Origin of the sequence: Roseicyclus amphidinii, from assembly GCF_030163755.1 — a bacterium.
GTDB lineage: Bacteria > Pseudomonadota > Alphaproteobacteria > Rhodobacterales > Rhodobacteraceae > Roseicyclus > Roseicyclus amphidinii.
Window position 1 is genome coordinate 1 of the sequence record NZ_JASJOE010000005.1, and the last position, 56,044, is coordinate 56,044.

50 protein-coding genes, 1 tRNA gene and 1 pseudogene (1 of these 52 cut by a window edge) are annotated in these 56,044 nt (G+C 68.8%); 24 read left to right on the plus strand and 28 right to left on the minus strand.

Annotation, left to right across the window (positions count from 1 at the left end; all coding sequences use genetic code 11):
- From QQK83_RS02760 to QQK83_RS02790, 7 genes and pseudogenes are all read right to left on the minus strand, one after another.
- A pseudogene (locus tag QQK83_RS02760) lies at positions 1-188 on the minus strand (keto-deoxy-phosphogluconate aldolase); the annotation flags it as partial.
- Between the two features lie 64 nt (positions 189-252).
- Positions 253-2,058, minus strand: coding sequence for a phosphogluconate dehydratase (edd, locus tag QQK83_RS02765; RefSeq protein ID WP_284261480.1), 1,806 nt, complete (start codon positions 2,056-2,058; stop codon positions 253-255).
- Between the two features lie 94 nt (positions 2,059-2,152).
- On the minus strand, positions 2,153-3,286 hold the full coding sequence (locus QQK83_RS02770) for an ABC transporter ATP-binding protein (protein ID WP_284261482.1): 1,134 nt from the start codon (positions 3,284-3,286) through the stop codon (positions 2,153-2,155).
- A 38-nt stretch (positions 3,287-3,324) separates the two neighbouring features.
- Positions 3,325-4,992: an alpha-amylase family glycosyl hydrolase gene (locus QQK83_RS02775; protein ID WP_284261484.1), complete on the minus strand. Its 1,668-nt coding sequence runs from the start codon at positions 4,990-4,992 to the stop codon at positions 3,325-3,327.
- Between the two features lie 19 nt (positions 4,993-5,011).
- Positions 5,012-6,187, minus strand: coding sequence for a carbohydrate ABC transporter permease (locus QQK83_RS02780; protein WP_284261486.1), 1,176 nt, complete (start codon positions 6,185-6,187; stop codon positions 5,012-5,014).
- Between the two features lie 39 nt (positions 6,188-6,226).
- Complete coding sequence (locus QQK83_RS02785) at positions 6,227-7,228, minus strand: carbohydrate ABC transporter permease (RefSeq protein ID WP_284261490.1); 1,002 nt, start codon at positions 7,226-7,228, stop codon at positions 6,227-6,229.
- Positions 7,229-7,370: 142 nt separating this feature from the next.
- Positions 7,371-8,729: an ABC transporter substrate-binding protein gene (locus QQK83_RS02790; protein WP_284261492.1), complete on the minus strand. Its 1,359-nt coding sequence runs from the start codon at positions 8,727-8,729 to the stop codon at positions 7,371-7,373.
- 275 nt (positions 8,730-9,004) lie between these two features.
- On the opposite strand from QQK83_RS02790, the gene QQK83_RS02795 reads away from it, so the two are divergent.
- From QQK83_RS02795 to QQK83_RS02805, 3 genes are read left to right on the plus strand one after another with little or no spacing between them, the layout of a single operon-like run.
- On the plus strand, positions 9,005-10,030 hold the full coding sequence (locus QQK83_RS02795; RefSeq protein ID WP_284261494.1) for a substrate-binding domain-containing protein: 1,026 nt from the start codon (positions 9,005-9,007) through the stop codon (positions 10,028-10,030).
- Positions 10,031-10,059: 29 nt separating this feature from the next.
- On the plus strand, positions 10,060-11,373 hold the full coding sequence (locus QQK83_RS02800) for a GH1 family beta-glucosidase (protein WP_284261496.1): 1,314 nt from the start codon (positions 10,060-10,062) through the stop codon (positions 11,371-11,373).
- 25 nt (positions 11,374-11,398) lie between these two features.
- Complete coding sequence (locus QQK83_RS02805) at positions 11,399-12,358, plus strand: glucokinase (RefSeq protein ID WP_284261498.1); 960 nt, start codon at positions 11,399-11,401, stop codon at positions 12,356-12,358.
- Between the two features lie 6 nt (positions 12,359-12,364).
- On the opposite strand, the gene QQK83_RS02810 is transcribed toward QQK83_RS02805, so the two are convergent.
- From QQK83_RS02810 to QQK83_RS02825, 4 genes are all read right to left on the minus strand, one after another.
- Entirely contained in the window at positions 12,365-12,808 is a 444-nt protein-coding gene (locus tag QQK83_RS02810) for a GNAT family N-acetyltransferase (protein WP_284261500.1), read from the minus strand.
- Complete coding sequence (locus QQK83_RS02815) at positions 12,809-14,278, minus strand: carboxypeptidase M32 (protein WP_284261503.1); 1,470 nt, start codon at positions 14,276-14,278, stop codon at positions 12,809-12,811.
- Complete coding sequence (gene ctaA / locus QQK83_RS02820; protein ID WP_284261505.1) at positions 14,275-15,417, minus strand: heme A synthase; 1,143 nt, start codon at positions 15,415-15,417, stop codon at positions 14,275-14,277. The genes QQK83_RS02815 and ctaA overlap by 4 nt, the downstream gene beginning before the upstream one ends.
- Before the next feature lie 264 nt (positions 15,418-15,681).
- Positions 15,682-16,443, minus strand: coding sequence for an RNA methyltransferase (locus QQK83_RS02825; protein WP_284261507.1), 762 nt, complete (start codon positions 16,441-16,443; stop codon positions 15,682-15,684).
- Positions 16,444-16,559: 116 nt separating this feature from the next.
- Here QQK83_RS02825 and QQK83_RS02830 point away from each other — a divergent pair, with 116 nt between their 5' ends.
- The gene (locus QQK83_RS02830) at positions 16,560-17,180 is read left to right on the plus strand and encodes a thiamine phosphate synthase (RefSeq protein ID WP_284261508.1); all 621 of its coding nucleotides are present in this window, start codon (positions 16,560-16,562) and stop codon (positions 17,178-17,180) included.
- A 52-nt stretch (positions 17,181-17,232) separates the two neighbouring features.
- Positions 17,233-18,270, plus strand: coding sequence for a patatin-like phospholipase family protein (locus QQK83_RS02835; protein WP_284261510.1), 1,038 nt, complete (start codon positions 17,233-17,235; stop codon positions 18,268-18,270).
- A gap of 4 nt (positions 18,271-18,274) precedes the next feature.
- Here QQK83_RS02835 and QQK83_RS02840 read toward each other — a convergent pair whose 3' ends face one another.
- The 3 genes from QQK83_RS02840 to QQK83_RS02850 all read right to left on the minus strand — a co-directional run bounded on the left by QQK83_RS02840 (position 18,275) and on the right by QQK83_RS02850 (position 20,263).
- Positions 18,275-19,105, minus strand: a complete 831-nt coding sequence (locus QQK83_RS02840) for a DUF6065 family protein (RefSeq protein ID WP_284261512.1) — start codon at positions 19,103-19,105, stop codon at positions 18,275-18,277.
- A 59-nt stretch (positions 19,106-19,164) separates the two neighbouring features.
- A complete protein-coding gene (locus tag QQK83_RS02845; protein WP_284261513.1) occupies positions 19,165-19,563 on the minus strand; it encodes a hypothetical protein in 399 nt (132 codons plus the stop codon).
- Between the two features lie 85 nt (positions 19,564-19,648).
- On the minus strand, positions 19,649-20,263 hold the full coding sequence (locus QQK83_RS02850; protein ID WP_284261515.1) for a helix-turn-helix domain-containing protein: 615 nt from the start codon (positions 20,261-20,263) through the stop codon (positions 19,649-19,651).
- Between the two features lie 67 nt (positions 20,264-20,330).
- On the opposite strand from QQK83_RS02850, the gene QQK83_RS02855 reads away from it, so the two are divergent.
- The 3 genes from QQK83_RS02855 to QQK83_RS02865 all read left to right on the plus strand — a co-directional run bounded on the left by QQK83_RS02855 (position 20,331) and on the right by QQK83_RS02865 (position 23,759).
- Positions 20,331-21,812: a class I adenylate-forming enzyme family protein gene (locus tag QQK83_RS02855; RefSeq protein ID WP_284261517.1), complete on the plus strand. Its 1,482-nt coding sequence runs from the start codon at positions 20,331-20,333 to the stop codon at positions 21,810-21,812.
- Complete coding sequence (locus QQK83_RS02860; protein WP_284261519.1) at positions 21,809-22,456, plus strand: DsbA family oxidoreductase; 648 nt, start codon at positions 21,809-21,811, stop codon at positions 22,454-22,456. The genes QQK83_RS02855 and QQK83_RS02860 overlap by 4 nt, the downstream gene beginning before the upstream one ends.
- A 64-nt stretch (positions 22,457-22,520) precedes the next feature.
- A complete protein-coding gene (locus QQK83_RS02865) occupies positions 22,521-23,759 on the plus strand; it encodes an MFS transporter (protein WP_284261521.1) in 1,239 nt (412 codons plus the stop codon).
- Between the two features lie 109 nt (positions 23,760-23,868).
- Here QQK83_RS02865 and mfd read toward each other — a convergent pair whose 3' ends face one another.
- On the minus strand, positions 23,869-27,324 hold the full coding sequence (mfd, locus tag QQK83_RS02870) for a transcription-repair coupling factor (RefSeq protein WP_284261524.1): 3,456 nt from the start codon (positions 27,322-27,324) through the stop codon (positions 23,869-23,871).
- 40 nt (positions 27,325-27,364) lie between these two features.
- Positions 27,365-27,883, minus strand: coding sequence for a component of SufBCD complex (locus QQK83_RS02875; protein ID WP_284261526.1), 519 nt, complete (start codon positions 27,881-27,883; stop codon positions 27,365-27,367).
- Positions 27,884-28,059: 176 nt separating this feature from the next.
- Here QQK83_RS02875 and hemB point away from each other — a divergent pair, with 176 nt between their 5' ends.
- The 9 genes from hemB to QQK83_RS02920 all read left to right on the plus strand — a co-directional run bounded on the left by hemB (position 28,060) and on the right by QQK83_RS02920 (position 37,373).
- Complete coding sequence (hemB, locus tag QQK83_RS02880) at positions 28,060-29,052, plus strand: porphobilinogen synthase (protein WP_284261528.1); 993 nt, start codon at positions 28,060-28,062, stop codon at positions 29,050-29,052.
- Between the two features lie 135 nt (positions 29,053-29,187).
- Positions 29,188-29,745 carry a lipid-binding SYLF domain-containing protein gene (locus QQK83_RS02885; protein ID WP_284261530.1) on the plus strand — a complete coding sequence of 186 codons (558 nt, stop codon included), beginning with the start codon at positions 29,188-29,190 and terminating at the stop codon, positions 29,743-29,745.
- Between the two features lie 79 nt (positions 29,746-29,824).
- Complete coding sequence (locus QQK83_RS02890) at positions 29,825-32,308, plus strand: penicillin acylase family protein (protein WP_284261532.1); 2,484 nt, start codon at positions 29,825-29,827, stop codon at positions 32,306-32,308.
- A 389-nt stretch (positions 32,309-32,697) separates the two neighbouring features.
- Positions 32,698-32,841 (plus strand): hypothetical protein, encoded by a 144-nt coding sequence (locus QQK83_RS02895; RefSeq protein WP_284261535.1) that lies wholly within the window; start codon positions 32,698-32,700, stop codon positions 32,839-32,841.
- 159 nt (positions 32,842-33,000) lie between these two features.
- On the plus strand, positions 33,001-33,873 hold the full coding sequence (locus QQK83_RS02900; protein WP_284261648.1) for an ATPase: 873 nt from the start codon (positions 33,001-33,003) through the stop codon (positions 33,871-33,873).
- 34 nt (positions 33,874-33,907) lie between these two features.
- The gene (gene metA, locus QQK83_RS02905; RefSeq protein WP_284261536.1) at positions 33,908-34,852 is read left to right on the plus strand and encodes a homoserine O-acetyltransferase MetA; all 945 of its coding nucleotides are present in this window, start codon (positions 33,908-33,910) and stop codon (positions 34,850-34,852) included.
- Positions 34,849-35,796, plus strand: coding sequence for an alpha/beta fold hydrolase (locus QQK83_RS02910; RefSeq protein ID WP_284261538.1), 948 nt, complete (start codon positions 34,849-34,851; stop codon positions 35,794-35,796). The genes metA and QQK83_RS02910 overlap by 4 nt, the downstream gene beginning before the upstream one ends.
- Before the next feature lie 61 nt (positions 35,797-35,857).
- Entirely contained in the window at positions 35,858-36,748 is an 891-nt protein-coding gene (ppk2, locus tag QQK83_RS02915) for a polyphosphate kinase 2 (RefSeq protein ID WP_284261541.1), read from the plus strand.
- A gap of 7 nt (positions 36,749-36,755) precedes the next feature.
- A complete protein-coding gene (locus QQK83_RS02920) occupies positions 36,756-37,373 on the plus strand; it encodes a TetR/AcrR family transcriptional regulator (protein WP_284261542.1) in 618 nt (205 codons plus the stop codon).
- A 135-nt stretch (positions 37,374-37,508) separates the two neighbouring features.
- On the opposite strand, the gene QQK83_RS02925 is transcribed toward QQK83_RS02920, so the two are convergent.
- On the minus strand, positions 37,509-39,071 hold the full coding sequence (locus QQK83_RS02925) for a helicase HerA-like domain-containing protein (RefSeq protein WP_284261543.1): 1,563 nt from the start codon (positions 39,069-39,071) through the stop codon (positions 37,509-37,511).
- Positions 39,072-39,564: 493 nt separating this feature from the next.
- On the opposite strand from QQK83_RS02925, the gene QQK83_RS02930 reads away from it, so the two are divergent.
- Positions 39,565-40,167: an invasion associated locus B family protein gene (locus QQK83_RS02930; protein WP_284261544.1), complete on the plus strand. Its 603-nt coding sequence runs from the start codon at positions 39,565-39,567 to the stop codon at positions 40,165-40,167.
- Between the two features lie 96 nt (positions 40,168-40,263).
- Here the strand turns inward: QQK83_RS02930 and QQK83_RS02935 are convergent, their stop codons facing one another.
- From QQK83_RS02935 to QQK83_RS02950, 4 genes are read right to left on the minus strand one after another with little or no spacing between them, the layout of a single operon-like run.
- The gene (locus QQK83_RS02935) at positions 40,264-41,475 is read right to left on the minus strand and encodes a beta-ketoacyl-[acyl-carrier-protein] synthase family protein (protein WP_284261545.1); all 1,212 of its coding nucleotides are present in this window, start codon (positions 41,473-41,475) and stop codon (positions 40,264-40,266) included.
- Between the two features lie 6 nt (positions 41,476-41,481).
- Positions 41,482-41,751, minus strand: a complete 270-nt coding sequence (locus tag QQK83_RS02940) for an acyl carrier protein (RefSeq protein WP_284261546.1) — start codon at positions 41,749-41,751, stop codon at positions 41,482-41,484.
- A 30-nt stretch (positions 41,752-41,781) separates the two neighbouring features.
- A complete protein-coding gene (gene lpxD / locus QQK83_RS02945) occupies positions 41,782-42,879 on the minus strand; it encodes a UDP-3-O-(3-hydroxymyristoyl)glucosamine N-acyltransferase (protein ID WP_284261548.1) in 1,098 nt (365 codons plus the stop codon).
- A 39-nt stretch (positions 42,880-42,918) separates the two neighbouring features.
- Positions 42,919-44,517 (minus strand): L,D-transpeptidase family protein, encoded by a 1,599-nt coding sequence (locus QQK83_RS02950; RefSeq protein WP_284261550.1) that lies wholly within the window; start codon positions 44,515-44,517, stop codon positions 42,919-42,921.
- 417 nt (positions 44,518-44,934) lie between these two features.
- Between QQK83_RS02950 and QQK83_RS02955 the strand changes: the two genes are divergently transcribed.
- The 4 genes from QQK83_RS02955 (at position 44,935) to QQK83_RS02970 (ending at position 46,760) form a co-directional block, all read left to right on the plus strand.
- Complete coding sequence (locus QQK83_RS02955) at positions 44,935-45,495, plus strand: peptidoglycan L,D-endopeptidase MepK (RefSeq protein WP_284261552.1); 561 nt, start codon at positions 44,935-44,937, stop codon at positions 45,493-45,495.
- A gap of 148 nt (positions 45,496-45,643) precedes the next feature.
- On the plus strand, positions 45,644-46,093 hold the full coding sequence (gene msrB, locus QQK83_RS02960; protein WP_284261554.1) for a peptide-methionine (R)-S-oxide reductase MsrB: 450 nt from the start codon (positions 45,644-45,646) through the stop codon (positions 46,091-46,093).
- Positions 46,090-46,605, plus strand: a complete 516-nt coding sequence (msrA, locus tag QQK83_RS02965) for a peptide-methionine (S)-S-oxide reductase MsrA (RefSeq protein ID WP_284261556.1) — start codon at positions 46,090-46,092, stop codon at positions 46,603-46,605. Before msrB ends, msrA begins: the two co-directional genes overlap by 4 nt.
- 78 nt (positions 46,606-46,683) lie before the next feature.
- Positions 46,684-46,760, plus strand: a tRNA-Arg gene (locus tag QQK83_RS02970).
- Between the two features lie 173 nt (positions 46,761-46,933).
- Here the strand turns inward: QQK83_RS02970 and QQK83_RS02975 are convergent.
- The 6 genes from QQK83_RS02975 to QQK83_RS03000 form a co-directional block, all read right to left on the minus strand.
- Positions 46,934-48,382 carry a mannitol dehydrogenase family protein gene (locus tag QQK83_RS02975; protein WP_284261558.1) on the minus strand — a complete coding sequence of 483 codons (1,449 nt, stop codon included), beginning with the start codon at positions 48,380-48,382 and terminating at the stop codon, positions 46,934-46,936.
- Between the two features lie 4 nt (positions 48,383-48,386).
- Positions 48,387-49,115 carry an SDR family oxidoreductase gene (locus QQK83_RS02980; protein WP_284261561.1) on the minus strand — a complete coding sequence of 243 codons (729 nt, stop codon included), beginning with the start codon at positions 49,113-49,115 and terminating at the stop codon, positions 48,387-48,389.
- Between the two features lie 59 nt (positions 49,116-49,174).
- Entirely contained in the window at positions 49,175-50,272 is a 1,098-nt protein-coding gene (locus QQK83_RS02985; RefSeq protein WP_284261563.1) for an ABC transporter ATP-binding protein, read from the minus strand.
- Positions 50,273-50,274: 2 nt separating this feature from the next.
- A complete protein-coding gene (locus QQK83_RS02990) occupies positions 50,275-51,144 on the minus strand; it encodes a carbohydrate ABC transporter permease (RefSeq protein ID WP_284261565.1) in 870 nt (289 codons plus the stop codon).
- Between the two features lies 1 nt (position 51,145).
- Entirely contained in the window at positions 51,146-52,015 is an 870-nt protein-coding gene (locus QQK83_RS02995) for a carbohydrate ABC transporter permease (RefSeq protein ID WP_284261566.1), read from the minus strand.
- 158 nt (positions 52,016-52,173) lie between these two features.
- On the minus strand, positions 52,174-53,421 hold the full coding sequence (locus QQK83_RS03000; protein WP_284261567.1) for an ABC transporter substrate-binding protein: 1,248 nt from the start codon (positions 53,419-53,421) through the stop codon (positions 52,174-52,176).
- A gap of 117 nt (positions 53,422-53,538) precedes the next feature.
- On the opposite strand from QQK83_RS03000, the gene QQK83_RS03005 reads away from it, so the two are divergent.
- A complete protein-coding gene (locus QQK83_RS03005) occupies positions 53,539-54,723 on the plus strand; it encodes an ROK family transcriptional regulator (RefSeq protein WP_284261568.1) in 1,185 nt (394 codons plus the stop codon).
- Between the two features lie 60 nt (positions 54,724-54,783).
- A complete protein-coding gene (locus QQK83_RS03010) occupies positions 54,784-55,260 on the plus strand; it encodes a DUF3237 domain-containing protein (RefSeq protein ID WP_284261569.1) in 477 nt (158 codons plus the stop codon).
- Positions 55,261-55,278: 18 nt separating this feature from the next.
- Here the strand turns inward: QQK83_RS03010 and iolB are convergent, their stop codons facing one another.
- Positions 55,279-56,044, minus strand: partial view of a 5-deoxy-glucuronate isomerase gene (gene iolB / locus QQK83_RS03015; protein WP_284261570.1) — the 3' portion only. The gene runs 32 nt beyond the window's last position; only the last 766 of its 798 coding nucleotides appear in the window; the start codon falls outside the window, past its right edge — the gene reads right to left on this strand; it ends in the stop codon at positions 55,279-55,281.

The following is a 56,044-nucleotide window of genomic DNA, read 5'->3' on the forward strand; positions in this document are numbered from 1 at the left end:
GCCATGGCGCGGATCGCGTCGAGGGCGGCGGGGGTGCGCAGCGTGACCTCCAGCGCGGGCAGACCGCCCGCGACCAGCGCCTCGGCCAGCGGGCGGGCCGTCGCGGCATCCTCCACGACGAGAACCGGGATGATGGGCGCACGGGCGGCGATGGCGCGGGTGGCTTCGGACTGGGCCATGGGGGTCATGCGGTGTGTCCTCTGGCTGCGGGGGCTTGCGTATTTGGGGAAAGATGAAGGCAGGCGGGCCGCGTCAGACCACGACGCCCGCCCCCTCGCTGGCGGGGCCGGCGGTCTGGCGGAAGATCTCGAACAATTCGCGCCCGACGCCGTGGCTGTTGGCCGTGAGGTCCGGCACGGCGGGGGCGCGGTCGGCGACGCCCTCGGTCAGCACCTCGAGACGGCCTGCCACGGCGTCGACGCGGACGAGGTCGCCGTCGCGCAGCTTGCCGATCAAGCCGCCGTCAAGCGCCTCGGGGGCGACATGGATCGCCGAGGGCACCTTGCCGCTCGCGCCCGACATGCGGCCATCGGTGACGAGCGCGACCTTGTGCCCACGGTCCTGCAGAACGGCGAGGATGGGCGTCAGCGCGTGCAGTTCCGGCATCCCGTTCGCCTTGGGCCCCTGGAAGCGGACGACGACGACCACGTCGCGGTCGAGCTGTTTGGCCTGAAAGGCCTTTTTGACGTCGCCCTGGTCCTCGAAGACGGCGGCGGGGGCTTCGATCACGTGGCGTTCCGCCGCCACGGCGGAGACCTTCATCACCCCGCGGCCAAGGTTGCCCTTCAGCTCGACCAGACCGCCGCTTTTCTGGAACGGGTCGGAGGCCGGGCGCAGGATGCGGTCGTTCAGCGTCTCGCGCGGGCCGTCGGCCCAGCCGAGCGCGCCGCCCGTCAGCGTGGGTTCCTGAGCGTAATGCGCAAGACCCCGGCCCGCGACGGTGACCGTGTCGTCATGCAGGAGGCCCGCCTGCAGCAGATCGCCGATCATGTAGGCGAGCCCGCCCGCGGCGTGGAAATGGTTCACGTCGGCCAGCCCGTTGGGATAGACCCGCGCCATCAGCGGCGTGGCCGCCGAGATGTCGGCGAAATCGGCAGGGTCGAGGATGACGCCCGCCGCCCGCGCCATGGCGACGAGGTGGATCACCAGGTTGGTCGAGCCGCCCGTCGCCATCAGCCCGATGATCCCATTCACGAAGGCCTTTTCGTCGAGGATGTCGCACACGGGCGTATAGGCGTTGCCAAGCGCCGTGATCGCCGCCGCGCGCTCGGTCGCGGCCTCGGTCAGCGCGTCGCGCAGGGGGGTGCCGGGGTTCACGAAGCTGGCACCGGGCAGGTGCAGGCCCATGAATTCCATCAGCATCTGGTTGGAATTCGCCGTGCCGTAGAAGGTGCAGGTGCCCGGCCCGTGATAGGAGGCCATCTCGGCCTCCATCAGCTTGTCGCGGCCGATTTCACCGGCGGCGAATTGCTGGCGGACCTTGGCCTTTTCGTCGTTGGGCAGGCCCGAGACCATCGGCCCGGCGGGCACGAAAAGCCCCGGCAGGTAGCCGAACGTGGCCGCGGCGATGATGAGGCCCGGCACGATCTTGTCGCAGACACCGAGGTAGAGCGCCGCGTCGAAGGTGTTGTGGGAAAGCGCCACGCCGGTCGCCAGCGCGATCACGTCGCGCGAGAAAAGCGACAGCTCCATCCCCACCTGCCCCTGCGTGACGCCGTCGCACATGGCGGGCACCCCGCCCGCGACCTGCGCCGTGGCGCCCACGCGGCGGGCGGCGGATTTGATCCGGTCGGGGTAATCCTTGAACGGCTGATGGGCCGAGAGCATGTCGTTATAGGCGGTGACGATCCCGATGTTGGGGGCGCGGTCGCCCACCAGCGCGGTCTTGTCCTCGCCCATGGCGGCATAGGCATGGGCCTGGTTCCCGCAGGTCAGATGCGCGCGACGCGGGCCCTCTTCGGCAAGGCGGCGCATCCGCTCGAGATACTGGCCGCGCGGCCCTTGCGACCGTGCGATGATCCGGTCGGTGACGGCGGCGATACGGTCGTCCAATGGCATCCGGTCTCTCCCCTCGGTGCGAGTCGGGGGTGACTACCATGTTAGCGCTAACACGTCCAGTTGCCCGGCGAATCGCAGCCGCCGGGCCGAGGGGTCAGTGCGGCTGCACCCCCGGCAGGAAGACACGCTCGTCCCGATACTTGAGCGAGATGCCGTCCTTGAACACGTGCACCTTGTCGGGGGCGGCGGTCATCTTGACCTCCTGCCCGCGCAGGTCGGGGTGGATGCCCTGCAGCTTGCCGATGACCGGGTCATGCGACGGGTCGGTCTTGGCGAAGTAGAGCAGCGTCACCTCGCCCAGCGCCTCGACGATCTCGACCTTGCCGTGGAAGGCGAAATCGGCGTCCTCGGTGGCGATCATGTCCTCGGGGCGGATGCCGACCTGCACCTCGGCGCCCATGTCCTCGGGGCGGCTGGCGTAGTTGGAGGTGATCGTGCCCCCGCCCTCCTTCAGCTCGAGCGTGGTCGTCTCGCCGGTGCCGGTGATCTTGCCGAGCAAAAGGTTCATCGCGGGCGAACCGATGAACTGCGCCACGAAGGTGGAGTTGGGCTGTTCATAGAGCGTCAGCGGGCTGCCGACCTGCGCGATGCCGCCGCCGGCCAGAACGACGATGCGGGTGGCGAGCGTCATCGCCTCCACCTGGTCGTGGGTGACGTAGATCATCGTCGAGTCGGGCATCTGCTCCTTCAGCTGCGCGATCTCGATCCTTGTGGCCACGCGCAGCGCCGCGTCGAGGTTCGAGAGCGGCTCGTCGAAGAGATAGACCTTGGGGTCGCGCACGATGGATCGGCCGATGGCGACGCGCTGGCGCTGGCCGCCGGAAAGCGCCTTTGGCAGGCGGTCGAGGAAGTTGGTGAGCTGCAGCTTGTCGGCGGCGGCGCGCACCTTCTTGTCGATCGTCTCCTTGTCCTTGCCCGCGATGCGGAGCGAGAAGGCCATGTTGTCGTAGACGGTCATGTGCGGGTAAAGCGCGTAGGACTGGAACACCATGGCGATGCCGCGCTGGCTGGGAGGCACGTCGTTCACCACCTGCCCGTCGATCTCGAGCGTGCCGCCGGTGATCTTTTCCAGCCCCGCGATCATCCGCAGAAGCGTGGACTTGCCGCAGCCCGAGGGGCCGACGAAGACGATCAACTCGCCCGTCTTGATGTCGAGGTCGATCTCGCTCAGCACCTTGACGGTGCCGCCATAGACCTTTTCGACATCCGTCAGTTTCAGATCCGCCATGGTCCCCGTCTCCTCCCTCTCTCCAGGTCCGGGCCGCCTCAGGCGGCCTCTTCCAGCGCCGCGAAATAGGCCTGGTAGGGCGGCAGCATCACCTGCCGCCCGGTGTCGTTCTCGATCGCCGTGAAGGGCGCGCCCTTGTCCTGCCGCCAGCGGCCGGGGGGCAGCGCGACGGGATGGGCCAGGTTGGTCATGTTGAAGGCGCAGAACAGGCGCTGACCGCCATGCGCGCGCACGAAGCTGACGATGCCGTCGCCCGACCACAGCTCTTCCAGCGTGCCCTTGACCAGCGGTGCCCAGGCGCGGCGGAAGTGGATCATCTGGCGGTAGAAGGCCAGCGTGCTGTCGTCCTTGGCGGACTGGTCGCCGACGGACCGTTGCAGATGCTCGACCGCCACGGGAAGCCAGGGCTTCGCGTCGGAAAAGCCGCCGTTCTGGTTGTCGGAAATCCACGGGATCGGCGTGCGGCAGCCGTCGCGGCCGCGGAACTTGGGCCAGAAGCGGATGCCGTAGGGATCCTGCAGATCCTCGTAGGAGACATAGGCCTCGGTCAGGCCCAGCTCTTCGCCTTGATACAGGCAGACAGTGCCGCGCAGCGACAGCAAGAGCGCGGCATAAAGCCTGCGTGCATCCTCGCCCAGGTTCCAGCGGCTCGCGTGGCGCACGACGTCATGGTTGGAAAACGCCCAGCAGGCCCAGCCATCGCCGATCTTCTCCTCGTAATCGGTCAGCACATCGACCACGCGCTCGGGCGTGGGGGTGGTGCCCGAGAGGAACTCGAACGAGTAGCACATGTGAACCTTGTCGCCGCCCGAGGTGTATTCGGCCTGGATCTCCATGCCGCGTTGGGCGTCGCCCACCTCGCCCACGGCGGTGGTGGCGGGGTATTCATCCATCAGCGCGCGCAGGCGGCGCAGGAACTCGAGGTTCTCGGGCTGGTTCTTGTCGTAGAGGTGATCCTGCCAGTTGTAGGGGTTCACCTCGGGCGCGATCGTCGCGTTGCGCTGGCTGGGGTCAAGCGCCGGGTTGTCGCGCAGTTCCGGGTCGTGGAAGTAGAAGTTGATCGTGTCGAGGCGGAAGCCGTCGACGCCGCGATCCAGCCAGAAGCGGGCGACGCCCAGAAGCTCCTCCTGCACCTGCGGGTTGTGCAGGTTGAGATCCGGCTGTTCCTTGAGGAAGTTGTGCAGGAAATACTGCATCCGGTCGCCCGACCATTCCCAGGCCGAGCCGCCGAAGATCGACAGCCAGTTGTTCGGCGGGCTGCCGTCGGGCTTGGCGTCGGCCCAGACATACCAGTCGGCCTTGGGGTTGTCGCGGCTGGTCTGGCTTTCGTGGAACCACGGGTGCTGGTTCGAGGTGTGGCTGAGGACAAGGTCGATCAGCACCTTCAGCCCCAGCTCATGCGCACGCGAGATCAGCGCGTCGAAATCGCCAAGCGAGCCGAACATCGGATCGACGTCGCGGTAATCGCTGACGTCATAGCCGAAATCGAGCATCGGCGAGCGGAAGAAGGGCGAGATCCAGATCGCATCGACGCCCAGTTCGGCCACGTGGCCGAGGCGGTGGATGATCCCCGCCAGGTCGCCGATCCCGTCGTGGTTGCTGTCCTGGAAGCTGCGGGGGTAGATCTGGTAGATCACCGCCCCCCGCCACCAGTCGCTGTCCTGCGCGACGATGGTGTCGCGCGCCATATCCTGCATGAGCGTCATGCGCAGGTCTTTCCTGTTGTCACTTGACCGATCCGGCCAGAAGGCCGCGGACAAGGTAGCGTTGCATTGTGAAGAAGACGACGAGCGGAACCGCGATCGACACGAAGGCCGAGGTGGCAAGGATCTCCCAGTCGCCGCCGCGGGTGCCCAGCAGCTCGACGATCTGGCGGGTCATCACCGTGGTCTCGCCCGAGCTGTCGATCAGGAACACCATGGCGACCAGAAGGTCGTTCCATGTCCACAGGAACTGGAAGATCGCAAAACTCGCAAGGGCCGGGAAACTGAGCGGCAGGATGATCTTTACGAAAATCTGGAAATCGGTCGCCCCGTCCACCTTGGCGCATTCGATGATCTCGCGCGGGAGGCCGACCATGTAGTTGCGCAACAGGTAGATGGCGAGCGGCAGGCCGAAGCCGGTATGCGCCAGCCACGTCCCGAGATAGCCCTTGCCGATGCCGATGTCGTTGTGCAGCGACAAAAGCGGGATGAGCGCCAGCTGCAGCGGCACCACCAGCAGCGCCACCACCCCCGCGATCAGCAGCGCGCGGCCGGGGAAATCCATCCAGGCCAGCGCATAGGCGGCGAAGGCCGCGATCAGGATCGGGATGATCGTGGCGGGGATCACGACGGTCAGCGTGTTGAAGAAGGCCTTGGCCATCCCCTCGCGGTTGCCGGGGTCGAAGAGAACGGTCTGGTAGTTGTCCAGCGTGAACTCGGGCGGGCTTTCGGCGGTGGCGAAGACGCGCTGGCCGCGGCCCGAGATCTGCTCGTCGGTGCCGGACCAGACGTAATCGCCGTTGGCCTGCACGGTCATCGTCTCGCCGTCGCCCATGTCGGCGGTCTCGCCCGCCTGATATGCCGATATCTCGCGCGAGGAGGTGCCCCAGACGGTGATTTCCGCATCCACCGCGTCGGCGCTGGGGGCGCGGCCCTCGTCGACGTAGAAATTGCCCTCGACGACATAAAGCCCGTCACGTTCGATCCGGGTCTCGCCGGGGTCGGAGGTGCGGAAGACCTCGTTGATCTCGGCGGGGAACAGCGCCGCCCACCAGCCCGAGGTGCGGATCTGCTCGGTCGTGCGGAAGGACGAGATCAGAAGCCCCGCGGTCGGGAAGATCCACAACAGCACCAGTGCGAGCACCGAGATATGCACCGCCCAGGTGAGCGAGGATTTCTTGCCGGCGATGTTATCCATGATGCGTTCCCCTCGGCGCGCGGCTGCGAACGGCGGCCATCAGCGCATTTCCTTGCGGGCGTTGTAGACGTTCCAGACCAGGATCGGCGTCACCATCAGCATGATGATCATCGCCGCCGCCGAGCCCATGCCCCAATCGTTCGCGCGGAACATCTTGTCATACATGTAATTGGCCAGAACCTGCGTCTCCCATTGGCCGTTGGTCATGGCGAAGACGATGTCGAAGACCTTGAGCACCACGATGGTGATCGTGGTCCAGACCACCACGATGGTCCCGTAGATCTGCGGCATCTTGATCTTGAAGAAGACCTGGAACGGGTTCGCGCCGTCCACGATGGCGGCCTCGACGGTTTCCTCGGGGATGCCGCGCAGGGCGGCCGACAGGATCACCATGGCGAACCCGGTCTGGATCCAGATCAGGACGATCATCAGCAGAAAGTTGTTCCACAAGGGCACGGTCAGCCATTGCACCGGCTCGGAGCCCATCTGCACGAGAACCGCGTTCAAAACGCCGATCTGGGCCACGTCCTCGGGGCGGGCGTCGTAGACCAGCTTGAAGATCACCGCGGCCCCCACGAAGGAGATCGCCATCGGCATGAAGATCAGCGACTTGGCGATGTTGCCCCAGCCGATGCGGTCGGTCAGCTGCGCGGCCAGCAGCCCGAAGGCGGTCGAGGCCGCGGGCACGACGAGAAGCCACAACAGGTTGTTGCGCACCGCTTCCCAGAACTTGTCCTCGGCGAACATGCGCTGGTAATTCGACGCCCCCGCCCATTCGAAGCCGCCGCCGACGCGGTTCGTCAGGCTCAGGCGCATCGTCTCGACCACCGGGTAGGCGAGGTAGAGGCCGAGCGCGAAAAGCGCGGGAAACAGGAACAGCCACGGCCGGATCGCGTTGGCGCGGTTGATGTTGCGCCCCGCGTTCGGGCCGGTCGGCTTGAAAAGCACGCGGTCGAGAAACTGGTTCGAGAGGTAGAAGTAGCCGATGCAGCCGCCGACGCCCACGATGATGGTCAGCAAGCCCTGGAATGCCGGGTTCATGCGCCCCTCCCTGTCCGAGACCCGGTGCCGGTCCGGGATGGCCCGATCGTGCCTGCCCCGTCTGCCGGAAGACCGGTGGTGAGGGCCCGGCCGCGCGCGTGGCGGCCGGGCCCGATGTCATGCTCTCACGCGGTCGCGCGGATCACTGCAGCGCCTGCCAGCTTTCCTGGATCGAGGTCGCCACGTCCTCGGCGGATGCGCCGCCGACGTAATCGACCATGCCGGTCCAGAAGCTGCCTGCGCCAACGGCCGCCGGCATCAGGTCGGAGCCGTCGAAGCGGAAGGTGGTGGCACCCAGCAGGATCTCGCCCTGGCCTGCCTCGACCGCGGTCGGGTAGGCCTCGAGGTTCACGCCCGAGTGGGGCGTCAGGAAGCCGCCCTGCGCCATCATGATCTCATGCGCGAAGGGGGTCTGCAGGAAGGCCATGAAGGCCGCGGTCGCGTCCGACGGATCGGTCACGGCCATCACGGTGCCGCCGCCCAGGACCGGGTTGCCGAGGTCTTCGCCCTCGAAGGAGGGGAAGTAGAAGAAGTCGGCATCGACGCCCACCTCGGTGCCCTCGGGGAAGAAGGCCGGGATGAACGACGCCTGGCGGTGCATGTAGCAGCCGGGGGGCGAGGCGAAGAGGCCCGTGGGGCTGTCGCGGAAGTCGGTCGTGGCGACCGCGCCGCCGCCGCCCTGCGCCCAGCCCTCGGTCAGGGCGAAGGTGCCGAAGGTCTCGATCGCGTTCACGACGCGGGGGTCGTTGAAGGGGATCTCGTTGGCGACCCACTGGTCATAGACCTCGGGCGACTGGGTGCGCAGCATGATGTCCTCGACCCAGTCGGTCGCGGGCCAGCCGGTTGCCGCCCCCGAGCCGAGGCCGATGCACCAGGGCGTTTCGCCGTCGGCGACGATCTGCTCGGAGAGCGCGATCAGCTCTTCCATGGTGCCGGGAACCTCGTAGCCCGCATCCTCGAAATTCTCGGGGACATACCAGACGAGCGACTTGAGGTTCACGTTGAAGAAGATGCCGTAGAACTCGTCTTCGCCTTCTGCGTTGGCGTAGGTGCCCAGGTCGACCCAGGAGGAGCCCGCGGCGTAGTTGTCGGTCACCCAGGCTTCCATCTCGTCGCCCAGCGGCGCGAGCTGGCCGTTGCCGGCGAGGACGGCGGCGAGGCCCGGCTGCGGGAAGACGGCGATGTTGGGCGGCGAGCCTGCCTCGGCGTCGATGACGATCTGCTGCTCGAAGCTGTCCGAGCCGGTATAGCTCGCCTCGGCGCCGGTGGCGGCTTCGAAGTAGTTGAGCAGGATGTCGAAGCGGTCAGCCTCGGGCGAGAGCCAGGGGCCCGACACGGTCAGCGTCTGGCCCGACAGGTCGGGCGCGGCATCGGCGAAGGCCGCGTAGCTGTCCCAGTTGAAGGCGCCTTCGCCCTCGGCAAAGGGCATGTGGGCGTCGGCATGGGCGGCGCCGGCCATCAGCGCCAGCGCGGCCGCGCTGCTGAACAGGTTGCGTTTCATAAGATCCTCCCAAGGAACGGCCGGCTGATCCGGCACATCACGTTTGCCCAAGCGCCGCCGGGTGGACCGTTTCACACACCACACCCAAAGCGCTTTGGGTTGGCGACACAGTCTCCAATGCCTCCGAGTCTGTCAATCCGTCAAACGAAGGCCCCTGAAAATTAATGGGTAATCTCGCAGGTGCAGCAAAATTCGGCGATTTAGAATCTTTGACAATCCAAGTGACGCGGCGCTAGCTTCGCCCCCGATCCAAACCGCTTTGGCCCTTCTTTCGCATGAATCTCAAGGAACTGGCAGCCACGCTGAACCTCAGCCAGACGACCGTCAGCCGCGCGCTGAACGGCTATCCCGAGGTGCGCGAAGAGACCCGCGCGCGCGTGCTGGCCGCCGCCAAGGCCGCCAATTACGCCCCCAACAGCCGGGCGCGGCGTCTCGCCACGGGCCGGGCGATGACCATCGGCCATGTGATTCCGCTGACCGGCCGGGCCGAGATGGTGAACCCGATCTTCGCCGACTTCCTGATCGGAGCGGGCGAGGTCTATGCCCGCGAAGGCTACGACCTGCTTTTGTCGATGGTCACGGACGGCGACAGCGAGGCGGCGTTTCGCCAGATCGCCGCCAATGGCTCGGTCGACGGGGTGATGGTGCAGGCCCCGCAGATCACCGACCCGCGGATCGGGCTGCTGCAGGAGCTGGACCTGCCGTTCCTCGTCCATGGCCGCACCGGCGACGCGCGGGGCTACAGCTGGCTCGACATCGCCAACATCCGCGCCTTTCGCCGCGCCACCGACTTCCTGCTCGACCTCGGGCACCGGCGCATCGCGCTGCTGAACGGGCAGGAAGGCTTCGACTTCGCGCAACGCCGCCGCCGCGGCTTCGAGGAGGCGCTGGCCGCGCGCGGCCTTTGCCCCCTGCCGCACCTGATGGCCAATGACGCGATGACCGAAGGCTTCGGTTACCTGTCCGCCGCCGCGATGCTCGACGGGCCGGAACCGCCGACGGCGTTTCTTGCCTCCTCCGTCATCATCGCCATCGGCATCCGCCGCGCCTGTGGCGAGCGCGGGCTGCGCATGGGGCGCGACATCTCGGTGATCTGTCATGACGACGAGTTGAGTTACCTCAACAACGACGTGGGCGGCCCGGCCTTCACCGCGACGCGCTCCTCGATCCGGGCGGCGGGCAGACGCTGCGCCGAGATCCTGATCGACCTGATCCGCGACCCCGACCAGCCCCCCGTGCAGGAGCTGTGGGAAACCGACCTGACCGTGGGCCGCTCGACCGGCCCCTGCCCCGCGGCCTGAGAGACAGGCCCGCCGAGAAAGGACATCCGATGCAGTTCCAGCGCAGCGATTTTCCCGAGGGGTTCCTCTTCGGGGTCGCCACCTCGTCCTACCAGATCGAAGGCCACGCTTACGGCGGGGCCGGGCCGACCCATTGGGACAGTTTCGCAGCCACCCCCGGCAATGTCGTGCGCGCCGAGCATGGGCAGCGCGCCTGCGACCATTACCACCGCTGGGAGGACGACCTCGACCTGATCCGCGACATGGGCGCGGATGTCTACCGCTTCTCGACCAGCTGGGCGCGCGTCCTGCCCGAGGGCACCGGCACGCCCAATGCCGAGGGGCTGGATTTCTACGACCGGCTCGTCGACGGGATGCTCGCGCGCGGCATCAAGCCCGCGGCGACCCTCTACCATTGGGAGCTGCCGCAGGCGCTGGCCGACAAGGGCGGCTGGCGCAACGCCGACATGCCCCATTGGTTCGCCGAGTTCACCGAGACCGTGATGCGCCGCATCGGTGACCGCGTCTGGTCGGCCGCCCCCATCAACGAGCCGTGGTGCGTCGGCTGGCTGTCGCATTTCGACGGCGCCCATGCGCCCGGCATGCGCGACATCCGCGCCACGGCGCGGGCGATGCACCATATCCTCGTCAGCCATGGCCGCAGCATCGAGGTGATGCGCGGGCTGGGGATGGGAAACCTCGGCGCGGTGTGCAATTTCGAATGGGTCACCCCCGCCAGCGACACCCCCGAGGATATCGCCGCCGCCGCGCGCTATGACGCGATCTACAACCGCTTCTTCCTCGGCGGCCTGTTCCGCGGCGAATACCCGGCAGAGGTGCTGGAGGGGCTCGGCCCCCACCTGCCCGAGGGCTGGCAGGACGATTTCGCCACGATCCGCGCGCCGCTCGACTGGCTGGGCGTGAATTATTATACAAGAAAAATCATCCGCCACGCGGATGGCGCATGGCCGAATTACGCCGAGGCCCCCACCCGCCTGCCGCTGACGCAGATGGGGTGGGAGATCTACCCAGACGGCCTGCGCGATCTGTTGATCCGCAACGCGCGCGAGTATTCCGGCGACCTGCCGATCCACGTCACCGAGAACGGCATGGCCAACCCCGACACGCCCGACGCGCCCGATACGGCGCGCATCGACTACCTGGACGCGCACCTGGCCGCGGTGCAGGAGGCCATCGCCGCGGGCGCGCCCGTCGCGGGCTATTACTGCTGGAGCCTGATGGACAATTACGAATGGTCACTCGGCTACGAAAAACGCTTCGGGCTGGTCCACGTGGATTTCGACAGCTTGGCAAGGACCCCGAAAGCGTCCTATCAGGCGCTCGCGCGCTGGTGGCGCGATTGATCCTCTGGCATCCGGGACGGGACCGATGAACGAGCTTGCGGGTGAAACGGGCCTGAGCCTTGTCGCCGACATCGGCGGCACGAACACCCGCGTGGCGCTGGCGCGCGGCCCGGTGGTGGACCGCGCGACGGTGACGCGCTACGCCAATGCCGATCATGCCGACCTGGGCGCGGTGCTGACCGAGTACCTGGCCGAAACCGGCGTCGAGGCCGGGCAGATCACCGGCGTCTGCGTCGCCGCCGCGGGCCCCGTCCATGACGGGGTGGCGAAGCTGACGAACCTCGACTGGCGCATCGACCGTGCGACGCTGGCGCGCGCCCTGACCGCCGCGAAGGTCGCGGTTCTGAACGATCTGCAAGCGCAGGGCCACGCCATCGGCAATATCGACGCGGCCGACCTCGACACCGTGATCCCCCAGCCCGAGGCCCCCGCCCATGCGACCAAGCTGGTCGTGGGGCTTGGCACCGGCTTCAACGCCTGCCCCGTCTTCGACACCGAGGGCGGCCGCTTCGTCCCCCCCTCCGAGGCAGGCCATGTCAGCCTGCCGTCTTGCGGCGGGCGCATGTCGGCGCTGGTCGAGGCGATGCTGCGCGACCACGGCTTCGCCTCGGTCGAAGAGGTGCTGTCGGGCCGCGGCATCAGCTACCTGCACCGCGTCCTGCACGGACAGGAGGCGCAGCCCTCCGAGATCATGCAGCGCATGGGCGCAGGCGACGCGCAGGCCGAAGAGACCGGCGCGGCGCTGGTCGAGGTCATGGGCACGGTCGTGGGCGACCTTGCGCTCTCGCATCTGCCCTTCGGCGGCGTCTACCTTGTGGGCGGCGTGACCCGCGCGGTCGCCCCGCATCTCGCGCGGTTCGGCTTCACGGACCATCTGCGCAACAAGGGCCGTTTCTCGGGCTTCATGGAGCAGTTCGGCGTCTTCGTCCTGCGCGACGATTACGCCGCCCTCACGGGCTGCGCCTCGCATCTGGCCCGGCTCTGAGGCCCGCTACAGGGGTTTCGTCATCAGGTCGCTGCCCGTCTCGCCCCGGTAGCCGCGCGCCGCGTAGAAGCGGCGGGCCGTGCGCGTGGCCTCCAGCCGGCACCGCGCGACGCCCTTGGCGCGCAGCCGGTCTTCGAGGGCCGACAGGATCGCCGTGCTGACCCCGCCAAAGCGCGCCGCGGGATCGACATAGGTCAACAGGATCTCGCCCGCGAAAGACGCCATGCCGAGGCCGACCACCCGCCCCGCGCGCTCGGCCACCAGCACCACCGCGTCCTCGCGGGCCAGCCATGCCTCGAAGCCGACGACGGTCTTGTTGGCGAGCCATGGCTCGATCTCGGCCGGATCATCGCCGTGATCTGCCGCGCACAACTCCACGATGGAGCGCCGAAGGACGCCCACCGCCTCGGTCGCATCCGAGGCCAGCGCCTGCCGGACCCGGAGCGTCATCTACAGCCCGTAAAGCGCGCCGAATTTCGCCTCGAGGTAATCCAGCAGCGGCTCCTCGCCGATCTCGGCGCCGGTCGCATGCTCGATCGTGGCGCGCGGCTTGCGCAGCCCCCCGTGGCGCTGGAGCCTCTCGCCCAGCCAGCCAAGCGCGGGGGCCACGTCGCCCCGCGACAGCTGATCGTCGAGGCCCGGCAGCGCGTCGCGCATCGCGGCATGCAGGCAGCCCGCGTAGACATTGCCGAGGCTGTAGGTCGGGAAATAGCCGAACAGTCCCACCGGCCAATGCACATCCTGCAACACCCCGTTCCGGGGCCGATCCACGGCGACGCCGAAATCGGCGAGGAAGCGGTCGTTCCAGGCCGCCTCGAGGTCATTCACGGTCAAATCCCCCGCCACCAGTGCGCGCTCCAGGTCGAAGCGCAGCATGATGTGCAGGTTGTAATGCACCTCGTCCGCCTCGGTGCGGATATACCCGCTGGCCACCCGGTTCACGGCGCGGGCGAATTCCTCCGGCCCATTGACCGACAGGGCCCCGAACCGGTCCACCATCCGCCCGTAAAGCCAGTGGCAGAAGGCGGGCGAGCGGCCCAGCTGGTTCTCGTAGATGCGGCTCTGGCTTTCGTGGACGCCCATCGAGACGCCTTGGCCCAGCACGCTCAAGCCGTAGCCCTGCGCGATCGTCTGCTCGTAGCCCGCGTGGCCGACCTCGTGGATCGTCGAGTAGAGGCAACCGAGCGGTTCGCCCTCGTCCACGCGCGTGGTGATGCGCACGTCGTTGAAGGAGCCCGAGGAAAACGGATGCACCGCCTCGTCGATCCGCCCGCGGGCGAAATCATAGCCGAAGGCCGCGGCGATCTCATGGGAAAGGGCCAGCTGCTGCGCCTTCGGGAAATGCCCGGTCAGGACGGGCGCGGGCGGTGCCTCGGCCAGGCTTGCGCGCAGGGCGACCAGCCGCGGCCGCATCCGGTCGAAGAGCGCGGCGATATCCGCCGCCTGCGCCTCGGGCTCGTAGCCGTCGAGCAGCGCATCGTAGAGGTCGCCACCCTCGGCCAGTGCGGCGGCCTCCTCGCGGCGCAGCGCCACCACCTCCGAGAGCACCGGCAGGAAGGCCGCCAGGTCGTCGGCGGCCCGCGCCGCGGCCCATTTCCCCTGCGAGACGGAGGTCACCCGCGCCAGTTCCGCCGCCAGCCGCGAGGGCACGCGCCGCGCCTTGTCGTAGCTGCGCGCGATCAGGCGCAGTTGCGCCGCCTCGGCCTCGGTCCCGGCCTCGGCCGCGGCCAGCCAGTCGCCGATCCGCGGATCGGTGCGGCGCGCATGCAGCACGCTCTCGAGTGCCGCCATCTCCTCGCCGCGCTGCTCGGCCGCGCCGCGCGGCATCACGGTTTCCTGGTCCCAGCCCAGCCGCCCCATGACCTGCGCCAGGGCCTCGGTCTCGCGCTGGAAGGCCAGCAGTTCCGACAGCGCGCTCATGCCGCGGCCCCCTTCACGCTTTGCGGCAGCGGATACATCGCAAGGAACCGCGCCCGCAGGATCAGGACCAGCAGCAGCACCGCCCCCAGCTGGTGCCAGATGGCGAGATACCAGGGCGAGGAATGCATCACCGTCACGATCCCCAGCACGATCTGCCCGAAGATCATCACCCCCACCCAGTCGAAGGCCCGCTTCGTCGCCAACCGCGCCGTGCGGCGCGAGGCGATCCAGGCCCCGATCCCGAACAGAAGGATCAGGTAGCCCACGATCCGGTGGATGAACTGCACCGTGCCGTCATTCTCGAACAGGTTCCGCCAGACGGGCTCCAGCGCCCACATGCCCGGCGGCGTGAACCCGCCCGCCATCAAGGGCCAGTCGATGTAGTTGCGCCCGGCATCGATGCCCGCCACCAGCGCCCCGATCAGGATCTGGACAAAGGACAGGTGCATCAGCCCCGTGGCCATCCCCTTGAGCTTGCGGTCGCCCTCGCGCCGCGCCTGCATCAAGGCCGCTTCCTCGCGGCCGAGCTTGAAGATGAACCAGGCGATCAGCCCGAGGATCAGGAAGGCGATGCCCAGATGCGTCGCCAGCCGGTAGGAGGCGACATCCAGCATCCCCTCCTGCAGGCCCGAATGCACCATCCACCAACCGATCGCCCCCTGCGTTCCGCCCAGAAGGCCCAGCAGGAACAGCCGCCCGGTCCAGCCCGGCGGGATGTTGCGCGTCACCAGCAGCCCGAAGAACCCGATGGCCCAGACCAGCCCGATCACCCGGCCCAGCTGCCGGTGGCCCCATTCCCACCAGTAGATCACCTTGAACTCGGCCATCGACATGCCGCGGTTCTGCAACTGGTATTCCGGGATCTGGCGATAGGCCTCGAACTCGGCCTCCCACTCGGCGGCGCTCATCGGCGGGATCGCCCCCGAAAGCGGTGCCCATTCCGTGATCGACAGGCCCGAGTCCGTCAGCCGCGTCAGACCGCCCACCGCGACCATCAGCACGACCAGCGAGAACAGCACCATCAGCCAGCCCCGCACCAGCCGGCGCGCCCGCCCCCTGTCACGGCTCACCCCACCGGGCACGGCGGCGGGCTTTTGCGTCTCGGTCACGTCCTCGAAAATGCTGCGGTTCTTCGCCATGGGCTCACCCCTTCTCTCTCGCGCCCAGACCTATCCCGAGGCCCCGCCCCCTTCAAGCGACCGCGGCAACCTGCCCGCCTCTTCATCTTGGCAGATACAACTCCGGGGGGGAGGCGAAGCCGACGGGGGCAGAGCCCCCCCTTCTGGAGCACCCTCTCCAACCCGCACACCGCCCGCCGATCCGGGCGCACCCGCACCGCGGCACGCGGTGCCACCGCCGTCGCTGACGAAGACCGAAGGTCGAGATGCGCGGCAAGGCCCCCCTCAGAGGTCCTTGCGCCGCCCCTCGGCCCAGCGGACCATCTGCCGCAGGATGCCGTGGAAGGTCTGCACATCCGCCCGCGTCAGCGGCAAACGCCCCCAGACCTGGCGCAGGTTGCGGCGCATGCTCTCGGCCTTGTCGGGCGGAAAGAAGAACCCCGCCTCCTCCAGCCGCGCCTCCATGTGATCGCCCAAGGCCGCCACCTCCGCCCCGGTGGCGAAGTCGGTCCCTGCCATCTCCATCACCTCGGGCGGCGTCGTGTCGCCCGCGCGGCGGAACTCGTAGGCGCACAAGAGCACGCATTGCGCCAGGTTCAGCGAGGGGAAATCGGGGTTCACCGGCACCGAGATGATCGCGTTGGCCCGCGCGATGTCGTCGTTTTCCAGCCCCGCCCGCTCCGGCCCGAAGAGCACGCCCACGCGCCCCCCCTCGGCCAGGATCGCGCGGGCCTGCTGCATGGCGCGTTCCGGTGTGACGACCGGCATTGTCATCCCCCGCGGCCGCGCCGTGGTGGCGAAGACATAGGTGCAATCGGAGATCGCCCCCGCGACATCCTCGTGCAGTCCCGCGTGATCCAGCAAACGCCCCGCCCCCGAGGCCAGCGCCACCGCGCGCTCGTTCGGCCAGCCGTCGCGGGGGGCGATCACCCGCATCCGGTCCAGCCCGAAATTCCACATCGCGCGGGCGGCGGCCCCGATGTTCTCGCCCATCTGCGGGCGCACGAGGATGAAGGCGGGCTGGGCTGTCGAAGGGCTCTCGGTCATGGCGCTGCCGTTACCGCGCGGAGGCGGCCCCGGCAAGCGCCCCATTGCCCCCTGCCCCCGCGCCCGGTAACAGGTGCGCCACGCAAGCCACGCGAGACACTGGTGGAACGAGAGCCATGACCGAGACCGATCAGCCGAACCTCTACCTTGTCACGCCCTCGAGTTTCGAGCTGTCGACCTTCCTGCCGCGGCTTCAGGCCGTGCTCGATGCCGAGCCCATCGCCTGCGTCCGCCTTGCCCTTGTCACCGATGACGAGCACACGCTGGCCCATGCCGCCGACGCCTGCCGCGAGATCTGCCACGCGCGCGACGTGCCGCTGGTGCTGACCGGACCGGCCGCGCTGGCCGAGCGGCTGGGCCTTGACGGCGTTCATCTGACCGACGGGGCGCGCAGCGTGCGCGCGACGCGCAAGGCGCTGGGGGCCGATGCCATCGTCGGCGCCTTCTGCGGCGCCTCCAGCCATGACGGGATGAGCGCGGGCGAGGCGGGGGCCGATTACATCGCCTTCGGCCCGCTCGGGGCCTCGCCCCTCTCCGACGCCGCCCCGGCCGAGCGTGACCTTTTCGCCTGGTGGTCCGAGATGATCGAACTGCCCGTCGTCGCCGAGGGCGCGCTGACGCCCGAGCTGGTCGCGGCCTTCGCACCGGTGACCGATTTCTTCGCACTCGGCCCGGAAATCTGGCGCGAAGAGGATGCCGTCGCCGCGCTGCGCCGCCTGATCGCGCCGATCCGCTAGATTTTCCGACGACCCGCCCCAATCTGCCGAACGGGTCACGAGGGAGCGCGCGATGCCGAGCAGTCCGAAACCGATCAACCTCGCCCTGCAGGGCGGCGGCGCGCATGGTGCCTTCACCTGGGGTGTGCTCGACCGGCTGCTCGACGCGCCCGAGATCGAGATCGCGGGCATCTCGGGCACCTCGGCGGGCGCGCTGAACGGCGCGGCGCTGAAGGCGGGGCTGGCCAGGGGGAGCCGCGAAGCCGCGCGCGACAACCTCGCCTGGCTCTGGGAACAGGTGGGGGCCCTGACCGACGCGCGCCTCGCCCCCTGGCTCGAGGCCGTGGCCCCCTCCGCGGTCAGCGCCGCGATCGAGGCCTCGCTGCCCTTCGCCATAGGCGACGGGCTGGGCCGCATGGTCAGCCCCTATGCCTCGGGTCCGTTCTACTCCAACCCGCTGGAGCGGATCGTCGAGCGGTTCCACTACGACGAGGTCTGCGGCAGCCCCGGCCCCGCCTTCTGCATCTGCGCCACCAATGTCCGCACCGGCAAGATCCGGGTCTTCGAGGGCGACGACATCACCCCCGCCGCGCTCATGGCCTCGGCCTGCCTGCCGACGCTCTTCCGCGCGGTCGAGATCGAGGACCCCGAGACCGGGCGGACGGAGGCCTACTGGGATGGCGGCTACACCGGCAACCCCGCGCTTTACCCGCTTTTCGCGCCCGACCTGCCGCGCGACATCCTTGTCGTGAACATCAACCCGCTTCTGCGCGACGAGGTGCCGACCTCGGCCCGCGCGATCCAGAACCGGATCAACGAGATCAGCTTCAACACCTCGCTCCTGCGCGAGCTGCGCGCGATCGAGTTCGTCCAGCGCCTGATCGACGAGGGCCGCGTCGAGGAGGGCCGGATGAAGCGCGTTCTCGTCCACATGATTTCCGACGATGCGCTGATGGGGCAGCTGTCGGTGGCCACCAAGATCGTGCCGGTGCCCGCCGTGCTGCACCAGCTGCGCGCAGCCGGTGTTGCTGCGGCAGACGCGTTCCTCGAGGCGCACCTGGGGCAGGTGGGCGTGGAAAGCAGCGTCGATCTTCGCGCGATGTTCGGCTGAGGTCTCAGTCCTCCGCGACCGGCCATTTCATGCGGCGCTTGGAGATGTGGAACATCGGGGCCGGTGCGCCCTGCGGGTCGCCGCGCAGGTAGTGACGCTGCCAGCCTTGCCGCGTCGCCTCGGGGTCTTGCGCCTTGAGCTTCGCGTTGAAGTCGAGCCGGGTGTCGCGCCAGTGCCGGTAGCTTGCCTCGAGCTCGGGGTCGTCCTCGATGCGGCGGATCACCGGCTGTATCCCGCCAAGCGCCACATGGGGCACCGGCGTGAGGAAACAGAACCGGTCGCCCGTCCTGAAATGCACCGTTCCGGGATAGGAGAACCGCCAGTTCATCGTGAAGGTGAAGGGCAGCCAGTCGGTTTCGACGATCCCCTCGAGCGGGTGGATGTTGATCGCCGGATGGTTGGGCGAGCCGCGCACCCAAAGCGCCCATCCCGGCGCGGTGCGGAACAGGTAGCCGGGCTGCATCGTCAGCACCGCCTCGCCGAAATGCGATTGCACGAAGCTGTCGACCTGGGCCTGCATCTCGGGCCGGGCGGCCTTGATCGTGATGTCGGCGGGCGTCTTGCCGCCGGTCCAGGTCGCCGAGAAATCATGCGGCGAAAGCAGCTCCCACCCGGTTCCGTTGGCGATGGACAGCGGCGTGCAGCGATTGGCGAAGCGCCGGTTGGTCGCATCCATCCAGCCGCGCGCGGCCTCTGCCGGGACCATCTCGGGCGCGGTGTCGACCAGGCGCCAGGCTGTCAGCTCGGGGTCGGGCAGGCCGAACTGGCCCGCCTCCTCGGCTGCCGTCCGTGGCCCATCTGCCGCGCTGTCGGGGTCTGACACGTCTGTCCTCACGATGACGCCACCACGGCCCGTCGGACCGCGACCGGCAAGGGTTCAGCCGGATGCGCCGATCACGGCGGGGGTGGTGGAGGTGGCGGGGGTGGCGGCGGCGATTGCGGCGGCGGGGCCGGGGATTCGTCCGCCATGTCGGCATGGCCGAGGCTCACCAGCGGCTGACGCCGGGCGAAGTCGTAGCCGACACCGAACACCCCCGCATCGAAGGTATAGCCCGCGAAGACATCGAAGCCGATCTCGCCGGTTCCGGGGTAGAAGGTGGCCCCCGCGCCCAGCACGCCCTGGTCCGCACTGGTGTCGCTGATGACCCGCGCCGAGATCCCGAATTGCGCGGGCTGCCCGCCGCCGAAGGCGACCGTGCCGCCCAGCATGAAGCCAGCGTCAGCCGCCAAGGGCGCGACCGGGGCCACCCCCAGAAGGGCCGCCACCGAAGTGGTCATGAGAAACCGCGTCATCCCGAATGTCCCGATGCCTGCCAAGTGGTTGCGACAGGCTACAAGCATCAAATGCAAAGATAAACACCGTTTATCCGTCACGCCCCTAGAGCGAGGTCACCCACAGGATCGTCGCGTCATCCTCGGAGACCGAGATCACGTTATGCCCCATCGCCGCGTCGTAATAGGCGCTGTCGCCGCGCTTCAGCTCGACCGGGGCATAGAACTCGGTCAGCAGGTGGACGACACCGGTGAGGACATAGAGGAATTCCTCGCCGTCATGGCGCACCCAGCCGTCGAATTCGTCGAAACTGCGGGCGCGGATGCGGGCGCGGTAGGGCAGCATCGCCTTGCGCGTCAGCGCACCGGCCAGAAGCTCATGCTCGTAGGTGGTGGTGGCATGGGCCTGCCCCTCGCCCGAGCGGGTGACGGCCATGCGCCCGTTGACCTGGTCCTGGCTGGGCGGCGTGAAAAGCTGCGGCACGCTGATCCCAAGCCCCAGCGCCAGCTTCTTCAAGGCCTCGTAGGTCGGCGACATCTGCCCGTTCTCGATCTTGGACAGGGTCGAGCGCGCCAGCCCCGCCTGGCTTGCGGCCTGCTCCAGCGTCCAGTCCTTCGCGCGGCGCAGCTCGCGCACCCGCAGGCCAAGGTCCACGGGCTGCGCGGGCGCGCTGTCGCCGCTTTCGCGGGCAAGGCGTATCAGGCTCGGTTCATCCTTCATGGACGCGTCAGATAGCGCGCGCCGCGCCCGCTTGCAACGCGGCGGGGGGCCGCGTAAGCCCATTGGAATGGAGCCCTGCCCGTCCCCCTTCAACCTCGCCGATTACGTCCTGACCGCGGGGCGCGCGACCCCCGACAAGGTGGCGCTCGCCGTGCTCGGCCCCGCCCGCGCCGAACGCTGGAGCTTCGCACGCCTCGAGGCGGCGGTCCTGGGCATGGCGGGCGCGCTTGTGGCGCGCGGGTTTGCGCCCGGTGAAAGGGTGCTCCTGCGCCTCGGCAACACGCCCGAGTTCCCGGTGGCCTTCCTCGGCTGCATCGCCGCGGGGCTTGTGCCGGTGCCCACCGCCGAGGGGCTGACCGAACCCGAGCTCGACCGCCTCACGCCGCTGGTCGCCCCCGCCGCGATCCTTGCGGGGCCGGGCGTCAGCCTGCCAACGGCGCCGCCCTGCCCGGTTCTCGACGATCTGGCGGCGATGATGGATCACGCCCGAGCCCGCTACACGATGGGCGACCCCGACCGGCTGGCCTACGTGGTCTTCACCTCCGGGTCCTCCGGCACGCCGAAGCCGGTCGCCCATGCCCATCGCGCCAGCTGGGCGCGGCGGATGATGTGGGACGGCTGGTATGGCCTGCGGCCCGATGACCGCGTGTTGCATGCCGGGGCCTTCAACTGGACCTTCACGCTGGGCACCGGGCTGCTCGACCCCTGGGCGATCGGCGCGACCGCCCTGATCCCCGCGCCGGGCACGGCACCCGAGGCGCTGCCGCTCCTGCTCAAGCGCCATGACGCGACGATCTTCGCCGCCGCGCCGGGCATCTTCCGCAAGCTCGTCGCCGCCGATGCGCCCCTCGCCCTGCCCCGGCTGCGCCACGCGCTCGCGGCGGGCGAGAAACTGCCCGAGGCGCTGCGCGCCCGCTGGGACACCGCCACCGGCACCACGATCCACGAGGCGCTGGGGATGTCGGAATGCTCGACCTTCATCTCGGGCAGCCCCGCGCGCCCCGCGCCACAGGGCACGCTGGGCCACCCCCAGCCCGGCCGCCGCATCGCCATCCTGACCGAGGACGGCCTCGCGGCCGCGACAGGCGAGACCGGCATCCTCGCCATCCACCGCTCCGACCCCGGCCTGATGCTGGGATACCTTGCGGACGGCAGCCCCGAGCTTCCGCTCTCGGGCGACTGGTTCCTCACCGGCGATCTCGTCTCGGCCGAGCCGGACGGCGCACTGCGCTACCACGGCCGCCGCGACGACCTGATGACGACGGGCGGCTTCCGCGTCTCGCCGCTCGAGGTCGAGGCGGCCTTTCACGGCGCGCCCGGCCTTGCGGAATGCGCCGCCGCGGCCGTCGAGGTGAAGGCCGACACCCATGTCATCGCGCTGGCCCATGTCGGAGACATCGGCAAGGACGCCCTCGCCGCGCTGGCCGAGGCCCGGCTCGCCCGCTACAAGCAACCGCGGCTCTACATCCCCCTGTCCGCGCTGCCGCGCTCGGCCAATGGCAAGCTGGACCGCCGCGCGCTGGCGCGCCTGCTGAAGGAGCAGACATGATCAAGCTCGACATCATCAGCGACCCGATCTGCCCCTGGTGCTACATCGGTTGGGCCAACCTCGCCCGCGCCCTCGAGGCGCGGCCGGATCACCCGCTGGCCCTCGAATGGCACCCGTTCCAGCTCAACCCCGACATGCCCGCGGAGGGCATGGACCGGCGCGCCTACCTCGAGCTGAAATTCGGCGGCACGCAGGGCGCGCTCAAGGCCTATGCCCCGGTGCTGGAGCATGCCGAGGCCGCGGGCCTGACCCTGCAGCTCGACCGGATCGCGCGCACCCCCTCGACGCTGGATGCGCACCGCCTGATCCACTGGGCAGGGATCGAGGGACGGCAGACGCCCGCCGCCGTGGCCCTCTTCAAGGCCAATTTCATCGACGGCCGCGACATCGGCGACAAGACGGTGCTGGCCGAGATCGCCGAGGCCGTGGGCCTTGACCGCGCGATGATCGAAACCCTGCTGCAGGGCGATGCCGACGCCGAGGAGATCCGCGCCCGCGACGCCCACACCCGCGCCCGCGGCGTGACCGGCGTGCCCTGCTTCGTGCTGGCGAACCAGCATGTCATCACAGGCGCGCAGCCCACCGACCTGTGGCTGAACGTCCTCGACGAGATCGCCGGGCAGCCTCCCGAGGCCGACCGATGAGCGCCGCCCCCTGCCCTTCATCTTCCTCCAAATACGGCGGCACCACGGCCCGGCCCGCGCACCGATGAGCATCGCCCGGACGCCCGCCCCCGAAACCGCCCCCGAGACCGCCCGCCGCCTGCCGCGCGGCGAGTTCATCGCGCTGATGGGCACGATCTTCGCCACCGTCGCCTTCTCCATCGACGCCATGCTGCCCGCGCTGCCGCAGATCGAGGCGGCGCTGACCCCCGAGGCCCCGACGCTGGCGCAGCTGGTGCTGACCAGCTTCATCCTCGGCCTCGGGATCGGCACGCTGATGACCGGGCCGCTGTCCGACAGCTTCGGGCGCAAGCCCGTGATCCTCGCAGGCGCGGCGCTTTACCTGGCGGGCGCGCTGCTGGCCTGGGTCGCGCCCTCGCTCGAGCTGCTGCTGGCGGCGCGGCTTTTGCAGGGGCTGGGCGCGGCGGGGCCGCGGGTGGTGGCCACCGCGATCATCCGCGACCTCTACGCGGGGAGGCAGATGGCGCAGATCGTCAGCTTCGCCATGCTGGTCTTCACCCTGTTCCCCGCCGTCGCTCCGATGATCGGGGCCGCGATCATCGCGGGCTTCGGCTGGCGCGCGATCTTTCCCGCCTTCCTCGTCTTCTCGCTGCTCTCGGTCGGCTGGCTCATGCTGCGCCAGCCCGAGACGCTGCCGCCCGGGGCGCGCCGCCCGTTCCGCCTCGGCCCGCTCCGCGATGCCTTTCTGGAGACCCTGTCGCTGCGGCAGATGCAGCTGTCGATCCTGGTGCAGACGCTGGTCTTCGGCGCGCTCTTCGGCATGATCTCGTCGATCCAGCCGATCTTCGACGCGACCTACGGGCGGGCGGCGAGCTTTCCCTACTGGTTCGCGCTGATGGCGCTGGCCGCCGCCCCGGCCGCGCCGATCAACGGCAAGCTGGTGATCGGGCTGGGCATGCGGCCGCTGGTGCGGCGCGCGCTCGCGGCCTCGCTGGGGCTGGCGCTGACGACGGCGGCGCTGATCGGCCTTGCGCCGCTCGGCACGGCCGAATTCTGGGTCTTCTTCGGCTGGGCCTGCAGCGTCTTCGCGCTGGCGGGCTTCACCATCGGCAACCTGAACGCGCTGGCGCTGGAGCCGCTGGGCCATGTCTCGGGCATGGCGGCCTCGGTGATGGGGGCGCTGGCGACGGTGGGCGGCGCGGCGCTTGGCGCGCTGATCGGGCAGCTGTTCGACGGAACGCCGCTGCCGCTGATCCTCGCCACCGCGGCGCTGTCGGGGACAGGTGCGCTGGTGATGCGCGCCATGCCGCGCGAAACGCCCTGAACGGCGCGCGACGCAAGCCTCTTGCAAGAGGCTTGCCCGCGATTTGCAAATCGCGGCTCCAGCGCCTTGCAAGGCGCTGGAAAGGCTTTTGCAAAAGCCTTGGCCCGGCTCAGGCCGCAGCCTTCCCCTTCGCATGGAGCGCGAGGTCGCGGGCGATGGCGAAGGCGCCCTTGATCTTCTCGGCATCGCTCGACCAGTCGCGGCGCACGACGATCTTGTTGTCCTTCACCTTGGCCAGGCCCTTCTGATCCTTAACGAAGGCGACAAGCCCCGCGGGGTTGGGGAACTTGTCCATGTGGAACTGCACCGTCGCCCCCTTGGGCCCGGCATCGAGCCGGGCGATCTGCGCGCGCTTGCACATCGCCTTGATCCGCACCACCAGGAGCAGCGTGTTCACCTCCTTCGGGAGCGATCCGAAACGGTCGATCAGCTCGGCCGCGAAGCCCTCCAGGTCGACCTTGGTCTCGAGCTGCGACAACCGTCGATACAACCCCAGCCGCACGTCGAGGTCGGGCACGTAATCCTCCGGGATCAGCACCGGCACGCCGAGGTTGATCTGCGGCGACCATTGCCCGTCGCCGTCCCCGGTCAGCCCCTCGCCCTCACCCGAGCGGATCTTGGCGATCGCCTCTTCCAGCATCGACTGATACAGTTCAAAGCCCACCTCGCGCACATGGCCCGACTGCTCCTCGCCCACGATGTTGCCGGCGCCGCGGATGTCGAGATCCTGGCTGGCGATGGTGAAGCCCGCGCCGAGACTGTCGAGACTGCCCAGAACGCGCAGCCGCTTCTCGGCGGCGGGCGTCAGCTTCAGCCGAGGCTTCGTCGTCAGGTAGGCATAGGCCCGCGTCTTGGCGCGCCCCACCCGGCCGCGGATCTGGTAGAGCTGCGCCAGCCCGAACATGTCGGCGCGGTGGATGACCATGGTGTTGGCGGTGGGAATGTCGATGCCGCTCTCCACGATGGTGGTGGCCAGCAGCACGTCGTATTTCCCGTCGTAGAAGGCGACCATGCGGTCGTCGAGCTCGCCCGCCGCCATCTGCCCGTGGGCGGTGACGAAACTGACCTCGGGCACCTGCTCGCGCAGGAAGGTCTCGATCTCGGGCAGGTCCTCGATCCGGGGGACCACGTAGAAGCTCTGCCCGCCGCGGTAATGCTCGCGCAGCAGCGCCTCGCGCACCGTGACCGCGTCGAACTCGCTGACATAGGTGCGGATCGCCAGCCGGTCGACCGGCGGCGTCCCGATCAGCGACAGGTCGCGCACGCCCGAAAGCGACATCTGCAGCGTCCGCGGGATCGGCGTGGCCGAGAGCGTCAGCACATGCACGTCCGAGCGCATTTCCTTCAGCCGTTCCTTGTGGGTCACGCCGAACCGCTGTTCCTCGTCCACGATCAACAGGCCCAGCTCGCGGAAGCGGATGCCCTTGGCCAGAAGCGCATGGGTGCCGACCACGATGTCGACCGAGCCGTCGGCCATGCCGGCCCTGGTCTCGGCGGCCTCCTTCTGGCCGACGAAGCGGCTGAGTTGGCGGACCTTGACCGGAAAGCCCCGGAACCGTTCCGCAAAGGTCTTGGCGTGCTGGCGCGCGAGCAGCGTGGTGGGGGCGATCACCGCCACCTGCAGGCCCTGCGCCGCCGCGACGAAGGCCGCGCGCATCGCCACCTCGGTCTTGCCGAAGCCCACGTCGCCCACCACCAGCCGGTCCATGGGGCGCCCGGCCTCCAGGTCCTCCATCACGTCGGCGATGGCCGAGAGCTGGTCGTCCGTCTCCTCGTAAGGGAAGCGCGCGCAGAAGGCCTCCCACATGTCGCCGGGGGGCTGCAGGATCGGAGCCTTGCGCAGCTCGCGCTCGGCGGCGATGCGGATCAGCTTGTCGGCGATCTGGCGGATGCGCTCCTTGAGCTTGGCCTTTTTCGCCTGCCACGCGCCGCCGCCCAGCTTGTCGAGCAGCCCCTCGTCATGGCCGTAGCGGGTCAGCAGCTCGATGTTTTCGACCGGCAGGTAAAGCCGGTCGCCGCCCGCGTATTCCAGCAAAAGGCATTCGTGCGGCGCGCCCATCGCGGTGACCGTCTCGAGGCCCTTGTAGCGCCCGACGCCGTGGTCGACATGCACCACCAGGTCGCCCGGCGAGAGCGACTGCGCCTCGGTCAGGTAATTCTCGGCGCGCCTTGTCTTGCGCTTGGGGCGGATCAGCCGGTCGCCCAGCACATCCTGTTCCGAGATCACCGTCAGCCCGCCGCCGGTGAACCCCTCTTCCAGCGGCCAGACCACGAGGTTGACCGAGCCGCGCCCCGTGATCCCGCGCGCATCCACCGCCAGCTTGGCATCCGCGATGCCCTGATCCTCGAGCAGGCCCTGAAGCCGCTCGCGCGCGCCCTCGGACCAGGAGGCGACGACCACGGCGCTCTCTTCGCGCATCGCTTGAACATGCGCCGCCAAGGCCCCGAAAAGGCTGAGTTTCTCATCCTGGCGCTCGACCGAGAAATTGCGCCCCACGCGCCCGCCCATGTCCAGCACGCCGGGACCGGGGGCGGCCGGGATCGGCGAGAACTGCACCACGCGCCGCCCCGCCGTCGCCCTGTCCCAGGCCGCATCGTCGAGATAGAGCAGCCCCGGCGGCACCGGCTTGTAGACGCTGTCGAGACGGCCTTTCTGGCTCAGCGCGGTCTTGCGCGTGTCGTATTGGTCGGCGATCGTCTCCCAGCGTGACAGGCGCTGCGGCGTGGCCTGGTCGTCCAGCGTGATCCGCGCCTCGGGCAGGTGGTCGAAGAGCGTCTCCAGCCGCGCGTGGAAGAACGGCAGCCAATGCTCGACGCCCTGGTGCTTGCGGCCCGCGCTGACCGCCTCGTAAAGCGGGTCGTCGGTGCCCGCCGCGCCGAATTCCACCCGGTAATTCTGCCGGAACCGCGTGATCGAGGCCTCGTCGAGGATCACCTCGGAGACCGGGGCAAGCTCCACCCGCTGCAGCTTTTCGGTGGTGCGCTGGGTGGCGGGATCGAAGCGGCGCGCGCCGTCGAGCGTGTCGCCAAAGAGGTCGAGCCGCACCGGCGCCCCCTCGCCCGGCGGCCAGACGTCGATGATGCCGCCGCGCACGGCGTAATCGCCGGGTTCCGTGACCGTGGGGGTTTGCGAGAACCCCATGCGCACGAGGAAATCCTTGAGCGCCCCCTCGTCGATGCGGCCGCCGACGGTGGCCACGAAGGCCGAGGAGCGCAGCAACTCGCGCGGGGGCACGTATTGCGTGGCCGCGTTGAGCGTCGTCAGCAGGATGAAGGGCCCTGTCAGCCCCGCCGCAAGCGCGGCCAGCGTCGCCATGCGCGTGGCCGAGATCTCGGGGTTGGGCGAGACGCGGTCATAGGGCAGGCAATCCCATCCGGGAAAGCTCAGGACCGGGACGGTCGGGTCGAAGAAGGCCAGCGCGCGGGCCATCGCCGCCATGCGCTTGTCGTCGCGCGCGACATGCAGGACGGGCACGCCGCCCTGCTCCAGTTCGCGCAGGACGATGGTGGCGTCGAACCCTTCGGGCGCGCCGGAGGCAAGGATATGGGTGGGGTGTCGGGACATGCGCGTGACCTACGCGGGACGCGCGCGGTGTCAAGCCGCCTCAGCGCAGAGGGCTGATGGTGACGTTGGTATACATGCCCCAGAAGGCGGTGACGAAGATGAAGCACACACCCATCGCCTGCACCGCGAAGCGGTGGTTGCGCAGCCGGATGTGCAGCCGGTCGAAGCCGGTGTCCTGCAGCACACGCGCCGTGCGCAGCGTCAGCCCCGCCACAAGGATCAGCGGCAGCACCAGCAGCACGAGCGCCTGCGCGAATTCCACCCGGTAGCCCCAGCCCAGAACGATCAGCGAGGTGACGACAAAGGTCGATCCGGCCACCATCACCGTGCCCGACAGCTCGGACATGTCGAGGATGCGGCGGGCGTTGATCTCGGCCAGCGCGCGCAGGTCGGCCTCGGTCGTCTCGTCGCCGCGGCGGGCGCGCTGCACCATGTGGTAGGGGATGCCCATGACCCAATGCGACAGGGTCGACCACAGGATCGCCAGCACGATCCAGTACCACAGGTTCGAGAACGACCTGAGGTCGATCACTTCGGTGACGAGGTCGAAGAAGTCCAAGAGGGTCCGCCCGGCTACACTGCACACATTCTTATCGCCGCGCACCCTATCCGCGCGGTCCGGGGGTTTCCAGCCCTGCCGAAGGCCCGCAGGACCGGGACAACCTGCACCCTTGCCCCGCGGTCACGCCCATGTCACCGCTTGCAGCCGTAGCCCGAAGCGAAAGACCCCATGCCATGCCCCAGGCCCCCTTTCCCCTGACCCGCCACCGCCGCCTCCGCGCCCGGCCCGAGCTGCGCAACCTCGTGCGCGAGAGCGAGTTGAGCGTGAACGACCTGATCTGGCCGATCTTCGTGCGCGACGGCGAAGGGGTCGAGGAACCCGTGGCCTCGATGCCGGGCGTGGTGCGCCGCTCGATCGACCGGATCGTCGCGGCCGCGCGCGAGGCGTCCGCGCTGGGCATCCCGGCGATCTGTCTCTTTCCCTACACCGATGCGAGCCTCAAGACGGAGTTGTGCGAAGAGGCATGGAACCCCGACAACCTGTCGAACCGCGCGATCCGCGCGATCCGGGATGCGGGCATCGACATTGCGATCATGACCGACATCGCGCTCGACCCCTACAACATCAACGGCCATGACGGCATCGTGCGCGACGGCGTGATCGTCAACGACGAGACCGTCGAGGCGCTGGTGAAGATGGCGCTGGCCCAGGCCGAGGCGGGGGCCGACATCCTCGGCCCGTCGGACATGATGGACGGGCGCATCGGGGCGATGCGCGCCGCGCTGGAGGCAAACGGCCACACCAACGTTACGATAATGTCCTATGCCGCCAAGTTCGCCTCCAGCTTCTACGGGCCGTTCCGCGACGCGGTCGGTGCCTCGGGCGCGCTCAAGGGCGACAAGTTCACCTACCAGATCGACCCGGCGAACCGGCTGGCCGCGCTGGCTTGCGTCGAACGCGACCTGATGGAGGGCGCGGACATGGTCATGGTGAAACCCGGCCTGCCCTATCTCGACATCGCGCGCGAGGTGAAGGACCGCTTCGGTGCGCCGACCTTCGCCTACCAGGTCTCGGGCGAATACGCGATGATCGAGGCGGCGGCGGCGAACGGCTGGATCGACGGCGAGAAGGTGATGCTCGAGAGCCTTGCCTGTTTCCGGCGCGCAGGTTGCGACGGCGTGCTGACCTATTTCGCGCCACGGGTCGCACGCATCCTCAACGGGTAGCGGCCGCATGGGCGAATGACCGCCACCCATGGTGCAATGCACCGTGACAGACGGGGGCGATGCGCGTATCCTGCCGACAAGGCGCGGGCGGCGAACGACCCGCGTTTTCCGAGGCAACCCGGCATGAGGCCCCAGATGAGCAGTCTTTCCCGTCGTAATTTCGTGATCACCGGCGCATCCCTGCCCCTGCTTGCCGCCTGCGGCAACGGCGTGAATTCCCGTGCAGCGCAGCGGATCGACGCCCGCGTCGATGCCGCGACCGAATTCATGTACCGCGAGGTGCCCGGCTCCGAGGAGCTTTCCTTCAACGCCGCCGGTATCCTCGTCATGCCGCTGATCACCGAGGCGGGGCTGGGCATCGGCGGCTCTTACGGGCGCGGCGCGCTGCGGGTGAACGGGGTCACGGTGGATTACTACTCGGCCATCGCGGGGACCTTCGGGCTGCAGATCGGCGCGCAGCAATATGCGCATACGCTGTTCTTCATGACCGAGGAGTCGCTGCGCGATTTCCGCACCTCCTCGGGCTGGGCCGTGGGCGGCGACGTGCGCTACGCCGTCAACGACCGTGGCGGCAGCCTCGGCGTGGACACGACCGTGCTGACCGATCCGGTGATCGCGGTGATCTACGGACAGGCCGGCCTGATCGTGGGCGCGACCCTCGACGGCACGCGCTACACCCGCATCCTGCCCTGAGCCCGCGGCGCGGCGCGGCGCATTTGCAATTCGCGGGCGTCCGGCGTAGCTCAGGCCCGTGGAATCGCGCCGAGGCATCATGGCTGCCCTACTCCGTTGGCTTGTCAGACTGGGTTCGCTCGCCGTCGCGCTGACGGTGGGCGCGGTTCTGATCGCATGGTATGTGGGCGCGCGCTCCATTCCCGATTACGAGGCCGACTGGACGGTCCCCGGCCTGGGCGCCCCGGTCGAGATCGTGCGCAACACCTCGGCCGTGCCCCACATCTTCGGCGAGAGTGACGCCGATGTCTTCTACGCCCTGGGCGTCGCCCATGCTCAGGACCGGCTGTGGCAGATGCTGATGATGCGCCGAACGGCGCAGGGACGGCTGTCGGAGCTGTTCGGCGATGCGACGCTGCAGATCGACGATTTGCTGCGGCGGCTCGACGTCTACCATCTCGCCACCGAAAGCGTTGATGCCCTCGACCCCGAGACGGTCGCGGTGCTGCAGGCCTATGCCGATGGCGTGAACGCGTGGCTGCGCCTGATCGGGTCAGAGGCGCTGGGGCGCGGCGCGCCCGAGCTGTTCCTCTTCACCCCCGAGATCGCGCCCTGGCGGCCCGCCGACAGCGTCGCCGTCACCTTCATGATGGCGCTGCAACTGGCCGACCACCACGAGGAAGAGGTGCTGCGCGCCCGCGCGCTGCTGGCCCTCGACGACCCCGAGCGCCTGCGCGACCTGATGCCCGACGCGCCCGGCGCAGGGGCCGCCGAACTGGCCGCTCTGCCCGAATGGGAGACGCTCTTCGGCACCGCCCGGCCCAGCCAAACCGCCAGCCTCTCGCCGCCGCGCCACCCGTTGCACCCCAATGCCGCGGGCCGCGGACGGGCGGGGGCCTCGAACGTCTTTGCCGCCACACCGGCGCGCGCGGCCGCCTCCGGGGCGCTTCTGGCCAATGATCCGCACCTCGGGCTGACCGCGCCCTCGATCTGGTATCTCGCCCGGCTCGAACTTTCGACGGGCGGCGTGATCGGCGCGACCATCCCCGGCATGCCGGTGATCCTTGCGGGCCGGTCCGAGCGGCTCGCCTGGGGCATCACCTCGGCCTATCTCGACGACATCGACCTGTATGTCGAACAGCTGAACCCCGACAACTCCTCGGAATACCGCACGCCGGACGGCTGGGCCCCCTTCCGCACCGACCGCCGCGTGATCGAGGTTGCGGGCGGACAGCCCGTCACCATCACCCGCCGATGGACGGAAAACGGCCCCGTCATCCCCGGCAGCCATTACGATTTCGCCAGCGTCACGCCGCCCGGCCATGTCATGAGCATGGCCTGGACCGCGCTGACGCCCGAGAACACCTCGATCCAGACCGGGCTGCGCCTGATGCGCGCGACCACGATCGAGGAGGGGCTTGCCGCGGGCGAGGATTTCGTCGCCCCCGCGCAGAACCTGATGCTCGCCTCCGCCGACGGGCGGATCGCCATGCAGGTGATCGGCCACATGCCCTGGCGGCTGAACGCCCACCAGACGCAGGCGCGGATGCCCTCGCCCGGCTGGGTCGCGGCGAACCGCTGGCAGGGCGTGACGCAGTATTTCGCCAACCCCACCTTTCTCGATCCCGAAAGCGGCATCCTCGGCAACACCAACAACAAGATGGTGGACCGCGATTTCCCGCTGCATGTGTCGTTCCACTGGGGCGACACCCAGCGCATCACGCGGCTGACGCGGCTGATGGAGGCGCGCGACGTCCACACCCGCGACAGCTTCATCGAGGCGCAGCTCGACACCGTCTCGGCGGCCGCGCGCAACATCCTGCCGCTGGTGGCGCGCGACCTGTGGTTCACCGGACAGACCGCGGCGGCGGGCACGCCCGAACGCCGCCGCCAGCGCGCGCTGGAGCTCTTGGCCGACTGGAACGGCGAGATGAACGAGCACCTGCCCGAGCCGCTGATCTACGCCGCCTGGATGCGCGAGTTGCAACAACGCCTGATCCGCGACGATCTCGGCCCGCTGGCCGAGGCGTTCCAGAGCCTCGAGCCGATCTTCATCGAGCGCGTCTTCCGCGACATCGGGGGGGCGAGCGCATGGTGCGACGTGGCGCAATCCACCGCCGAGGAAAGCTGCACCGACATCGCGCGGGTCGCGCTCGACGACGCGCTGCAATGGCTCGAGGAACGCTACGGCGCCGACGTGGAAAGCTGGCGCTGGGGCGCCGCGCACGAGGCGCGCCACGATCACCAGGTCCTTGGCGACACGCGGCTCTTTTCCTGGATCGTGAACATCCGCCAGCCCACCTCGGGCGGGGATTTCACGCTGAACCGGGCGGCCACGCCCGGCACGATGCCCGATCCGTTCCTCAACACCCATGCCGCGGGCTACCGCGGGGTCTACGACTTCGCCGACCCCGACAGTTCCGTCTTCGTGATCTCGACCGGCCAGTCGGGCAACCCGCTGTCGCGCCATTACGACGACCTGGGCGAGCTGTGGCGGCGGGGCGAATACATCCCCATGACGCTCGACCCCGATCTGGCGCGCGCGGGCAACATCGGGGTGACGACCCTCACGCCGCGCGAGTGACCGCCGCCTCTGCGCAAGACCTTGTCCGGTCAGCGGTTCACAGAGCTTGTTCACGTGCAGGGTTTCGCCCTACCCTCCCCGCATGTCCTGCGAGCGTTAAGAGTTTCTTGGCAAGCCCGAGAGTAATGGTCCGAATATCCCCGTTTGCCTCGTCAAGGCTCTGGGTGCTGCGGGGGCGGCGTTTCTCACCACCGCGGCCTGCGTCGACAACCTGGTCGAGCATTTGTTCGGACCGGGGATGTTCTGGTTGATCGTGTCGCCTCTTCTTGCAGGCGCATGGGGAATGGAATACTTTTGCACCCATGGCGGAAAGGGGTCCAATGAAGACGACGGCTGAAAAATTCTGTGTTGTCTGCTTCGCACTCAGCGCCTTTCTGCCATGGGCATTGATGGTGACCGCCGCCGCGCTCGCCCTGTTCGGAACCGGAACGGCGGTCGAGAAAACCTCGGCCTATCTCGCGTGCTCCGGCCTTGTCGTGCTGCTTCTGTCCTACCTGATGGCCCGCCTCGCCAACCGGCTCGCGGGTCACTGACCGAAACACTGCGCGCCGGTCTCGATGCGCTGCATGCATGCTGAGCTGCGCATGTGCCGAAACAGCGCCGCTGGCAACCTGAGCGAAGGCTTTTGCACCGCGCCGCCCCCTGCGCTATGAGCGGCGGCAACCCTTTCGCACAGACAGCACCCCATGCCCCTGATCCACGACACACCCGCCGCCTTCGAGGCGGCCCCGCAGAAACACCTCGCCGTCTTCGGCATGTCGGGTCTTGGCAAGACGCGGCTTGCCAGCCTGCTGCGCGGGGCGGGCGAGTGGTATCACTACTCGATCGATTACCGCATCGGCACAGCCTACATGGGCGAGCACATCAACGACAATCTCAAGCGGCAGGCGATGCAGGTGCCCTTCCTGGCCGAGCTGCTGCGCTCGGATTCGATCTACATCACCTCGAACATCTCCTTCGACAACCTGTCGCCGCTCTCGACCTTCCTCGGCAAGCCGGGCGATCCCGCCCGCGGCGGTCTGCCCTTCGACGAATACATGCGCCGCCAGGCGCTGCACCGCCGGGCCGAGATCAACGCGCTGCTCGACACGCCCGCCTTCATCGCGCGCGCCCGCGACCTCTACGGCTACCCGCATTTCATCGCCGACACCGGCGGCTCGATCTGCGAGGTGGTGGACCCCGAGAACCCCGAGGACGAGGTGCTGAAAACGCTGTCGTCCCATTGCCTCATGGTCTGGATCGAAGGCCCCGAAAGCCACACCGAGGAACTGATCCGCCGCTTCGAGCGTGACCCCAAGCCGATGTATTACAAGCCCGATTTCCTGCTGCCGCTCTGGCAGGCCTGGCTGGACGAGACCGGCGCAACACCCGAGACCGCCGACCCCGACGCCTTCATCCGCCACGCCTATCGGCACGCCATGGCCCATCGCGCGCCGCTCTATGCCGCGATGGCGAAGAACTGGGGCGTCACCGTCACCGCCGCCGAGGTCGAGACGGTGCGCGACGCCGCCGATGCGATGGCCATGGTCGCCGCGGCCCTTGGCAGGGCGGCCGCCCGGACCTAACTGCGAGTTTCACCAAGACCGGACCCACCCGACGATGCCCATCAGACTGCCCTCCACCCTGCCCGCCTTTTCCATCCTCAGGAACGAGGGCGTGCAGGTCATGGGTCGCAGCGCGGCCGACAAGCAGGACATCCGCCCGCTCAGGATCGGCCTGCTGAACCTGATGCCGAAGAAGATCCAGACCGAGACGCAGTTCGCCCGCCTGATCGGCGCCTCGCCGCTGCAGGTCGAGCTGTCGCTCATCCGCATGACGGATCACGAGACCCGCAACACCGCCGCCGAACACATGGAGGCCTTCTACCGCCCCTTCGCCGAGGTGGCCGAGACGGGCGAGAAATTCGACGGGCTGATCATCACCGGCGCGCCCATCGAGCATCTGCCCTATGCCGATGTCACCTACTGGGAGGAACTGACCCGCGTCTTCGACTGGACGCAGAGCCATGTGCATTCCACCTTTGGCGTCTGCTGGGGCGGCATGGCGATGCTCAAGCATTTCCACGGCATCGAGAAGCACATGCTGGGGGCCAAGGCCTTCGGCTGTTTCCGGCACGCGGTGGCCGCGCCCGCCTCGCCCTACCTGCGCGGCTTCTCGGACGCGTTCGTGATCCCCGTAAGCCGCTGGACCGAGATCCGCCAGGACGAGGTCGACGCCGTGCCCGGCCTCGAGACGCTGCTGACCTCGGAGGAGGTCGGCCCCTGCCTGATCGAGGACCGCGCCCATCGCGCGCTCTACATCTTCAACCATTTCGAATACGACAGCGACACGCTCAAGCAGGAGTATGACCGCGACGTCGCCAACGGCACGCCGATCAACGTGCCGCGGAACTACTACCCCGAAGATGACCCCTCCCGCCCGCCGATGAACCGCTGGCGCAGCCATGCGCATCTGCTTTACGGCAACTGGATTTCCGAGGTCTACCAGACCACCCCCTATGACATCGCCGAGATCGGAACGCGCTCGACGGATTGGCGGACATGAAGCTTTTGCTTCTCCTGCTGGGGCTTCTGGCCCTCGGCTGGGGCGTCACGCTCTGGAAGGCCGCCCGGCACGAGGCGCGCGCGGTCGCGGAGTATCCACCGCTGGGGCAATTCGTGACCGTGGACGGCGCGCGCCTGCATATCCTGCAGGTGGGTGAAGGCCCCGACATCGTTCTGATCCACGGGGCAAGCGGGAACATGCGCGATTTCACCCATGACCTCGTGCCGCGGCTGGCGGGGCGTTACCGCGTGACCGTGGTGGACCGGCCCGGCCTCGGCCATTCCGACCGGCTGGACCGCGACGGGGCGACGATCTTCGAACAGGCCGATGTGCTGGTGCGCGCGGTGGCCGAGCTGGGCGTCGAGCGCCCGCTGGTGCTGGGCCACTCCTACGGCGGCGCGGTGGCGCTGGCCTGGGCCACGCGCCACCCCGAGGCAGCCGCGGGCCTGATCCTGCTGGCCGCGGCCTCGAACCCCTGGGACACGCCGCTTTCGACCTATTACCGCGTCCTGTCCTCGCCCGCGGGGCAGGTCGTGGCCGCCCCCCTCCTCACCGCCTGGGTGCCCGACCATGTCGTGACCGACACGATCGCCAGCATCTTCGCGCCCCAGCCCACGCCCGAGGGCTATGCCGATTACATCGGCGCGGGCCTGACGCTCCAGCGGCGCGCGCTGCGCGAGAACGCGCTGCAGCGCGCGGGCATCCTTGAGGAGATCACGCGGATGGTGCCCGATTACGCGGGCATCGAGATGCCGGTCGAGATCCTGCACGGCGACGCCGACACGACCGTCTGGCTGTCGATCCATTCCGAACCGCTGTCGCGCCAGATCGCGGGCGCGAACCTGGTGGTGATGGACGGCGTGGGCCATTCCCCCCACCATGCCGAGCCCGGGACGGTCATCGCCGCCATCGACCGCGCCGCCGCCCGCGCCGGATTGCGCTGAGGGGGCCAAGCCCCTAATGTCAAACCCCGTAACATATGGGCGCGAGAGAGGCAGGCCGCAGATGTCCAAACCCTTCGACGGGGCGATTTCCGAGTTCTACGAGAGCCTTGCGCCCGAGCATGTCCGCGACGTCATCCGGCAAGCGAAGAAGGACCGCATCCTCGATGCGGGCTACCCCTATGACGAACGGATGGACAAGGACGACTACGAGGATCAGCTCGCCGCGCTCCAGATCGAGCTGGTGAAGTTCCACGCCTGGGTCCGCGACACGGGCCAGCGCATCGCCGTGGTCTTCGAGGGGCGCGACGCCGCGGGCAAGGGCGGGGCCATCGCCCGCGTGCGCCAGAACCTGAACCCGCGGGTCGCAGGCGTGGTGGCGCTGTCGAAGCCGACCGAGCGCGAGGCCGCGCAATGGTATTTCCAGCGCTACATCCACCACCTGCCCGCGGGCGGCGAGATCCGGCTGTTCGACCGCAGCTGGTACAACCGAGGCGTGGTCGAGCATGTCTTCGGCTTCTGCACGCCGGACGAGCGGCAGATGTTCTTCCGGCAATTGCCGGATTACGAGAAGATGCTGGTGGATGACGGCATCCGGCTGACGAAGATCTGGCTCAACGTGGGCCGCGCCGAACAGCTGCGCCGCTTCCTCGACCGCGAGGGCGATCCGTTGAAACAGTGGAAACTCAGCTGGATCGACGTGGAGGGCCTCAAGAAATGGGAGGCCTATTCCGCCGCCATCGCCGAGACCCTGTCGCTGGGCCATTCGGCGCACGCGCCCTGGACAGTGATCCGCGCCGATGACAAGCGCCGCGCGCGGCTGGCGGTGATCCGCACGATCCTGCAGGACGTGGCCTATGACGGCAAGGACGCGGATGTCGTGGGCCGCCCCGACCCCGCGATCTGCGGCGGGCCCGAGATCTGGGCCGACGATGCCGCGCCGGGCGCGGACTGATCCGGCGATGGTCAAGCGCGGCTACCATCACGGGAACCTCAAGCAGGCGCTGGTCGACGCGGCCCTGCGCCTGATCGAGGAGAAGGGACCGACGGGCTTCACCCTGTCGGAGGCCGCCAAGACCGCGGGCGTGACGCCCGCCGCGGTCTACCGCCATTTCGAGGGGCGCGAACAGCTGATCGAGGAATGCGCGCGGCAAGGCCACGAGATCTTCGCCGACCTGATGGCGCATGCCTTCAACGGCGGGCGGCCGTCGGCGCTGGCGGCCTTCGAGGCGACGGGGCGGGCCTATCTCGCCTTTGCGCGCAAGTTTCCCGGGCATTACATGGCGATGTTCGAAAGCGGCACCTCGATCAATGCGACACCCGAGCTGGCCGCCGCCGCCGCGCGGTCGCGGGCGGTGCTGGAACGCGCGGCCGAAGCCCTGTCCGAGCATATCCCCGAGGGCATGCGGCCGCCGCCCTCGATGTTCTCGGCCCACATCTGGGCGATGAGCCACGGGGTCGTGGAGCTTTTCGCGCGGGGCCGCCCCGGCGCGCAATCGCCCTTTCCGCCCGAGGACCTGCTGGAGGCGGGGATCGGCATCTACCTGCGGGGTCTTGGCCTGATCCGGCCCGACAGCTGAGGGCCGCGGATTTTTGAAAAAATCCAGGCAAGGGGGGCGCGCCGCTGGCGCGGCGCGCAAGAATTTTCGTACGAAAATTCTCATGAGCCGCGCGAATTTTCGTACGAAAATTCGCGCAGCTCCCCAACCGGCGCGTCACCGGCCCCGGAACAGCCCCCCGAGGATGCCCCGCACGACCGCCCGGCCCGACTGTGTGCCGAGCTGGCGCGCGAAGCTCTTGGCGAACGCGGTCCCCACGCTGTCCGACCGCGAAGAGGAGGAGGACCGCCGCGCGGGCTGGCTGGTGGAGCGGCTGACGCGGGTGCCCGAATAGCGCCGGGCGGCGGTGAACTCGCGTTCGGCGGCGGCCTCTGCCTCGGCCTCGGCGCGTTCGGCCTGTTCGGCCTCGCGGGCGGCGGCGGCGGCGCGGGCCTGCAGGATCTCGAAGGCGCTTTCGCGGTCGATCACCCGCTCGTATTTCCCCGCGAGCGGCGACATGCCGATCAGCGCCGCCCGCGTCGCATCGTCGATCGGCCCGAGCTGCGAGGACGGAGGGCGGATCAGCGTGCGTTCCGCCACGCCCGGTATCCCCTTGCGCTCCAGCAGCGAGGTCACCGCCTCGCCCACGCCGACCTCGCGGATCGCGTCCTCGATGTCGAAACGCGGGTTGTCGCGGTAGTTCATCGCGGCCTGCTTGAGGTCGCGCCGGTCCTTGGCGGTGAACGCGCGCAGCGCGTGCTGCACCCGGTTGCCGAGCTGGCCGAGGATATCCTCGGGCACGTCGGCGGGGTTCTGGGTCACGAAATAGACCCCCACCCCCTTGGACCGGATCAGGCGCGCCACCTGTTCGACCTTGTCGACCAGCGCCTTGGGCGCGTCCTCGAACAGCAGATGCGCCTCGTCGAAGAAGAACACGAGCCTGGGCTTGTCGGGGTCGCCCACCTCGGGCAGTTCCTCGAACAGTTCCGACAGCAGCCACAACAGGAAGGTGGCATAGAGCCGGGGCGACTGCATCAGCTGGTCGGCAGCCAGGATGTTGACGCGCCCGCGCCCCGCCGCATCGGTCAGGAACAGGTCGGCCAGCTCAAGCGCAGGCTCGCCGAAGAGCTTGTCCCCCCCCTGCCCCTCGAGCACCAGAAGCCGGCGCTGGATCGCGCCGATGGAGGCGGTCGAGATATTGCCGTAGCGCAAGCCCAGCTCGGCCCGCGCCTCGCCCACGAAGACCAGCAGCGCCTGCAGATCCTTGAGGTCGAGCAGCGCCATCTCCTCCTCGTCGGCGACGCGGAAGGCGATGTTCAGAACCCCCTCCTGCGCCTCGGTCAGCTCGAGCAGACGCGCCAGCAGAAGCGGCCCCATCTCGGACACCGTGGTGCGCACCGGGTGCCCCTTCTGCCCGAAGAGGTCCCAGAAGGTCACGGGGCACGCGCCATAGGAAAAGTCATGCAGGCCGATGGTGGCGGCGCGGGCGAGAAAGGCCTCGTGCAGCTTGTGATCGGCGCGGCCCGCCTGCGCGAGGCCCGCAAGATCGCCTTTCACATCGGACAGGAAGACCGGCACGCCGCGGGCCGAGAACCCCTCGGCCAGGATCTGCAGGGTGACGGTCTTGCCGGTCCCGGTCGCGCCCGCGATCAGCCCGTGGCGATTGGCGTAGCCCAGCAAAAGGTCTTGCGGGGTGCCATAGCCCTCGCCGCCGCCACCGATGAAAATCCCGTCACTCATGCACCGCCTCCCGGCCAAAATCACCGGGGCGCAGAATACAGCCCCCGCGCCTGCGCGCCAGTGCGAAGCGGTGCCCCGTGCGCCCGGACCAAAGCGGCCGCCGCGCGCGCCCGGACAGCATTTTGGACCAGTTGGTAAAAGGCGAAACACCCCCCGATTTGGGCTGTTGACGGATGCGACCGACTGTCATAGCGTCCCGATCAGAAAGTCGGCCAGTCCGACAGGGAGAGAAAAAAAACATGCAAAGGGTCCGCTTGCGGGCCCTTTCGCTTTTGGGTGCGGCCGTGCGGGCGGGGCCTGCATGGCGTCCCGGCGGGCGCGGTTCCACACCTCCGTCGCGCATGGTCTGCACATGGTCCCCCACGGGCAATGGCGGCGGCATCTCTTTGCCGATGCGCCCCGGACGCGGGGCATTTTGCCCCTGACAGCGCAGCCGTTGCATGTTAGCCACCGGGCGGAAAACCAGACGAAGACCGCAAAGGAGATGCGTCGCATGCCGCTTCAGACTGTCCTGCGGGCGGGCCTCGCGCTTGGCCTTGCCGCCCTGCCGCTGACGGCCCTGGCCCAGACCGCGGACACCCTTCCCGTGGGCGAAACCCCGGTGGGCGAGACCTATGTCGCGGAAACCCATGGCGATTGGGAAATCCGCTGCATCCGCGCCGAGGAAGGTCAGCCCGAACCCTGCCAGATGTATCAGCTCCTGCGCGACGAGGGCGGCGGGGCCGTGGCCGAGTTCAACGTCTTCGACCTGCCCGACGAAGGGCAGGTGGTGGCGGGTGCCACCATCGTGACGCCGCTCGACACGCTGCTGACGCCGGGCATCCGCCTGCGCGTCGATGACGGGACGTGGTCCGAATATCCCTTCGCCTTTTGCCAGCCCGTCGGCTGTTTCGCCCGCCTCGGCCTGACCGAGGGCAATGTCGAGGCGATGCGCGCGGGCGGTGAGGCCATCGTGGCGCTCGTGCCGCTTCCGGCCCCTGACCAGGTGATCCGGGTCGCGGCCTCGCTGAGCGGGTTCACGGCGGGCTTCGCCGCGCTGGAAGAGCGCAACGCCGCCGCGATCTCGCTGTTCCAGCAGCTGCAGCAGCAGCAATAAGGGCAAGGCCATCGCGGGGGCATCCGCGAGTTTGAACGAAAGACGAAACGCCCCGACCATCAGCCCGGTCGGGGCGTTTTCCGTTTCACGGCACGCTCAGGGGGCGCGGCGCAGCGCCAGAACGGCGTTCAGCCCGCCGAAGGCAAAGGCATTGGACAGGCAGGCGTCGACCTTGGCCTCGCGGGCCACGTTCGGCACCACGTCCAGCGCGCATTCGGGGTCGGGTTCCTCGTAGCCGATGGTGGGCGCGATCACCCCGTCCTTCAGCGCCATGATGCAGGCCAGAAGCTCGACCGCGCCGGTGCCGCCGATCAGGTGGCCATGCATCGACTTGGTCGAGGACATCATCAGCTCGTTGGCGTGATGCCCGAAGGCATCCGAGACGGCGGCGCATTCCACCCGGTCATTGGCCGCCGTTCCGGTGCCATGGGCGTTGATATAGGCGACCTCGTCGCGGTTCAGCCGGGCGTCTTTCAGCGCGCCCGAGATGGTGCGCGCCGCCCCCTGTTCCGAGGGCATGACGATATCGGCCGCGTCCGAGGTCATGGCGAAGCCCACCACCTCGGCCAGGATCTCGGCACCGCGCTTCCTCGCGTGCTCGAATTCCTCGAAGATGAAGACCGCCGCCCCCTCGCCCTGCACCATGCCGTTGCGGTTGGCGCTGAAGGGGCGGCAGGCGTCCTTGGACATCACGCGCAGCCCTTCCCAGGCCTTCACCCCGCCGAAACTCAGCATCGCCTCCGAGCCGCCCGTCACCATCACGTCGGCCACACCGCCCCGGATCAGCTGGAACGCCAGCCCCATCGCGTGATTGGACGAGGCGCAGGCGGTGGCGACCGAGAAACTCGGCCCCTTCAGGTTCCATTCCATGCTGACATGGCTGGCCGCGGCATTGTTCATCAGCTTGGGCACGACGAAGGGATGGACGCGGTTCTTCCCCTCCTCGTAGACCGAGCGGTAATTCTCGTCCCAGGTGTTCACGCCGCCGCCCGCGGTGCCCAGCACCACGCCCGACCGCGTGGCCAGCTCGCCCGCAAAGGTCAGCCCGGCCCCGTCCAGCGCCTCGTGCGCCGCAACAAGGGTGAATTGCGTAAACCGGTCGTAAAGCGCGATCTGCTGGCGGTTGAACCGCGCGTCGGGGTCATAGCCCTTGACCTGCCCGCCGATGCGCACCGACAGCCGCTCGACGTCGCGCAGCTCAAGCTCGCCGATGCCGCAGCGCCCCTCGCGCATCGCCTCGAGGGTGCGGGGCACGTCATGGCCAAGCGCGTTGATCGTGCCCTGGCCGGTGATGACGACGCGGCGCATGACGGCTCAGTCGCCCTTCTGCTCGGCCAGCAACCCCTCGACCGCGGCGACGATGGCGGCGACCGAGGAGATGTCGAACTCGCTGTCCTCGGGGGCATTGGCGTTGAACGGCACCTGGATGTCGAAGGCTTCCTCGATGGCGAAGATCGACTCGACCAGCCCGAGGCTGTCGATGCCGAGGTCCTGAAGGCTCGCCTCCATCGTCACGTCGCCCGGCTCCAGCACCGCCTGTTCGGCGATGATCCCGATCACCTTGTCGCGGACAGTCTCGGACATGCTTGCACCCCGTTTGATCTAGGGCGTCATCTAAGGGGTCTTGTCCGACTTGAAAACGGCTTTCTGCAGCTCTGCGACCGCTTTGGCCAGCCGCGGCAGGCGGCGCAGGCCCTTGTACATCTCGACCTGGGTTTCCATCCGCACCGCCGGATAGCCCAGCAGCGCGCGGCCCGGCGGCACGGTCGACAGGATGATGGTTGAGGCGCCCGTCACAACGTCCGACCCGATCTCGAGGTTGTCCGCCACCCCGGTCTGCCCGCCAAGGACAACGCGGTCGCCCACCGTCACCGAACCCGCGATGCCCACCTGCCCGCAGAGCAGGCAGTCGCGCCCGATGCGGCAGTTGTGTCCGACATGGACCATGTTGTCGAGCTTGGTGCCGTCGCCGATCACCGTGTCCGCCACAGTGCCCCGGTCGATCGTGGCATTCGCCCCGATCTCGACGTCATCACCGATGCGGACCGAGCCCAGCGAGTGAATCCGCGTCCAGCTTTGCGGCGTGACCGCCCCGTCGGCGCGGCCCAGCGAGGCGCGGGTGGTTTCCACCTGGCTCGCCTCGGGCGTCACGAAGCTGAACCCGTCGCCCCCGATCACGCAGTTAGGTTGCAGGATGGCGCGGTCCCCGATCACGACCCGCGCGCCCAGGCGCGCGCCCTGCAGGATCAGCGCGTCATCCCCGATCCGCGCCCCCTCGGCGATGGAGACATGGGACGCGATGCGCGCGTCCCGCCCGATCACCACGCCCGCGCCGATCACGACGAAGGGGCCGATGGCCGCCCCCGCGCCAACCTGCGCCGAAGGCTCGATCACCGCGGTCGGATGCACCCCCGCCGCGATCCGCGGCCCGGCGTCCAGCGCCTGCGTGACGCCTGCCATGGCCAGCCGCGGGCGCGGCGCGACGATGGCGGCCTCCAGCCCCAGCGCCTGCCAGTCCATGCCCGCCCCGATCACCGCCGCCCGCGCCTGCCCCTGCGCAAGCCCCGCGGCGTAGCGCGGGCTCATCGCCATGGCTAGGTCCGAGGGCCCTGCCGCCGAAGGCTCGGCCACCCCCGTCACCACGATATCGAGCGCGCCGAAGGCTTCCGCCCCCAGCGCGCGCGCCAAGTCCCTGATCGTGTGGCCCGTCATGGCCGCCCCCGCTGAAAGCCTGATCCGCGGGGGACAGGATTAGCTGGTGACCTCGGGCATGACCACCCCGCGCGCCTGCAGCGCCCGGCTCAGGATCGCGTTGCGCCCGTAGATGTCGTCGCGGGTCTGCAACCGGCCGTCGCTTTCCACCCAGGCCGTCCAGTAGGTCAGGTGAACCGGGATGTGCTTGTCGAGATTGAGATAGGTCTCCTCACCGGTGGCGCGGATGCCCTGGAACAGGCCCACCGGGTCATCGCTCTGCCGCGCCAGCAGGTGATAGGCGAACTCGTGCGGATCGGCCAGACGGACGCAGCCCGAGGAATAGGCCCGCACCGGGCGGTCCATCAGGTGCTGTTCGGGCGTGTCGTGCAGGTAGATCGCGTGACGGTTGGGGAACATGAACTTGACCGTGCCCAGCGCGTTGCGCGGCCCCGGCGGCTGGCGCAGGTCGAATGGGAAGCTCCGCACGCTGTAGCGGCTCACGTCGATGGACGCGAGGCTGACGGGCCGCCCGCCCTGCAACAGCTCCATGTAGGTGCCCCGCCCGGCAAGAATGCCGGGAATGTAGCTGCGCTCGGCGATGGAGCGCGGCACATACCAGCTCGGGTTGATGACCATGTGCTCCATCTCGTCCGAGAACTCGGGCGTCTGGCGGTCGCGCGCCCCGATCACCGAACGGGTGATGAAGGTCACCTCGCCGTCGTCGATCACGCGGGTGTGGAAATCGGTCAGGTTCACGAAGATCAGCCGGTCATGCAGCACACCGTCGTTGATCCAGCGGTGCCGCTCCATCGCCAGCGCGATCTCGTTCCAGTGATCCTCGACCGAGCGGTTGACCGCCGCGATGGTCGCCGCGCCCGCGATACCGTCGGCCTCGATCCCGTTGTTGGACTGGAAGGCCACCACCGCCGATTGCAGCCGCGCATCGTATTCCGCGGTCGCCGACCGCTCCAGGTAGCCCATCCGCATCAGCCGGTCGCGCAGCGCGATCACCGCGGGCCCGGTATCACCCGGCCGCAGGCTTCCGGCCTGCACGCGCGGGCCGTAACCGCCCGTCGCCGCCAGCTCTTCGAGCTGGAATTTCATCCGCATCAGGCGGGTGTAGCCCGCGCCCTGCGGCGGCAGGCTGGCCATGTATTCGTAAGGATTGCTCTGCAGGAATTCCGACATCAGCGCATAGGGGTCGCGGTGCGGCTGGTCCTGGAAGATGTCGGGGATCAGCTCGGACGGATCGAGGAAGCCGCCGTGAACATCATTGGCATATTGCAGGAACAGGCGGCTCGCCATGACGTCGGCCTGTCCGCGCAACCAGGGGTTCGTCGCGGTGCGGAACGCCTCGCGCAGCCCCTCGAGATCGTAGCGGTCCGTGGGCAGCGCGTGGTTGCCCGCCTGCTCGAGCGCGCGCAACAGCGCGTTGCGCCGGTCGGCGGCCTCGGAGACGGTCCAGACCGGCTCGAAATCGCGGTCGCGGTAAAAGGCGACAAGGCTCTCGTCCGAGGCCGCGGCCTCGGCGATGGCCTGGCGCAGCGCGGAAAAGGCCTGCGCCTGCACCGGCTGCGGCGCGATGGCGGCCAGGGTCACGGGCGCCACGGCCAGCGCGGCGGAGATCAGCGAAAGTCGGGCGAAGCGAAACATCATCTTGCGTCCTCGGGCGGTCAGGGCAGCGTCATCAAACGGTTGCGGCATCGTGCAAGGGAAAGCCTCGGTGTGTCCATTCACGATTCCGCAAGTCTTTTCCTATAGCTTCCCCGGCGCAACGGTGGTTTTGCCGACCCTCCGACCCGTCCTTTCCGCTTGCCGGGGCATCGACGGGCCGGGCGATCACACAGCGTCAGCGCGGGTTTCAGCCGGAGGAATCAGTCCAAGTGGCGGAAATTTGCCGATTCTCCGTTTCACGCCAGAGGGTAGCGCAGCAGGCTCTTCCGAATTTGTTTCGATTGTGTCATTCATCCCACAGCGTTCATGGGGATGGCACGCAAATCGCATAACAGGCCTGAGCAAAGGCCGACCGTTCGACCACGGGCAAGACGGGACAGACAAAGGGCAATCCGACCGATGACCGATACGACCTTCTCGCGCCGTGCGCTTCTGCGCGCCTTCGCCGCGACAGCCGTGACCGCGGCCCCGGTCATGGCGAATGCCACCGGGTTCCTGCGCGGCGCAGGCGATGTGCGCCGCATCCGCATGCACAACGGCCGTTCGGGCGAGGCGATCGACACGATCTACTGGATCGAAGGCGAATACATCGCCCCCGCCCTCGAAGACATCAACTATTTCATGCGCGACTGGCGCAACGACCAGGTCCACCGGATCGACATCCGCACCATCGACATCATGACCGCCGCACACCGACTGCTCGAGACCTCGGAACCCTACATGCTGCTGTCGGGCTACCGCAGCCCGCAGACCAACGCCATGCTGCGCAGCCGCTCGTCCGGCGTGGCACGCAATTCCTTGCACATGCAGGGCGAAGCGGCCGACCTGCGCATCTCGTCGCGCTCGGTCAACCAGATCTACCAGGCCGCGCGCGCCTGCAACGCCGGCGGCGTCGGTCGCTACTCCGGCTCGAACTTCGTCCACATGGACTGCGGCCCGGTCCGCACTTGGGGCAGCTGAGGGGCCATCGCTCCCCACCCCTTGCATCTGTGTTCTGTCCGCGCGCCCCGCAACCCCCTGCCGGGCGCGTTTTCGTGAACGCGTCCCGCATTGGACAGACGCGCCGCGACGCCCATATCCTGCAAGACACCACACCGCGGGAGAGGCCATGACGCGCTACACCAAGGACCCCGACGCGATTGCCCGGCTCACGCCCGAGCAATACCGCGTCACGCAAGCTTCCGGCACCGAGCGGCCCGGCACGGGCGCCTATCTCGGCAACAAGGAGCCGGGCATCTACGTCGACATCGTCTCGGGCGAGCCGCTTTTCGCCTCGTCCGACAAGTATGACAGCGGCTGCGGATGGCCCAGCTTCACCAAGCCCATCGAGCCCGCCCATGTCACCGAGCTGCGCGACCTCAGCCACGGCATGATCCGCACCGAGGTCCGCTCGACCCATGGCGACAGCCACCTCGGCCATGTCTTCCCCGACGGGCCGCGCGACCGGGGCGGGCTGCGCTATTGCATCAACTCGGCCGCGCTCCGCTTCGTCCACCGCGACGACATGGAGGCGGAAGGCTACGGCGACTATCTCGATCAAGTGGAGGATGTGGCATGAGCGACAAACGTGAACGCGCCGTTCTGGCGGGCGGCTGTTTCTGGGGCATGCAGGAGCTGATCCGCCACAAGCCCGGCGTCCTATCGACCCGCGTGGGCTACACCGGCGGCGACGTGCCCAACGCGACCTATCGCAACCACGGCACCCATGCCGAGGGGATCGAGATCGTCTTCGACCCTTCGCAGATCAGCTACCGCGAGATGCTCGAGTTCTTCTTCCAGATCCACGACCCCACCACGAAGAACCGGCAGGGCAACGACATCGGCCTGTCCTACCGCTCGGCGATCTACTACGTCGACGAGGCGCAGAGGGCCTGCGCGCTCGACACCATCGCGGATGTCGAGGCCTCGGGCCTCTGGCCCGGCCGCGTCGTGACCGAGGTGGAACCGGTCGGCCCCTTCTGGGAGGCCGAGCCGGAGCATCAGGATTACCTCCAGCGCATTCCGCATGGCTACACCTGCCATTTCGTGCGCCCCGGCTGGGTCCTGCCCAAACGCGCCGCCGCCGAGTAACCGCCACGCCAGCCCCCTGCCCCGACCCGCCGTTTTCCCGTTGCGAGCGACCGGGCCGGGGGCTATACCGCCGCACAGGCACCTGTAGCTCAGCTGGATAGAGCGCTGCCCTCCGAAGGCAGAGGCCAGAGGTTCGAATCCTCTCAGGTGCGCCATTTTTCTTTTTTTCGCTATCGCCCTTCGGGCTCCTTGAGCGCGTGTCGCGGTCATGGAATGGCCTTCGACGCGCGACGCTCTTTTTGCGCGACCGCCCTTCGGGCTGCTTGAGCGCGGTTGCGGTCGAACACTCCTCGCCCCCCCGCCCGAACGGCCCTGCCTCTCCGGGGCATCAGGCCGGGGGCAAACCTTCCGCGTAGCGCGCAAGACAGGCCGCCACGCCCTCGTCGCGCAGGCGCTGTCGCCATTGCGCGAAGGCCCGGCCGAGCCGCGCGTTGCCGCCCAACTCGCCGAACACCTCGGCGAAGCCGAGAAACCCCGACCCCGCGGCGCGGCGCTTCAGCTCGGCGGCGCGCGGGTCGTTGAGCTGCGCCTCCGGCGTCACGTCGCAATAGTGGCACCAGATCGCCAGCTCCAGCGCCAGCCCCGAGACCGGCGCATCGGCGGCCAGCGCGTCGCGCAGGCTGGGCAGGATGAACTTGGGCTGCCGGTCCGACCCGAAGGCCGCGTTGCGCGCGATGGTGTCGCCGATCGCCGGGTTCGAGAACCGTTCGATCACGCTGTCGAGGTAGGCGGCGTAATCCTGCCCCGCGAGCGGCGGCAACAGCGGCATCACCTCGCGCGTCATCAGCGCCCGCAGCCAGTCGCGGATCACGGGGTCACGCATCGCGTCATGCACCTGCGCATGGCCCGTCAGCGCGGCGGCGTAGGACATCGCGGCATGGCTGGCGTTCAGAAGCCGCAGCTTCATCCGCTCATGGGCCGCCACATCCGCGACGAAGGTCACGCCCACCTCCTCCAGCGGCGGGCGGCCGGCGGCGAAGCGGTCCTCGATCACCCAGTCGCGGAACGGCTCGCACAGAACCGGCGCCGCGTCCTGCAGGCCGATCTCCGCGCAGAGCCGCGCGCGCTCGGCCCCGGTCACCGCGGGGCAGATGCGGTCGACCATGGAATTGGGAAAGGCGCAGGTCGCGGCGATCCAGTCTGCAAGGCCGGGATCACGCGCCGCGGCAAGGCCCGAGACCAGCCGCTCGGCGATGGCCCCGTTGCCCTGCAGGTTGTCGCAGGACAGCACCGTCAGGCCGCCCATCCCCACCAGCCGCCGCGCCCGCAGGGCCGCGACGATCATGCCGAAGACGGTGCGCGGCACCACGGCCCCGGCCGCGTCGGCGGCAAGATTGGGGTGCGACAGGTCCGGCAGCCCGTCCGCCCCGAGGAAATACCCCCCCTCGGTGATCGTCAGCGACAGGATGCGGATCTGGGGCGCGGTCAGCGCCGCCACGATGGCGGCCGGCTCGACGGGCAGGAACCCGGTCATCACCGCGGTGACCCGCGTGGCGACATGCCCCGGCGCGCGTTCGGTCACCGAACTCAGCCCGTCCTGCGCCAATAGCGCCGCGCGCATCGCGTCATCCTCGGGGCGCACCCCCGCGCCCAGCACGCCCCAGTCATGCCCGAGCCCCAGGCCGAACAGATCGTCGAGATAGACCCCCATGTGCCCGCGGTGGAAATTGCCGACCCCGACATGCACGATGCCGGATGTCAGCGCGGCAGGGTCATGGCGCGGCGCGGCCACCCCCGCGGGCAGGGCGCCGAGCGCCTGAAGGCACAGCCGTTGCATCGGGTCAGACCGCCGTGAAGCCGCCGTCGATCGGCAGCGCGGCCCCCGAGATCATCGAGGCCCCGTCGCTCAGCAGGAACACCACCGGCGCCGCGATCTCGTCCTCGGTCGCCCAGCGCCCCAGCGGCATGGTCTGCAGGAACGGTCCCTCGATCTCGGGCCTGCCCCAGTACCAGGCCGACATCGGCGTCATCACCACGGTCGGATGCACGCTGTTCACGCGGATGCCATGCGGCCCCAGCTCCAGCGCCGAGACGCGGGTGATGTTGTCCAGCGCCGCCTTGGACGAGCCGTAGGAGATATGCCCCCTGAGTGCCACCAGCGAGGCCTGGCTCGAGACATTGACGATCACGCCGCCCTGCCCCCGCCGGATCATCTCGCGGCTGGCGTATTTCGTGACCAGCAGCGCGCCGCGCGCGTTGATCGTGATGACCTTGTCGAAGACCTCGATGTCGGTCTCCATCGGCGTGGCGATCTCGCCGCCGAAGCCGCCGCAATTGACCACGCCGAACAGGTCGCGCCCCTCGATGGCCGCGCGCACGCTCTCCTCCGACGCGAGGTCGAAGACCACCGTGTCGCAGCCGGTCTCGGCCGCCAGCGCCGCCAGCCGGTCGCCGTCCCGCCCCGAGGCCAGCACATCGGCCCCTTCGGCCACCAGATGCCGCACGATCGCGCCGCCGATGCCGCCGCTCGCCCCCGTCACGAGGATCGTGCCCCTGTCGAGACCCTTCATCCGTTCTTCTCCTGTCCTGTTGCGCCCATCGGGCGGAAAGTCACCTGTGCCGCCATCGCTCAGGGCGCCATCAGCGATGCGCCCGTCTCCGGGTCGAAGACGACCGCCTGGGCCATGTCGAGATGCAGCGCCGCCTCGGTCTTCTCGCGCAGCCCCGCGCGCGCGGGCAGCCGCGCCACCAGCGATTGCCCCGCCGCCTCGAGCATGGCGTAGATGTCGGGCCCGGTCGGCTCGATCAGCTCGACCCGTGCCGCGAAGGGAACCGAGCCCGGCCCCGCCTCGGTCGAGATCCATTCGGGCCGCAGGCCCAGCTCGATCTCGCGCCCCTCGGCCAGCGGCACGGTCCCGCGCGGCAGGGGCAGGCGCAACTCGCCCGCCGCCGCCGCCGCCGCCCCCTGCGCGACAAAGGCCCCGTCGCGGACCCGCCCCTTGACCAGGTTCATCGCGGGCGAGCCCATGAAGGTGGCGACGAAGCGGTTGGCCGGGCGGTCGTAGATCTCGGCGGGCGTGCCGAACTGCTGCACCGCGCCGCCCTCCATCACCGCGATCTTCGTGGCCATGGTCATCGCCTCGACCTGGTCATGGGTGACGTAGACGATGGTGGTGCCCAGCCGCTGATGCAGGCGCTTGATCTCGGTGCGCATGTCCACCCGCAGCTTCGCGTCGAGGTTCGACAGCGGCTCGTCGAACAGGAACAGCCGAGGGTCGCGCACCAGCGCCCGGCCCATGGCGACGCGCTGGCGCTGGCCGCCCGACAGGGCCGCGGGCTTGCGCTTCAGCAAGTGCCCGATCTGAAGAAGCTCGGCCACCTCGGCGACCTTGGCGGCCTGCGCCGCCTTGTCCATGCCTGCCATCCGCAGCGGAAAGGCGATGTTCTTCTCGACCGTCATCGCCGGGTAAAGCGCGTAGGACTGGAACACCATGGCGATGTTGCGCGCCTTGGGCTCCAGCCCGTCGATGCGGCGATCCGCCAGCCGGATCTCGCCGCCCGACAGCTCGGTCAGACCGGCGATCATGTTCAGAAGCGTGGACTTGCCGCAGCCCGAGGGGCCGACGAGCACCAGGAAATCCCCCGCCTCGATGTCGATCGAGACCTCGTGCAGAACCTCGGTCGCGCCGAAACGCTTGGTCACGCGGTCGATGCTGAGCGATGCCATGACTATCCTTTCACCGCCCCGGACGTCAGGCCGCGCAGGAAATACCTGCCGCCGACGATGTAGACGAGCATGGTCGGCAGGGCGGCGATCATCGCGCCGGCCATGTCGACGTTGTAGGCCTTGGTCCCCGTCGAGGTGTTGACGAGGTTGTTGAGCGCGACCATCAGCGGCCGCGTGTCGGGCCCCGCGAAGGACGCCCCGAACAGGAAATCGTTCCAGACGTTCGTGAACTGCCAGATGATCGCCACCACGAAGATCGGCCAGCTGATCGGCACGAGGATGATGGTGAAGATCTGCCAGAACCCCGCCCCGTCCATCCGCCCCGCCGCGATCAGCTCGTCGGGAACGGTGACGTAGAAATTCCGGAAGAAGAGCGTGGTGAAGGGGATGCCGTAGCACACATGCACAAGCACCAGCCCCCCCAGCGTGCCCGCCAAGTCCAGCAGGCCCAGCAGCCGCGCCATCGGGATCAGCACGATCTGGAACGGGATGAAGCAGCCGAACAGCAGCATCCCGAAGATGATGCTGTCGCCCCGGAACCGCCATTTCGACAGCACGTAGCCGTTGACCGCCCCCAGCGCGACCGAGATCGAGACGGCGAAGACGACCAGCAGGATCGAGTTCCAGAAATAGCCCCGCAGCCCCTCGCAGGCCACCGCGATGCAGGCCGAGGACCACGCGAGCCCCCAGGCCTCGAAGGACCAGAGCCGCGGCGGCGACAGGATGGTCGCGGTCTCGAACCCCGCACCCCCGGTGATCTCGGGCATGGTCTTGAGCGAGGTGAAGACCATCGCCACCAGCGGCAGCAGGAAAAAGCCCGCCGCCAGAACAAGCACGAGGTAGACGACCCCCCGCTGGACACTGCGGCGCATGTCAGCGGCCATGGCGCAGCTCCGAATACAGGTAGGGCACGATCAGCACGGTCAGCAGCACCAGCATCATCACCGCGCTGGCCGCCCCCATCGCCATCTCGTTGCGCGAAAAGGTGAATTCATACATGAAGGTCGACGGCAGCTCGGTGGCGAACCCCGGCCCCCCGCGGGTCAGCGCGACGACCAGGTCGTAACTCTTGATCGACAGGTGCCCCTGCACGACGATCGCCGTCAGAAAGGCGGGCCGCAGCGCCGGGATGATGATGTGCCAGTAGATCGCCGGCCCCGAAGCCCCGTCCATCCGCGCGGCCGAGATGATCTCGGTGTTGATCCCGCGCAGCGCGGCGAGAAACAGCGCCATGACGAAACCGCTCGCCTGCCACGCGCCCGCGATCACGACGCAATAGATCGCCATCTCCGATTGCGTGATCCAGTCGAAGCTGAAGCTCTCCCAGCCCCAGGTGCGAAAGGCGTGCTGAAGACCCAGGTCCGGCGACATCAGCCATTGCCACGCGACCCCGGTCACGATGAAGCTCAGCGCCATGGGATACAGGTAGATCGTGCGCAGCGCCCCCTCGGCGCGGATCTTCTGATCGAGCAGGATCGCAAGCCCCAGCCCGATCACCAACGTCCCGCCGATGTAGAGCAGGCCGAAGATGGCGAAATTCTCGACCGCCACCTCCCACCGCGGATGCGACCAGACGCGGGCGTAATTGTCGAACCCCTCCCAGCGGTCGAAGCGCGGCAGCATCCGCGACCGCGTGAGCGAGATCACGAAGGTCAGCGCGATGAAGCCGTAAACCGACACCGCCACCAGCACGAGGCTGGGCAGAAGCGTCAGCTGCGGAAGTCGGGCCTTGAAAAAGCGCATGGATCGGCTCGGCGTTGAACGGGCCACCGGGACACCGCCCGCGGCGGGGCATGTCCTGACGGCTGGAAATCGCGGGCGCGCGCGCGGCGCAGGACGGCGGGGAGGAAGCGATGGGCGGCCGCGGATCGCCGCCGCCCATCACCACGGGGAGGATGCCCTCAGAGCGCGCCGCCCACCGACGCGACCAGCGCCTCGGCCGCGGCCTCGGGGGTCATGTCGGAATTGGCGAATTGCGTCACCACGTCGAGATAGGCCGCCTGCACCGAGGCGGGCTGCCCGTGACCATGCGCAAGCGACCCGAACAGGGTGCCCGCCTCGGTCGCCTCGACCAGGTCGGCCATCGAGGTCTGACCACAGACATCGAAATTCGCGGACGGCACGTCGGTGCGCGCCGGGATCGACCCCTTGGCGAGGTTGAACGTCTCCTGGAAGCTCACCGACATCGCCGCCGAGGCCATGTTGCGCTGCGCGGCCTGCGCATCCTCGCCCACGTCGAACATGGCGAAGAAATCGGTGTTGAACAGGAACGCCCCGTCGGTGCCCGGCACCACGGCGCACAGCACCTGCTCGCCCGGCGTCAGGCCCGCGTTGATCACCTCGCCCTTGGCCCAGTCGCCCATGATCTGCATCCCGGCCTCGCCGTTGATGACCATGGCGGTGGCCAGGTTCCAGTCGCGCCCGGCATAGCCCGGATCGGCATAGCCCAGCACGCGGCGGAAGATCTCGAAGCTTTCGACGATCCCCTCCGACCCCAGCGCGTCCATGTCGGCGTTGATGATCGCGGCCTCGTAAAGCGCGGGCGAGACCGACAGCACGATCGCTTCCCAGATCGTCGCCTCCTGCCAGGCCTGCCCGCCCATCGCCACGCCGACGTGACCGGCGGCCTCGATGGCATCGGCCGCGGCAAAGAACTCGTCCCAGGTGGTGGGCATCGACAGGCCCAGCTCCTCGAAGATCCCGGCATTCGCCCAGACCCAGTGCGGGCGGTGGATGTTCACCGGGGCCGCGACCCATTCCCCGTCATGGGTGCCGAAGGCCTGCACCGCGGGCGGAACCACGTCGTTCCAGCCTTCGGCCTCGGCCACCGCGTTGAGATTGCCGAGGAAGCCCTCGTCCGCCCAGTCGCGGACCGTCATGCCCAGCATTTGCGCCGCCGTCGGCGGATTGCCGGCCACCACGCGGGCCCGCAGGGCGGTCATCGCGGCATCGCCACCACCGCCCGCGATCGCCATGTCGACCCAACCGGTGCCCCGCGCCTGCAGATCCTCCTGCAGCACTGCGATGGCCGCGGCCTCGCCGCCCGATGTCCACCAGTGCATGACCTCGACCTCGTCGGCCAGGGCCGGCGCGCTCAGGGCGGTCATCGAAAGCAGGGCACCAACGCCCCGTGTCAGATACTTCGTCATCTTCTCCTCCATGTTGACGACAGCATGATTATGTTTTTGTATCGAACAAATACGAATTCAGGCCATTGTCAACAGGTTTTCGATGCGAGACGATGCGCCGGAAGGAGACGCCGCCCCATGCTCACCCTCAGGAACGAGACCGAAGCCACCATCCTGCAGGTTCTCGCCAAGGGCGTGCCCCTCAGCCGGGCCGAACTGGCGCGCGAGATGGGCGTGACCCGCTCGACCGTCGGCGCGCCCACCGCGCGGCTGCTGGACCTGGGCCTTCTGCGCTTCGCCGATCCGCTCGACACCGACCCGAAAACCGCCGTCCGGCGCTTCGGCCGCCCCGGCGAGCGGCTGGAACTCACGCCGGGCTTCTGCACCTTCGCCGCGGTCGACATCTCCTTCGGCTGCATCAAGGTCGGGCTGACCGATACCCTGGGCGGGATCGTCGCCTTCCGCAGCCGCGACATCGCCCCCGCCGAGCAGACCGCCGAAGCCACGATGGCGGCCGTGGCCGAGCTGACCCGCGCGCTGATCGACGGGCGCGACGATGTCGCGGGGCTTGCGGTGTCGGTGCCGGGCGTGGTCACCGACAACGGCCTGATCCTGCGCGCGCCCACGCTGGGCTGGCGCGACGTGCCGCTGACCGCGCAGCTCAGGGACAGCCTGCCGCGGATCGACCGGCTGCATGTCTCCAACGATGCCTCGCTCTACGCGGCGGCCTTTTCGAATCGCCACCCCGACCGCCTTGGCGGCAATGCCATCGTGGTCTGGATGGACGCGGGCATCGGCGGCGGGCTGGTCGCCAACGGCACGGTGATCAACGGCAATGCCGGGCTGGCCGGGGAAATCGGCCACATGTTCATCTCGGCGCGCGACGGCGCGGCGATGCACCGGCTCGAGGATATCGCCGGCTACGCCGCGCTGATGTCGCGCAGCCGCGCGCTGGGCGGATCGGCCGACAGCATCGAGAGCCTTCTGGACGAGTATCGCGCGGGCCACCCCGGCACCCGCCGCGCCCTGCAGGACTGGAGCCGCGCGCTCGCCGAGGGGTTGACCAACCTCACCAGCCTCATGGACCCCGGCGTCATGCTGTTCTCGGGCCCCATGGCCGCGATCCTCAAGGAACTCGAGGCCGAAACCTTCGCCGCCTACACCTCGATGCTGCAATACGGCACGCCCCCCGCCCGCTGGCGGATCGAGCTGTCGGACGACCGCACCCTCGTGCGCGCGGGCGCGATCATGCTGCGCCACGATCTCTTCACCTTCGGCGAGGGGGCGATGGGCCGCGCGGCCTCGGGGCTGCGGCTGGCTTGAACCGGCGCGCGCGGCGCGTCATCCTTGCCCGACAGACCGTGCCGAAGGATCGCCCCCGAGATGACCGTCACCAAAGCCCCCGCCCCGCCCCCGCTCGAGTTCTTCTGTCGGCTCGAGGTCGAGCTTGCCCCGATCCGCGAGATGGGACCGGGCCGCGCGGGCCAGCGGCGGATCATCCCCATCATCGGCGGGCGCGTCACCGGCCCGACCCTCTCGGGGCAGATCCTGAACCTCGGCGCGGATTGGCAGACGATCCATGCCGACGGCAATGCCCATCTCGACACGCGCTACGCCTTCGAGACCGACGACGGCGCGCTGATCGAGATCGTGAACACCGGCCTGCGAAACGGCCCGCCCGAGGTCATCGCCGCACTGGCCCGCGGCGAGACTGTCGCGCCCGACAGCTACTACATGCGCACCCATGCCCGTCTCGAATCCGGCGACCCGCGCTATGACTGGGTCAACCGGCGACTCTTCGTCGGCAGCGGCCGACGCGAGGCCGCCCGCGTGATAATGGACCTGTTCACCCTCGTCTGACGCGCCCGTAACAGCGCCTCAGCGCATCAGCCACTCGAAATCCGGGTGGGTCCGGAACCGCCACGCCCGCCGCGGGCCGGCCATGACGTTGAGGTAATACATCTCCACCCCGTAAGGGGCCGCGCAGGGGTGATGCCCCCGCGGCACCAGCACCAGATCATGATCGCCCACCGCCATCGTCTCGTCGAGCGACAGGTCATCGGTGAACACCCGCTGGATGCCGAAGCCGCTGGCGGGGTTCAGCCGGTGATAATAGGTCTCTTCGAGATAGGTGAGGTTCGGGAAATCATCCTCGTCATGGCGATGCGGCGGGTAGCTCGACCAATGCCCCGCGGGCGTGAAGACCTCCGTCACCAGCAGGCTGTCGGCCACGTCGCGGCCTTCCATGGCGATGTTGTTGATGTGGCGCAGGTTCGTCCCCGCGCCCCGATCCTCCAGCGCGATCCCCTCGGGGCCAAGCCGCTGCGCGGGCCGCCCGCCGGGGCTGGGCGCGGTACAGACGGCCAGCGTCACGCCCGTCGCCGCCACCGCGCGCCACTCGGCCCCCGGCGGCACGTAAAGGCAATGCGGCGCGGTCTTCTCGAAGACGTCCAGCCGCTCGCCCATCCGCCCGAAATCCTGCCCCGCCGCGGTCACATCGGCATGGCCCTCGACCAGCACGAGGATCGCCTCGCGCCCCTCCAGCCGCCCCTCGGCCACCTCGCCGGGGCCAAGCCGCCACAGGTCGAAACCGACATGGCCCCAGCCCGCCGCCTCGGGCGTCAACGCATGAACATGGCCCGAC

Excerpts from the sequence above, each read along its gene's own strand:
- edd (WP_284261480.1), bottom strand. The coding sequence starts at position 2,058 with ATGCCATTGGACGACCGTATCGCCGCCGTCACCGACCGGATCATCGCA.
- QQK83_RS02770 (WP_284261482.1), bottom strand. The coding sequence starts at position 3,286 with ATGGCGGATCTGAAACTGACGGATGTCGAAAAGGTCTATGGCGGCACC.
- QQK83_RS02775 (WP_284261484.1), bottom strand. The coding sequence starts at position 4,992 with ATGACGCTCATGCAGGATATGGCGCGCGACACCATCGTCGCGCAGGAC.
- QQK83_RS02780 (WP_284261486.1), bottom strand. The coding sequence starts at position 6,187 with ATGGATAACATCGCCGGCAAGAAATCCTCGCTCACCTGGGCGGTGCAT.
- QQK83_RS02785 (WP_284261490.1), bottom strand. The coding sequence starts at position 7,228 with ATGAACCCGGCATTCCAGGGCTTGCTGACCATCATCGTGGGCGTCGGC.
- QQK83_RS02790 (WP_284261492.1), bottom strand. The coding sequence starts at position 8,729 with ATGAAACGCAACCTGTTCAGCAGCGCGGCCGCGCTGGCGCTGATGGCC.
- QQK83_RS02795 (WP_284261494.1), top strand. The coding sequence starts at position 9,005 with ATGAATCTCAAGGAACTGGCAGCCACGCTGAACCTCAGCCAGACGACC.
- QQK83_RS02800 (WP_284261496.1), top strand. The coding sequence starts at position 10,060 with ATGCAGTTCCAGCGCAGCGATTTTCCCGAGGGGTTCCTCTTCGGGGTC.
- QQK83_RS02805 (WP_284261498.1), top strand. The coding sequence starts at position 11,399 with ATGAACGAGCTTGCGGGTGAAACGGGCCTGAGCCTTGTCGCCGACATC.
- QQK83_RS02810 (WP_284261500.1), bottom strand. The coding sequence starts at position 12,808 with ATGACGCTCCGGGTCCGGCAGGCGCTGGCCTCGGATGCGACCGAGGCG.
- QQK83_RS02815 (WP_284261503.1), bottom strand. The coding sequence starts at position 14,278 with ATGAGCGCGCTGTCGGAACTGCTGGCCTTCCAGCGCGAGACCGAGGCC.
- ctaA (WP_284261505.1), bottom strand. The coding sequence starts at position 15,417 with ATGGCGAAGAACCGCAGCATTTTCGAGGACGTGACCGAGACGCAAAAG.
- QQK83_RS02825 (WP_284261507.1), bottom strand. The coding sequence starts at position 16,443 with ATGACCGAGAGCCCTTCGACAGCCCAGCCCGCCTTCATCCTCGTGCGC.
- QQK83_RS02830 (WP_284261508.1), top strand. The coding sequence starts at position 16,560 with ATGACCGAGACCGATCAGCCGAACCTCTACCTTGTCACGCCCTCGAGT.
- QQK83_RS02835 (WP_284261510.1), top strand. The coding sequence starts at position 17,233 with ATGCCGAGCAGTCCGAAACCGATCAACCTCGCCCTGCAGGGCGGCGGC.
- QQK83_RS02845 (WP_284261513.1), bottom strand. The coding sequence starts at position 19,563 with ATGACGCGGTTTCTCATGACCACTTCGGTGGCGGCCCTTCTGGGGGTG.
- QQK83_RS02850 (WP_284261515.1), bottom strand. The coding sequence starts at position 20,263 with ATGAAGGATGAACCGAGCCTGATACGCCTTGCCCGCGAAAGCGGCGAC.
- QQK83_RS02855 (WP_284261517.1), top strand. The coding sequence starts at position 20,331 with ATGGAGCCCTGCCCGTCCCCCTTCAACCTCGCCGATTACGTCCTGACC.
- QQK83_RS02860 (WP_284261519.1), top strand. The coding sequence starts at position 21,809 with ATGATCAAGCTCGACATCATCAGCGACCCGATCTGCCCCTGGTGCTAC.
- QQK83_RS02865 (WP_284261521.1), top strand. The coding sequence starts at position 22,521 with ATGAGCATCGCCCGGACGCCCGCCCCCGAAACCGCCCCCGAGACCGCC.
- mfd (WP_284261524.1), bottom strand. The coding sequence starts at position 27,324 with ATGTCCCGACACCCCACCCATATCCTTGCCTCCGGCGCGCCCGAAGGG.
- hemB (WP_284261528.1), top strand. The coding sequence starts at position 28,060 with ATGCCCCAGGCCCCCTTTCCCCTGACCCGCCACCGCCGCCTCCGCGCC.
- QQK83_RS02885 (WP_284261530.1), top strand. The coding sequence starts at position 29,188 with ATGAGCAGTCTTTCCCGTCGTAATTTCGTGATCACCGGCGCATCCCTG.
- QQK83_RS02890 (WP_284261532.1), top strand. The coding sequence starts at position 29,825 with ATGGCTGCCCTACTCCGTTGGCTTGTCAGACTGGGTTCGCTCGCCGTC.
- QQK83_RS02895 (WP_284261535.1), top strand. The coding sequence starts at position 32,698 with ATGGTGACCGCCGCCGCGCTCGCCCTGTTCGGAACCGGAACGGCGGTC.
- metA (WP_284261536.1), top strand. The coding sequence starts at position 33,908 with ATGCCCATCAGACTGCCCTCCACCCTGCCCGCCTTTTCCATCCTCAGG.
- QQK83_RS02910 (WP_284261538.1), top strand. The coding sequence starts at position 34,849 with ATGAAGCTTTTGCTTCTCCTGCTGGGGCTTCTGGCCCTCGGCTGGGGC.
- ppk2 (WP_284261541.1), top strand. The coding sequence starts at position 35,858 with ATGTCCAAACCCTTCGACGGGGCGATTTCCGAGTTCTACGAGAGCCTT.
- QQK83_RS02920 (WP_284261542.1), top strand. The coding sequence starts at position 36,756 with ATGGTCAAGCGCGGCTACCATCACGGGAACCTCAAGCAGGCGCTGGTC.
- QQK83_RS02925 (WP_284261543.1), bottom strand. The coding sequence starts at position 39,071 with ATGAGTGACGGGATTTTCATCGGTGGCGGCGGCGAGGGCTATGGCACC.
- QQK83_RS02930 (WP_284261544.1), top strand. The coding sequence starts at position 39,565 with ATGCCGCTTCAGACTGTCCTGCGGGCGGGCCTCGCGCTTGGCCTTGCC.
- QQK83_RS02935 (WP_284261545.1), bottom strand. The coding sequence starts at position 41,475 with ATGCGCCGCGTCGTCATCACCGGCCAGGGCACGATCAACGCGCTTGGC.
- QQK83_RS02940 (WP_284261546.1), bottom strand. The coding sequence starts at position 41,751 with ATGTCCGAGACTGTCCGCGACAAGGTGATCGGGATCATCGCCGAACAG.
- lpxD (WP_284261548.1), bottom strand. The coding sequence starts at position 42,879 with ATGACGGGCCACACGATCAGGGACTTGGCGCGCGCGCTGGGGGCGGAA.
- QQK83_RS02950 (WP_284261550.1), bottom strand. The coding sequence starts at position 44,517 with ATGATGTTTCGCTTCGCCCGACTTTCGCTGATCTCCGCCGCGCTGGCC.
- QQK83_RS02955 (WP_284261552.1), top strand. The coding sequence starts at position 44,935 with ATGACCGATACGACCTTCTCGCGCCGTGCGCTTCTGCGCGCCTTCGCC.
- msrB (WP_284261554.1), top strand. The coding sequence starts at position 45,644 with ATGACGCGCTACACCAAGGACCCCGACGCGATTGCCCGGCTCACGCCC.
- msrA (WP_284261556.1), top strand. The coding sequence starts at position 46,090 with ATGAGCGACAAACGTGAACGCGCCGTTCTGGCGGGCGGCTGTTTCTGG.
- QQK83_RS02975 (WP_284261558.1), bottom strand. The coding sequence starts at position 48,382 with ATGCAACGGCTGTGCCTTCAGGCGCTCGGCGCCCTGCCCGCGGGGGTG.
- QQK83_RS02980 (WP_284261561.1), bottom strand. The coding sequence starts at position 49,115 with ATGAAGGGTCTCGACAGGGGCACGATCCTCGTGACGGGGGCGAGCGGC.
- QQK83_RS02985 (WP_284261563.1), bottom strand. The coding sequence starts at position 50,272 with ATGGCATCGCTCAGCATCGACCGCGTGACCAAGCGTTTCGGCGCGACC.
- QQK83_RS02990 (WP_284261565.1), bottom strand. The coding sequence starts at position 51,144 with ATGCGCCGCAGTGTCCAGCGGGGGGTCGTCTACCTCGTGCTTGTTCTG.
- QQK83_RS02995 (WP_284261566.1), bottom strand. The coding sequence starts at position 52,015 with ATGCGCTTTTTCAAGGCCCGACTTCCGCAGCTGACGCTTCTGCCCAGC.
- QQK83_RS03000 (WP_284261567.1), bottom strand. The coding sequence starts at position 53,421 with ATGACGAAGTATCTGACACGGGGCGTTGGTGCCCTGCTTTCGATGACC.
- QQK83_RS03005 (WP_284261568.1), top strand. The coding sequence starts at position 53,539 with ATGCTCACCCTCAGGAACGAGACCGAAGCCACCATCCTGCAGGTTCTC.
- QQK83_RS03010 (WP_284261569.1), top strand. The coding sequence starts at position 54,784 with ATGACCGTCACCAAAGCCCCCGCCCCGCCCCCGCTCGAGTTCTTCTGT.